Source organism: Nocardioides sp. Root151 (assembly GCF_001427925.1).
Classification (GTDB): Bacteria; Actinomycetota; Actinomycetes; order Propionibacteriales; family Nocardioidaceae; genus Nocardioides.
The window spans coordinates 57,039-113,182 of record NZ_LMGG01000007.1 but is presented as its reverse complement, the minus strand read 5'-3'; the positions used below and the strand labels follow the sequence as shown (position 1 = coordinate 113,182).

52 protein-coding genes and 4 tRNA genes (2 of these 56 cut by a window edge) are annotated in these 56,144 nt (G+C 69.9%); 24 read left to right on the top strand and 32 right to left on the bottom strand.

Translation table 11 applies throughout. The features are described 5' to 3' along the window. Positions 1-1,535, top strand: the 3' portion of a protein-coding gene (locus ASD66_RS18110) for an RNA degradosome polyphosphate kinase (RefSeq protein ID WP_082599602.1). 646 nt of this gene lie to the left of the window's left edge; the window shows 1,535 of its 2,181 coding nt (coding positions 647-2,181); the start codon falls outside the window, past its left edge; it ends in the stop codon at positions 1,533-1,535. Between the two features lie 4 nt (positions 1,536-1,539). On the opposite strand, the gene ASD66_RS18105 is transcribed toward ASD66_RS18110, so the two are convergent. Next, a complete protein-coding gene (locus ASD66_RS18105; RefSeq protein WP_056891811.1) occupies positions 1,540-2,559 on the bottom strand; it encodes a hypothetical protein in 1,020 nt (339 codons plus the stop codon). 71 nt (positions 2,560-2,630) lie between these two features. Here ASD66_RS18105 and ASD66_RS18100 point away from each other — a divergent pair, with 71 nt between their 5' ends. The 5 genes from ASD66_RS18100 to pstB all read left to right on the top strand — a co-directional run bounded on the left by ASD66_RS18100 (position 2,631) and on the right by pstB (position 7,727). After that, the gene (locus tag ASD66_RS18100; RefSeq protein ID WP_056891810.1) at positions 2,631-3,488 is read left to right on the top strand and encodes an NUDIX hydrolase; all 858 of its coding nucleotides are present in this window, start codon (positions 2,631-2,633) and stop codon (positions 3,486-3,488) included. 180 nt (positions 3,489-3,668) lie between these two features. Continuing rightward, on the top strand, positions 3,669-4,793 hold the full coding sequence (pstS, locus tag ASD66_RS18095; RefSeq protein ID WP_056682769.1) for a phosphate ABC transporter substrate-binding protein PstS: 1,125 nt from the start codon (positions 3,669-3,671) through the stop codon (positions 4,791-4,793). A gap of 99 nt (positions 4,794-4,892) precedes the next feature. Further along, positions 4,893-5,843: a phosphate ABC transporter permease subunit PstC gene (gene pstC / locus ASD66_RS18090; RefSeq protein ID WP_056685040.1), complete on the top strand. Its 951-nt coding sequence runs from the start codon at positions 4,893-4,895 to the stop codon at positions 5,841-5,843. A gap of 4 nt (positions 5,844-5,847) precedes the next feature. After that, positions 5,848-6,927: a phosphate ABC transporter permease PstA gene (gene pstA, locus ASD66_RS18085; protein ID WP_056682772.1), complete on the top strand. Its 1,080-nt coding sequence runs from the start codon at positions 5,848-5,850 to the stop codon at positions 6,925-6,927. Positions 6,928-6,947: 20 nt separating this feature from the next. Beyond that, positions 6,948-7,727, top strand: coding sequence for a phosphate ABC transporter ATP-binding protein PstB (gene pstB, locus ASD66_RS18080; protein WP_056682775.1), 780 nt, complete (start codon positions 6,948-6,950; stop codon positions 7,725-7,727). A gap of 99 nt (positions 7,728-7,826) precedes the next feature. On the opposite strand, the gene ASD66_RS18075 is transcribed toward pstB, so the two are convergent. The 9 genes from ASD66_RS18075 to ASD66_RS18035 all read right to left on the bottom strand — a co-directional run bounded on the left by ASD66_RS18075 (position 7,827) and on the right by ASD66_RS18035 (position 15,147). Beyond that, positions 7,827-8,741, bottom strand: coding sequence for a hypothetical protein (locus ASD66_RS18075; RefSeq protein WP_056682778.1), 915 nt, complete (start codon positions 8,739-8,741; stop codon positions 7,827-7,829). Between the two features lie 361 nt (positions 8,742-9,102). Further along, a complete protein-coding gene (locus ASD66_RS18070) occupies positions 9,103-10,116 on the bottom strand; it encodes an inorganic phosphate transporter (RefSeq protein ID WP_056682781.1) in 1,014 nt (337 codons plus the stop codon). A 4-nt stretch (positions 10,117-10,120) separates the two neighbouring features. Beyond that, positions 10,121-10,738 carry a DUF47 domain-containing protein gene (locus ASD66_RS18065; protein WP_056682784.1) on the bottom strand — a complete coding sequence of 206 codons (618 nt, stop codon included), beginning with the start codon at positions 10,736-10,738 and terminating at the stop codon, positions 10,121-10,123. Between the two features lie 76 nt (positions 10,739-10,814). After that, a complete protein-coding gene (locus tag ASD66_RS18060) occupies positions 10,815-13,037 on the bottom strand; it encodes a heavy metal translocating P-type ATPase (protein WP_056891809.1) in 2,223 nt (740 codons plus the stop codon). Continuing rightward, entirely contained in the window at positions 13,027-13,911 is an 885-nt protein-coding gene (locus ASD66_RS18055; protein WP_056682790.1) for a hypothetical protein, read from the bottom strand. Before ASD66_RS18055 ends, ASD66_RS18060 begins: the two co-directional genes overlap by 11 nt. Then, positions 13,908-14,126, bottom strand: coding sequence for a heavy-metal-associated domain-containing protein (locus tag ASD66_RS18050; RefSeq protein WP_268788295.1), 219 nt, complete (start codon positions 14,124-14,126; stop codon positions 13,908-13,910). The genes ASD66_RS18055 and ASD66_RS18050 overlap by 4 nt, the downstream gene beginning before the upstream one ends. 25 nt (positions 14,127-14,151) lie before the next feature. Next, entirely contained in the window at positions 14,152-14,445 is a 294-nt protein-coding gene (locus tag ASD66_RS18045) for a metal-sensitive transcriptional regulator (RefSeq protein ID WP_056682793.1), read from the bottom strand. A 92-nt stretch (positions 14,446-14,537) separates the two neighbouring features. Continuing rightward, positions 14,538-14,735 carry a hypothetical protein gene (locus ASD66_RS18040; RefSeq protein WP_056685047.1) on the bottom strand — a complete coding sequence of 66 codons (198 nt, stop codon included), beginning with the start codon at positions 14,733-14,735 and terminating at the stop codon, positions 14,538-14,540. A gap of 208 nt (positions 14,736-14,943) precedes the next feature. Further along, positions 14,944-15,147 (bottom strand): cold-shock protein, encoded by a 204-nt coding sequence (locus ASD66_RS18035; protein ID WP_045548871.1) that lies wholly within the window; start codon positions 15,145-15,147, stop codon positions 14,944-14,946. Positions 15,148-15,563: 416 nt separating this feature from the next. On the opposite strand from ASD66_RS18035, the gene ASD66_RS18030 reads away from it, so the two are divergent. Further along, positions 15,564-15,636, top strand: a tRNA-Lys gene (locus ASD66_RS18030). 117 nt (positions 15,637-15,753) lie between these two features. Then, complete coding sequence (locus tag ASD66_RS25045; protein ID WP_056891808.1) at positions 15,754-16,932, top strand: hypothetical protein; 1,179 nt, start codon at positions 15,754-15,756, stop codon at positions 16,930-16,932. Here the strand turns inward: ASD66_RS25045 and ASD66_RS18020 are convergent. After that, positions 16,911-17,423 carry a GNAT family N-acetyltransferase gene (locus ASD66_RS18020; protein WP_056685050.1) on the bottom strand — a complete coding sequence of 171 codons (513 nt, stop codon included), beginning with the start codon at positions 17,421-17,423 and terminating at the stop codon, positions 16,911-16,913. The genes ASD66_RS25045 and ASD66_RS18020 overlap by 22 nt on opposite strands. A gap of 74 nt (positions 17,424-17,497) precedes the next feature. On the opposite strand from ASD66_RS18020, the gene ASD66_RS18015 reads away from it, so the two are divergent. Then, positions 17,498-18,154: a PaaI family thioesterase gene (locus tag ASD66_RS18015; protein ID WP_056682798.1), complete on the top strand. Its 657-nt coding sequence runs from the start codon at positions 17,498-17,500 to the stop codon at positions 18,152-18,154. A 3-nt stretch (positions 18,155-18,157) separates the two neighbouring features. On the opposite strand, the gene ASD66_RS18010 is transcribed toward ASD66_RS18015, so the two are convergent. Further along, a complete protein-coding gene (locus ASD66_RS18010) occupies positions 18,158-19,615 on the bottom strand; it encodes an NAD(P)/FAD-dependent oxidoreductase (protein WP_056682800.1) in 1,458 nt (485 codons plus the stop codon). A gap of 215 nt (positions 19,616-19,830) precedes the next feature. Here ASD66_RS18010 and ASD66_RS24540 point away from each other — a divergent pair, with 215 nt between their 5' ends. The 3 genes from ASD66_RS24540 to ASD66_RS17995 are packed head-to-tail and all read left to right on the top strand — an operon-like array spanning position 19,831 to position 21,508. Continuing rightward, on the top strand, positions 19,831-20,769 hold the full coding sequence (locus tag ASD66_RS24540) for an ATP-binding protein (protein WP_162254290.1): 939 nt from the start codon (positions 19,831-19,833) through the stop codon (positions 20,767-20,769). After that, positions 20,766-21,182 (top strand): fluoride efflux transporter FluC, encoded by a 417-nt coding sequence (locus ASD66_RS24815; protein WP_056682803.1) that lies wholly within the window; start codon positions 20,766-20,768, stop codon positions 21,180-21,182. Before ASD66_RS24540 ends, ASD66_RS24815 begins: the two co-directional genes overlap by 4 nt. After that, positions 21,179-21,508, top strand: coding sequence for a CrcB family protein (locus ASD66_RS17995; protein ID WP_056891806.1), 330 nt, complete (start codon positions 21,179-21,181; stop codon positions 21,506-21,508). The genes ASD66_RS24815 and ASD66_RS17995 overlap by 4 nt, the downstream gene beginning before the upstream one ends. A gap of 18 nt (positions 21,509-21,526) precedes the next feature. Here the strand turns inward: ASD66_RS17995 and ASD66_RS17990 are convergent, their stop codons facing one another. The 4 genes from ASD66_RS17990 to ASD66_RS17975 all read right to left on the bottom strand — a co-directional run bounded on the left by ASD66_RS17990 (position 21,527) and on the right by ASD66_RS17975 (position 23,033). Next, entirely contained in the window at positions 21,527-21,877 is a 351-nt protein-coding gene (locus ASD66_RS17990) for a metallopeptidase family protein (protein WP_056891805.1), read from the bottom strand. After that, positions 21,874-22,728 carry a class I SAM-dependent methyltransferase gene (locus tag ASD66_RS17985; RefSeq protein ID WP_056891804.1) on the bottom strand — a complete coding sequence of 285 codons (855 nt, stop codon included), beginning with the start codon at positions 22,726-22,728 and terminating at the stop codon, positions 21,874-21,876. Before ASD66_RS17985 ends, ASD66_RS17990 begins: the two co-directional genes overlap by 4 nt. A 63-nt stretch (positions 22,729-22,791) precedes the next feature. Next, positions 22,792-22,865: transfer RNA gene (locus ASD66_RS17980), tRNA-Asp, on the bottom strand. Positions 22,866-22,957: 92 nt separating this feature from the next. Continuing rightward, positions 22,958-23,033, bottom strand: a tRNA-Glu gene (locus ASD66_RS17975). A 132-nt stretch (positions 23,034-23,165) separates the two neighbouring features. Between ASD66_RS17975 and ASD66_RS17970 the strand changes: the two genes are divergently transcribed. From ASD66_RS17970 to ASD66_RS17950, 5 genes are all read left to right on the top strand, one after another. Continuing rightward, positions 23,166-23,242: transfer RNA gene (locus tag ASD66_RS17970), tRNA-Phe, on the top strand. Positions 23,243-23,389: 147 nt separating this feature from the next. After that, the gene (locus ASD66_RS17965) at positions 23,390-25,939 is read left to right on the top strand and encodes a zinc ribbon domain-containing protein (RefSeq protein WP_056891803.1); all 2,550 of its coding nucleotides are present in this window, start codon (positions 23,390-23,392) and stop codon (positions 25,937-25,939) included. Between the two features lie 43 nt (positions 25,940-25,982). Beyond that, a complete protein-coding gene (locus ASD66_RS17960; RefSeq protein ID WP_156388783.1) occupies positions 25,983-27,410 on the top strand; it encodes a hypothetical protein in 1,428 nt (475 codons plus the stop codon). Continuing rightward, entirely contained in the window at positions 27,407-28,510 is a 1,104-nt protein-coding gene (locus ASD66_RS17955; protein WP_056891801.1) for a hypothetical protein, read from the top strand. The genes ASD66_RS17960 and ASD66_RS17955 overlap by 4 nt, the downstream gene beginning before the upstream one ends. Positions 28,511-28,634: 124 nt before the next feature. Further along, positions 28,635-29,765, top strand: coding sequence for a PT domain-containing protein (locus tag ASD66_RS17950; RefSeq protein ID WP_056891800.1), 1,131 nt, complete (start codon positions 28,635-28,637; stop codon positions 29,763-29,765). Here the strand turns inward: ASD66_RS17950 and ASD66_RS17945 are convergent, their stop codons facing one another. Next, positions 29,766-30,326: an RNA polymerase sigma factor gene (locus ASD66_RS17945; RefSeq protein WP_056891799.1), complete on the bottom strand. Its 561-nt coding sequence runs from the start codon at positions 30,324-30,326 to the stop codon at positions 29,766-29,768. Positions 30,327-30,375: 49 nt separating this feature from the next. Between ASD66_RS17945 and ASD66_RS17940 the strand changes: the two genes are divergently transcribed. Continuing rightward, positions 30,376-31,407 (top strand): serine/threonine-protein kinase, encoded by a 1,032-nt coding sequence (locus ASD66_RS17940; RefSeq protein ID WP_162250976.1) that lies wholly within the window; start codon positions 30,376-30,378, stop codon positions 31,405-31,407. A 3-nt stretch (positions 31,408-31,410) separates the two neighbouring features. Here the strand turns inward: ASD66_RS17940 and ASD66_RS17935 are convergent, their stop codons facing one another. Then, a complete protein-coding gene (locus ASD66_RS17935) occupies positions 31,411-31,605 on the bottom strand; it encodes a BldC family transcriptional regulator (RefSeq protein WP_056682834.1) in 195 nt (64 codons plus the stop codon). Between the two features lie 207 nt (positions 31,606-31,812). Between ASD66_RS17935 and ASD66_RS17930 the strand changes: the two genes are divergently transcribed. Next, a complete protein-coding gene (locus ASD66_RS17930) occupies positions 31,813-32,886 on the top strand; it encodes a Glu/Leu/Phe/Val dehydrogenase dimerization domain-containing protein (RefSeq protein ID WP_056891798.1) in 1,074 nt (357 codons plus the stop codon). A gap of 68 nt (positions 32,887-32,954) precedes the next feature. Here the strand turns inward: ASD66_RS17930 and ASD66_RS17925 are convergent, their stop codons facing one another. From ASD66_RS17925 to purF, 3 genes are all read right to left on the bottom strand, one after another. Then, entirely contained in the window at positions 32,955-33,146 is a 192-nt protein-coding gene (locus ASD66_RS17925; RefSeq protein WP_056682838.1) for a DUF3073 domain-containing protein, read from the bottom strand. Positions 33,147-33,301: 155 nt separating this feature from the next. Next, positions 33,302-34,390, bottom strand: coding sequence for a phosphoribosylformylglycinamidine cyclo-ligase (purM, locus tag ASD66_RS17920; RefSeq protein WP_056682841.1), 1,089 nt, complete (start codon positions 34,388-34,390; stop codon positions 33,302-33,304). Positions 34,391-34,420: 30 nt separating this feature from the next. Beyond that, positions 34,421-35,995: an amidophosphoribosyltransferase gene (gene purF, locus ASD66_RS17915; RefSeq protein WP_056892329.1), complete on the bottom strand. Its 1,575-nt coding sequence runs from the start codon at positions 35,993-35,995 to the stop codon at positions 34,421-34,423. Between the two features lie 129 nt (positions 35,996-36,124). Here purF and ASD66_RS17910 point away from each other — a divergent pair, with 129 nt between their 5' ends. Next, positions 36,125-37,927 carry a sensor histidine kinase gene (locus ASD66_RS17910; RefSeq protein WP_056891797.1) on the top strand — a complete coding sequence of 601 codons (1,803 nt, stop codon included), beginning with the start codon at positions 36,125-36,127 and terminating at the stop codon, positions 37,925-37,927. A gap of 15 nt (positions 37,928-37,942) precedes the next feature. Here ASD66_RS17910 and ASD66_RS17905 read toward each other — a convergent pair whose 3' ends face one another. The 8 genes from ASD66_RS17905 to ASD66_RS17870 all read right to left on the bottom strand — a co-directional run bounded on the left by ASD66_RS17905 (position 37,943) and on the right by ASD66_RS17870 (position 49,544). Next, positions 37,943-38,437, bottom strand: a complete 495-nt coding sequence (locus ASD66_RS17905; RefSeq protein WP_056891796.1) for a (2Fe-2S)-binding protein — start codon at positions 38,435-38,437, stop codon at positions 37,943-37,945. Between the two features lie 15 nt (positions 38,438-38,452). Beyond that, a complete protein-coding gene (locus ASD66_RS17900; RefSeq protein WP_056891795.1) occupies positions 38,453-40,780 on the bottom strand; it encodes a molybdopterin cofactor-binding domain-containing protein in 2,328 nt (775 codons plus the stop codon). A 185-nt stretch (positions 40,781-40,965) separates the two neighbouring features. After that, positions 40,966-42,318 (bottom strand): dipeptidase, encoded by a 1,353-nt coding sequence (locus ASD66_RS17895; protein WP_056682853.1) that lies wholly within the window; start codon positions 42,316-42,318, stop codon positions 40,966-40,968. Between the two features lie 66 nt (positions 42,319-42,384). Continuing rightward, positions 42,385-43,188, bottom strand: coding sequence for an alkaline phosphatase family protein (locus tag ASD66_RS17890; protein ID WP_235530157.1), 804 nt, complete (start codon positions 43,186-43,188; stop codon positions 42,385-42,387). Between the two features lie 152 nt (positions 43,189-43,340). Next, complete coding sequence (locus ASD66_RS17885) at positions 43,341-45,938, bottom strand: AMP-binding protein (protein ID WP_082599600.1); 2,598 nt, start codon at positions 45,936-45,938, stop codon at positions 43,341-43,343. Continuing rightward, entirely contained in the window at positions 45,935-46,963 is a 1,029-nt protein-coding gene (locus ASD66_RS17880) for an ABC transporter ATP-binding protein (protein WP_056891793.1), read from the bottom strand. Before ASD66_RS17880 ends, ASD66_RS17885 begins: the two co-directional genes overlap by 4 nt. Further along, positions 46,960-48,537, bottom strand: a complete 1,578-nt coding sequence (locus ASD66_RS17875; RefSeq protein ID WP_082599599.1) for an ABC transporter permease — start codon at positions 48,535-48,537, stop codon at positions 46,960-46,962. The genes ASD66_RS17880 and ASD66_RS17875 overlap by 4 nt, the downstream gene beginning before the upstream one ends. Next, positions 48,537-49,544, bottom strand: a complete 1,008-nt coding sequence (locus ASD66_RS17870; protein ID WP_056891792.1) for an iron ABC transporter substrate-binding protein — start codon at positions 49,542-49,544, stop codon at positions 48,537-48,539. Before ASD66_RS17870 ends, ASD66_RS17875 begins: the two co-directional genes overlap by 1 nt. Positions 49,545-49,652: 108 nt before the next feature. Between ASD66_RS17870 and ASD66_RS17865 the strand changes: the two genes are divergently transcribed. From ASD66_RS17865 to ASD66_RS17855, 3 genes are all read left to right on the top strand, one after another. Beyond that, complete coding sequence (locus tag ASD66_RS17865; protein WP_056892327.1) at positions 49,653-50,687, top strand: AraC family transcriptional regulator; 1,035 nt, start codon at positions 49,653-49,655, stop codon at positions 50,685-50,687. 61 nt (positions 50,688-50,748) lie between these two features. After that, positions 50,749-51,882, top strand: a complete 1,134-nt coding sequence (locus ASD66_RS17860; RefSeq protein WP_056891791.1) for a hypothetical protein — start codon at positions 50,749-50,751, stop codon at positions 51,880-51,882. Then, a complete protein-coding gene (locus ASD66_RS17855; protein WP_056891790.1) occupies positions 51,879-52,700 on the top strand; it encodes an SDR family oxidoreductase in 822 nt (273 codons plus the stop codon). The genes ASD66_RS17860 and ASD66_RS17855 overlap by 4 nt, the downstream gene beginning before the upstream one ends. 6 nt (positions 52,701-52,706) lie before the next feature. Here the strand turns inward: ASD66_RS17855 and ASD66_RS17850 are convergent, their stop codons facing one another. Both ASD66_RS17850 and ASD66_RS17845 read right to left on the bottom strand, forming a co-directional pair. Further along, complete coding sequence (locus ASD66_RS17850) at positions 52,707-53,930, bottom strand: pyridoxal phosphate-dependent aminotransferase (RefSeq protein WP_056891789.1); 1,224 nt, start codon at positions 53,928-53,930, stop codon at positions 52,707-52,709. 66 nt (positions 53,931-53,996) lie between these two features. Beyond that, positions 53,997-54,341 (bottom strand): sterol carrier family protein, encoded by a 345-nt coding sequence (locus ASD66_RS17845; RefSeq protein ID WP_056682873.1) that lies wholly within the window; start codon positions 54,339-54,341, stop codon positions 53,997-53,999. A gap of 115 nt (positions 54,342-54,456) precedes the next feature. On the opposite strand from ASD66_RS17845, the gene ASD66_RS17840 reads away from it, so the two are divergent. Then, entirely contained in the window at positions 54,457-55,953 is a 1,497-nt protein-coding gene (locus ASD66_RS17840; protein ID WP_056891788.1) for a M28 family peptidase, read from the top strand. Here the strand turns inward: ASD66_RS17840 and ASD66_RS17835 are convergent. After that, a protein-coding gene (locus ASD66_RS17835) for a class I SAM-dependent methyltransferase (protein WP_156388782.1) crosses the window boundary here: on the bottom strand, positions 55,950-56,144 show its final stretch. Its footprint extends 1,551 nt past the window's final position; the window shows 195 of its 1,746 coding nt (coding positions 1,552-1,746); its start codon lies off the right edge, out of view — the gene reads right to left on this strand; the stop codon is at positions 55,950-55,952. The two genes, ASD66_RS17840 and ASD66_RS17835, sit on opposite strands and share 4 nt — an antisense overlap.

The window sequence follows — 56,144 nt, the reverse complement described above, 5'->3', positions numbered from 1 at the left end:
AGAAGGAGCACTTCGCCCGGGTCAAGGTGCCGCCGATCTTCAGCCGGTTCGTGCCCGTCGGCAACCAGCGGTTCGTGCCGCTCGAGGACGTCATCGGCGAGCACCTCAAGCGCCTCTTCCCCGGCATGGAGGTGCTCGAGGCGCACACCTTCCGGGTCACCCGCAACGAGGACCTCGAGGTCGAGGAGGACGACGCCGAGAACCTGCTCGCCGCCCTCGAGAAGGAGCTGCTGCGTCGCAAGTTCGGCCCGTCGGTGCGCCTCGAGGTCGAGGAGTCGATCAACCCGCGAATCCTCGACCTGCTGATCTCCGAGCTCGGCGTCACCCCCGAGGAGGTCGTGCAGCTGCCCGGCCCGCTCGACCTGCGCGGACTCCACGACATCGCCGACCTCCCCCGCGAGGAGCTCAAGTACGCCGCGTTCGTGCCGAGCACCCACGAGCTGCTGGCCGAGGTCGAGTCCGCGAGCCCGGTCGACGTGTTCAAGGCCGCGCGCCGACACGACGTGCTCCTCCACCATCCCTACGACTCGTTCTCGACGTCGGTCCAGCGGTTCATCGAGCAGGCTGCCGCCGACCCGCACGTGCTGGCGATCAAGCAGACGCTCTACCGCACCTCAGGTGACTCGCCGATCATCGACGCCCTCGTCGACGCGGCCGAGTCCGGCAAGCAGGTGCTGGTGATCGTGGAGATCAAGGCCCGCTTCGACGAGTCCAACAACATCCGCTGGGCCCGCAAGCTCGAGCACGCCGGCTGCCACGTGGTCTACGGACTGGTCGGCCTCAAGACCCACTGCAAGCTGTCGATGGTGGTGCGCGACGAACCCGAGGGCATCCGCCGCTACACCCACATCGGCACCGGCAACTACAACCCGAAGACCGCCCGCCTCTACGAGGACTTCGGCCTGATCACCGCCGACCAGGCGATCGGCGAGGACGTCGCGCACCTGTTCAACAACCTGAGCGGCTTCTCGCGCAACGCGTCCTACGACCAGCTGCTGGTCGCGCCCGACAGCGTCCGAGAGGGCCTGATCGAGCAGATCCACGCCGAGATCGAGCACCACCTGGCCGGGCGCCCCGCGCGGATCCGGCTCAAGGCGAACTCGATCGTCGACGAGGCCACCATCGACGCGCTCTACCTGGCCTCGCAGGCCGGCGTACCCGTGCATCTCCTCGTGCGCGGCATCTGCGCCGCGCGCCCCGGCGTACCCGGCCTGTCGGAGACGATGGAGGTCCGCTCGATCCTCGGCCGGTTCCTCGAGCACAGCCGGGTCTTCGAGTTCGCCGGCGGCGGCACGCCGGTCGCCTGGATCGGCTCCGCCGACCTCATGCACCGCAACCTCGACCGACGGGTCGAGGTGCTGGTCAAGCTGCCCACCGAAGACCTGGTCACCCGCGTCGCCAACGTGCTCGACCTGGCGTTCGACGCCGACACGGCCGCCTGGACGCTCGGCTCCGACGCCGACTGGACCCGCACCGAGGGCACCCAGTCGCTGCACCAGATGCTGATCGCCCGCCAGCGCCGCAACAAGCGCTGATCGTCTAGCAGGTGGCGAGCAGCACCGGCCCGGCGGCGAGGTTCGCCATCGGGTAGCCGTCGCGCAACGCCGTGGCGGTGAGTACGACGTCCGCGTCGTCGGCCTCCGTCGTGGGGTCGGAGAACACGTCGGAGTAGGCCACCATCTGACCTGGGTCCTCGGCCGTGGCCAGCGAGCCGCGTGAGGAAGCGTTGCGCTCGGCCTGGTCGTCGTCGGCGAATCGGAACACCACGGAGAGCTGCTCGTCGGCCGACAGCGCGACCAGGTAGCCCTTCAGTGGCGACACCCCGCCGGCGTCGTCGACCAGACCGTCGGCGACCGTCTGGGTCGCCTCGTCGGCCTGGCTCATCGACAGCGCCTCGCAGGCGTAGTCCTCCAGGAACACGGTCGCGTCGAGCGGGTCGTCCTCGAGCGGGTCGGTGAGCGGGGTGACGTCGAGGCCGTCCTCGTCGCCCGTGACGGTCTTCATCGCGCTGCGCAGGTAGGTGGCCGAGTCGGAACCGACCAGGAGGCCCTCCTCCTCCACGAAGGCCACGCTCTGCAGCTCGTTGTTGGTGAGCCCGAGCGACGCGAGCACGTCGGGCCCGCCCTCCCACACGGCGCCGTCCATGCGCTTCGACGACGGCTCGGTGTAGCCGGCCCCCTTGAACGCGGAGGCGACGTCATCGAGATCACCGGGCAGCTTGACGACCACGACCATGCCCTCGCGGGACTGGCCCAACAGCTCCCAGTCGGCGTCGAGCGGGTCGAAGCCGAGCTGTGCCTCGATGTCATCGGCCGACCCGGCGAGCGAGGAGACCGACAGGTCGCGGTCCGTGGCGGCGGTGTAGACGTCGGAGTCACCCACCTCGTCGCGCACCCGCTCCCAGTCGGTCCAGGTCACCCGCAGCGTGTCGTCCGGCAGCAGCGCGGCCGCCTTCTCGAAGTCGCTGTCCCGCGGCCACACGAACCAGCCGACCGCCGCCGCAACTGCGGCGATGACGACCACCACCACGGTGAACAGGGCGACACGTCGACGGGACATCCGGGAGAAACCACCTCACGCCTGGGCAACGGACGCGGACCGGTCCGCGCACAAGGACATACGCTAGCGGCATGCCGCAGGCCGACATCATTGCCGCCGGTGCCGTGATCGTCCGCAAGGGCGGGGACGTGCTCATGGTGCACCGCCCGAAGTACGACGACTGGTCCTTCGCCAAGGGGAAGGTCGACCGCGGGGAACACGTCACGGCGTGCGCCGTCCGCGAGGTGCGCGAGGAGACCGGACTCGACGTACGCCTGGGCCGGCCGCTGCCCGACCAGCACTACCGGGTCGGGACCCGCGACAAGGTCGTGCACTACTGGGTCGGCCGGGTCGTGGGCAGCGACGACGTGTCCGGCTACGCGCCGAACGACGAGATCGACGAGGTCCGCTGGGTCCCCGCCGACAAGGCCGAGCAGCTGCTGACCTATCCCCGCGACCGGGAGACGCTCGCGCTGGCCCGTGCCGTCAGGGGCCGTACGACGACCCTGGTGGTGCTGCGCCACGCCAAGGCCAGGGCTCGCTCCTACTGGCGCACCGACGACCGCCTGCGCCCGCTGCTCAAGGTGGGCGAGGCCCAGGCGGAGCGCATCGTGCCCGTGCTGGCGGCGTACGACGTCCGCAGGCTGGTGTCCTCCTCCTCCAACCGGTGCGTGCAGACGCTGCTGCCGTACGCCGACGCGACCGCACGCGACATCGACACCCGTGACGCCCTGAGCGAGGAGGACGCCACCGCCGAGGGCGTGCTCGACGTGGTCGACGCGCTCGTCGAGGGCGGCAAGCGCACGGTGCTGTGCACCCACCGACCGGTGCTGCCCGACGTCTTCTTCACCCTCGGCCTGGCCGATCCCGGGCTCGAACCCGGCCAGATGTTCGTCGTTCACCTGCGCGACGGCTCGGTGGTCGCCACCGAGTGTCATCTGGTGCGCTGAATCCGCGCTGAGTCAAGAGGGCCACGAGGCAGTTCACGTGATGGCCGTCTCTTCTCCGCCCACCGGCGACCAAAGGGCCGACCAGCGTTCACCGCTCGTTCACCGAGGCCGAGCAATCCGGTCACTTGGAGGGCTTTCACTCACTGGTGTCATCAACATCAAAACATCAGGAGCACTGAAGTGAAGCGCACTTCTTTCCGTAGCATCGCGGCACCCGCAATCGCGACGATCGCCGTCTTCTCCCTTGCTGCCTGCGGTGGGGGAAATGACAGCAACACCGACCTCGAGGGCGACGCCGGCGACACCTCCGTCTACGAAGGCCTGTCCGGCACCCTCGCCGGTGGTGGCGCTTCGTCCCAGGGCTCGGCCCAAGACGCCTGGATCGCTGGTTTCTCCACGGTCGCCAGCGGCGTGACGGTCACCTACGACCCGCAGGGCTCCGGCGCCGGCCGCGAGAACTTCATCTCCGGCGGCTACAAGTTCGCGGGCACCGACGCCTACCTCAGCGACGAGGAGGGCGAGCTGACCGAAGCCACCAAGACCTGCGGCACAGCGCCGATCCAGATCCCCAACTACGTCTCGCCGATCGCGGTCATCTTCAACGTCGACGGCGTCGAGAACCTCAACCTCGCGCCCGACGTGCTGGCCGACATCTTCGCCGGCAAGATCAAGAAGTGGAACGACCCGCGCATCGTCGCTGACAACAAGGACGAGAAGCTCCCGAACGCGGACATCCGCCCCGTGCACCGCTCCGACGAGTCGGGCACCACGGAGAACTTCACCGACTACCTCGACGCGGTCGCCAAGAAGAACTGGACGGCCGGTGTCGTCGAGACGTGGCCCAAGCAGTTCGGTGGCGAGGGTGCCAAGGGCACCGACGGTGTCGTGAAGTCCGTGACCGACGGTGAGAAGAACGCCATCGGCTACGCCGACGCCAGCAAGGCCGGCGACCTGGGCGTGGCCAAGATCAAGGTCGGCGACGCGTTCGTCGAGCCGTCCGCCGACGCTGCCGCCAAGATCCTCGAGGTCTCCCCCGAGGCCGAGGGCGCCGGCGACACCGCGATGATCTACGACCTCGACCACACCACCACCGAGGACGGCGTCTACCCGATCGTGCTCACGTCGTACCTCCTGGCCTGCCAGAAGTACGACGACGAGGCGACCGCCAAGCAGGTCAAGGGCTACCTGACCTACATCCTCTCCGACCAGGGCCAGACCATCGGCTCCGAAGAGGCCGGTTCGGCCCCGCTCTCCGACGACCTGCGCACCCGCGCCCAGGAAATCGTCGCCAAGATCGGATCCTGATCGCTCAACAGGCTCAGGGGGTCGGGCCCGAAGTCGGGTCCGGCCCCCAGTCTTGATTCCACCCCCCGTCCTGCAGTTCTTGGAGGTTCAGTGAGCACCATGGTCGACCCGGGCCCCGAGGCCCCCGAGGCCCCGCCGGTAGAGGCGAAACCGCCGACCCGCCTCGGCGACCTGCTGTTCAGCAAGGTCTCGCTGGTCTCCGGTCTCATCGTGATCCTCTTCCTGGCCGGGGTGGGCACCTTCCTGCTCATCCAGGGCCTGCCCGCCCTCGACGCCTCCGGTGAGGCGACGTACGGCGAACCCGACATCTGGAAGTTCGTCGGGATGCTGCTCTACGGCACGATCTACGCGTCGTTGATCGCGATCGTGATCGTGACCCCGTTGGCCGTCGGCCTGGCGCTGGTCATCTCGCACTACGCACCCAAGGCGCTGGCCAAGCCGGTCGGCTACCTGGTCGACCTGCTGGCCGCCGTACCCTCGGTCGTCTTCGGCCTCTGGGGGCTCGAGGTGCTCGCCCCCAAGCTGCTCCCGGCGTACAAGTGGCTCAACGAGCACTTCAGCTGGATCCCGCTCTTCGACGGCTCGGTGAACTCGCGTTCGCTGCTGACCGCGTCGATCGTGCTGGCGCTGATGGCGCTGCCGATCGTGACCGCCCTGCTGCGTGAGATCTTCGCCCAGACCCCGCGGGCCCACGAGGAGGCCGCACTGGCCCTCGGCGCCACGCGGTGGGAGATGATCCGCCTCGCGGTCTTCCCCTACGCCCGCTCCGGCATGGTCGCCGCGATCCTGCTCGGCCTGGGCCGTGCCCTCGGCGAGACGATGGCGGTGGCCATGGTGCTCTCCGCGACCGGCACCGGCTACCTCACGCTGAGCATCATCTCGGCGGAGAACCCGAACACCATCGCCGCCTTCATCGCCAACAACTACGCGAACGCCTCGGGCGACAAGATCAACACGATGATCTTCGCCGGCCTCGCCCTGTTCCTCCTCACTTTCGTCGTCAACTTCGCGGGCCGCTGGATCGCCACCCGCGGCCAGAACAAGGGGTGAGGTCATGACCCACACCGAAATCGCCGCACCGCAGGAGATGGCCATCCGGGCCGGCCAGCTGCCGCGCGCTGCGACGCTGCTGACCGTGGTCTTCGCGGTCGCCATCGGTGGCGTCGCCGGAATGTTGCTCGGCTCCGGATTCGCCGTCATGGTGCTGCTGGCCTGGCTGGTGTTCCTGGTCAGCCTGACCGCCTGGTCCACGGCCGTCGAGGGACGCCGCAAGGCCACCGACCGCCTGGTCAACGCCCTGGTCTGGTCGACCTTCGCGGTCGCCATGATGCCGCTGCTCAGCCTGCTCTACACGGTGATCGTGAAGGGCGGCCCGGTGCTCACGCCGAGCTTCCTGCAGAGCGACATGACGGGCTTCGCCTCGCTCGGCCAGGGCGGTGGCATCTACCACGCGATCATGGGCACGATCATGGTCACCGCGATAGCCGCGATCATCGCGATCCCGGTTGGCCTGTTCACCGCGATCTACCTGGTCGAGTACAGCGCGGGCTCCCGCCTGGCGAAGGTGATCACCTTCCTGGTCGACGTGATGACCGGCATCCCCTCGATCGTGGCGGGCCTGTTCGCCCTGTCGCTGTTCATCGTGCTGACCGGCGACCCGCTGCCCCGCCTCGGGCTCGGTGGCGGTGTCGCCCTGTCGCTCCTGATGATCCCGACCGTGGTCCGCTCCGTCGAGGAGATGCTGAAGCTGGTGCCCGACGACCTGCGCGAGGCGTCGTACGCCCTGGGTGTGCCGAAGTGGCGCACCATCGTCAAGGTCGTGCTGCCCACCGCGGTGGCCGGCATCGTCACCGGCATCACCCTGGCCATCGCCCGCGTGGCCGGTGAGACCGCGCCGCTGCTGCTGATCTGCGGCACGTTCCCCGAGGCGAACTGGAACCCGTTCAGTGGTGCGGTCCAGACCCTGCCCGTCTACATCTACAGCTCGCTGAACGGCACCACCGACGCCAAGTACGGCGACATCTGGACCGACCGGGTCTGGGGCGCCGCCCTGGTCCTGATCATCATCGTGATGGCGCTCAACCTCATTGCCCGCATCATCGGCAACATCTTCGCCCCCAAGACCGGGCGCTGAACGTAAGGAATCTGCACACCATGGCCAAGAGCATCGACGTCAAGGACCTCGACATCTACTACGGCGACTTCCTCGCCGTACAAGGCGTCAACGTCCACATCAAGGCACGGTCGGTGACCGCGTTCATCGGACCGTCCGGTTGTGGCAAGTCCACCGTGCTGCGGTCGCTGAACCGCATGCACGAGGTGATCCCGGGCGCCCGGGTCGAGGGCAAGGTCGTCGTCGACGGCCAGTCCTTGTACGGCGCCGGGGTCGACCCGGTCGCCGTACGCCGGCAGATCGGCATGGTCTTCCAGCGGCCGAACCCGTTCCCGACGATGTCGATCTACGAGAACGTCCTCGCCGGCAACCGGCTCAACGCCCGCAAGCTGAAGAAGCCCGAGGCCGACACGATCGTCGAGAAGTCGCTGCGTGGCGCGAACCTCTGGAACGAGGTGAAGGACCGCCTCGCCAAGCCCGGCATGGGCCTCTCCGGCGGCCAGCAGCAGCGCCTGTGCATCGCCCGCGCGATCGCCGTCGAGCCCGAGGTGCTGCTGATGGACGAGCCGTGCTCGGCCCTCGACCCGATCTCGACCGCGGCCGTGGAGGACCTGATCCACGAGCTCAAGTCCGACTACACGATCGTGATCGTCACCCACAACATGCAGCAGGCCGCCCGCGTCTCCGACGACACCGGCTTCTTCAACCTGAAGGCGGTCGGCGAGCCCGGTCACCTGGTGGAGTTCAACCCCACCACCAAGGTGTTCTCCAACCCCGACGAGTCCGCCACCGAGGCCTACATCTCCGGCCGCTTCGGATAATCCCTGACGTTTCGGCCCTTCCGTCGCGATACTCCCTGACGTTTCGGCCCTTCCGAGGGGATACTCCCTGACGTTTCGGCCCTTCCCTGAACGCTTGTCTCACGAGATCTTGCGCCGGAGACGCAACAGGGCAACGCGCTCGGACTCGCCAAGGTTCCGTCGCTCTTCGACCGTGAAGGTCGGGATCCACCACCTCGGCAGCTCAGTCGTCCAGTGCCGACGGGACGGCGCCGCGAACTGCGCCCGTTCTCGCGTCGCCCGCATCCGACCGGCCAACGACTCGCGAAAAGTGGTCTCACCGCGACGCACCGTCAAGCATTCGAGCCCCACGTTGCGAAATCGCTCAAGCCGGGTAGCGTCGATGACCTCTCTGCCCGGTGCCAGATGGACGCCCCCGTCGTACTCCATGACCACTCCGGCGACCTCGTCCAGCAGGTCGGGCGTGCCGAGGTGATTGCCGTACCTGTCGAAGATGGGTCGATTGGCCATCGGCTTCGGAAGCTCCGCGTCGATCTGCCAGACCAGGCTTGTCCGCTGCTCCCAGGGCGACCACGAGTTTTCTTCCAGGAACGCGCTGGCCTCGCGCAGCTGGGGCGCCCCCGTCCATCCCGGATGCTCGAGCCCATGCGCGCAGATCTCGTGTGCCGTGACCAGGTCGGAGTACGCCGCCATACTGAACGCCACGGACGCTTCCCGCATGCTGGTCGCATATCGCATCTCGTGCGTCAGGGACCGCACCGGATCGGTCGTGACCACACCGTCGACGACCGTGAGATCTGTCGGCAAGAGCCGCTCCTCGACCACCACGAATCCTGGCTGGCTCCGGATGTTGCGGTCACCAGTCAATATCCGGATGGGCAGCTGGGTCGCACCGTCAGGCGCGTACCCGTCGAACCACACCGCGCCATACCAGCGCAGACTCGCCCACCCGGTGATGCCCGCCCCGAGCGGCATGACCACGCTCGCTTCCACGATGCGCTGCTCGGCCCGATCCCCGTCGACGTACGCAGGCACGTAGAAGCCACGCGATGAGCGACGCCAGCCCGGACCACGCGCTGCCTTCGCCGAAGGCCCACCCGGCCGCCCTACTCGGACCGGGAGGACCAGGCCATCCCGGTGAGCAGCCGGCCAGGGACACGTCAGATCACCACCGTGGGAGACGGCGTACGGCGGCCCTCCCCGCGCACCGATCGAGGGATGTGCTTCCTGTTCGCGCATGCACGGATGGTGCACCGAACCGGCAATCTCTCGCTCGCGTCATCCACAGGTACGCCGACCGCACTGCGAGAACAACCGTGGTCGAGGGCCGAAACGTCAGGGAGTATCCCGAAGTTGGGGCCGAAACGTCAGGGAGTATCGAGAAGGGGAAAGCAGGTCAGCCGATGAAGATCTCGAGGGGGAAGTGGAGCAGGTAGTAGCAGATCACGGCGGCGAGGCCGGCCATCGGGAAGGTGAGCACCCAGGCCGTCACGATCGACTTTGCCACGCCCCAGCGCACGGCCGAGAAGCGCTTGGTGGCGCCGGCGCCCATGATCGCGGAGGTGATCGTGTGGGTCGTCGAGATCGGCGCGTGGAACGCGAACGCGGTCGTGTAGAGCACACCCGCACCGACCATCTCGGCGGAGAAGCCGCGCGGCGGGTCGAGGTGGATGATCCGGCGGCCGAGGGTGCGCATGATGCGCCAGCCACCGGAGTAGGTGCCGGCCGAGATCGCACCGGCGGCCGCGATGACCACCCAGAGCGGCAGCTCGTCACCGGCCGCGGCGTGACCGCTGGTGACCAGGGCCAGGAAGATCACGCCCATCGTCTTCTGCGCGTCCTGGAGGCCGTGGCCCAGGGCCAGGCCGGCCGCCGAGACGGTCTGCATCAGGCGGAAGCCGCGGTTGACCTTGTGGGGGTTGGCGCGACGGAAGAGCCACATGATCAGCAGCATCACCAGGAACGCGGCGACGAAGCCGAACAGCGGCGAGAGCACCATCGGTATGAGCACCTTGTCGATGATCGTCTTCCACGAGACCGTGGCGCCGCCCACGAGCGCGGCGCCGACGAGGCCGCCGATCAGGGCGTGGGAGGAGGACGAGGGCAGCCCGAAGTACCACGTGACGAGGTTCCACACGATCGCACCGAGCAGGCCGGCCATCACGATGACCAGCCCGTGTTCGACGTCGAACCCACTGGTGTCGATCACATCGCTGACCGTGTGCGCGACCTCCTGGCCGAGCAGTGCGCCGACGAAGTTCATCACCGCGGCGAGGATCAGGGCGACGCGTGGGGTCAGCGCACGGGTCGAGACCGACGTGGCGATCGCGTTCGCCGCGTCGTGGAAGCCATTGGTGTAGTCGAACGCGAGGGCGACGACGACCACCGCGATGACAATCGCGAGTTCCATCCGGTCAGGACTCCTTGACCGCGATCTGCTCCACGATGTTGGCCACCGTCTCGAAGGCGTCGATCGCCTGTTCGAGCGACTCCACGATGTCCTTCAGCTTGATCACCTCGAGGGCTTCGTACTTGCCGCTGAAGAGGCTCGCGAGGGTACGGCGGTAGTTCTTGTCGCCGGCGTTCTCGAGGCGGTTGATCTCGATCCAGTACTCGTCGAGGTCCTTCATCGCCTGGAGACGCGGCATCGCGTCGGCGGTGAGCTCGGCGCAGCGCTGGAGCACCTCGACCTGCTTGGACAGCTCGGAGGGCAGGTGCTCCACCTCGTAGAGCAGGATGAGGTCGACGGCCTCGTCCATCTCGTCCATCACGTCGTCGAGCCCGGAGGCCAGCGAGTAGATGTCCTCGCGGTCGAACGGCGTCACGAAGGTGCTGTTCACCCGCCGCACGATGGCGTGGGTGGTCTCGTCGCACGCGTGCTCGGCGGCACGCATGCGCTCGGCAACCTCTTCGCGGTTGCTGTCGGCACCGAGCATCTCGGCGAGGAGCGCGGCACCCCCGACGAGGTGCTGGGCTTGTTCGGAGAAGAGGTCGTAGAAGGAAGAATCGACCGGACGAAAGCGGAAAGCCACGGAAAACTCCTGATGAGGAGGACCTGAACGCTGAACATGCTAGGGCCAACGTCGGCGCGTCGCGCAACTTGACCCTTCAGCGGCCCGGCGTGAACCCCCGCAGACGGAGGCTGTTCGTGACGACAAACACGGAGCTGAAGGCCATCGCGGCCCCCGCGAGCATGGGGTTGAGCAGCCCCGCAGCGGCCAGCGGGAGGCCCGCTACGTTGTAGCCGAACGCCCAGAAGAGGTTCCCCTTGATGGTCCGGAGCGTACGGCGGGAGAGGCCGATCGCGTCCGCAGCGAGACCCAGGTCCTCCCGGACCAGGGTCAGGTCGCTGGCCTCGATCGCGACGTCCGAGCCGGAGCCCATCGCGATGCCGAGGTCGGCCCGGGCCAGCGCGGCGGCGTCGTTCACGCCGTCGCCGACCATCGCCACGACCCGGCCCTCGTCCTGCAGGCGGCGCACCTCGGCCACCTTGTCGGCGGGCATCACCTCGGCGACGACTCGGTCGATGCCGACCTGGGCCGCGACGGCGGAGGCCGACCGCGCGTTGTCGCCGGTGAGCAGGACCGGCTCCAGCCCGAGCTCACGGAAGCGGCGTACGGCGTCCGCGGACGTCGACCGCACGGTGTCGGCCACGACCACGACACCGCGGACCCGGTCGTCGACGGTGACGACCACCGCGGTGTGTCCCTTGGACTCGGCCTCGTCGAGGGCCGTCGCGAGTGCGCCGTCGACCGAAACCTTGCGCCCCACCGAGACGGCGCGGCCGTCCACGGTGCCGGAGACGCCGATGCCGGGCTGGTTGGCGAACCCGTCGACGGCGGGGAGCACGCCGTCGTACCCGGCGACGATCGCGCGGCCGACCGGGTGCTCGGAGCCGTCCTCGACGGCGGCGGCGAGCCGCAACACGGTGTCCTGGGACTCACCGGGGGCGGCCACGACCGACACCAGCGACATGCGCCCGTGGGTGACGGTGCCGGTCTTGTCGAGCACGACGGTGTCGACGCGACGGGTCGACTCGAGCACCTCGGGGCCGCGGATCAGGATGCCGAGCTGGGCGCCTCGGCCGGTGCCGACCATCAGGGCGGTCGGCGTGGCCAGGCCCAGTGCACACGGGCAGGCGATGATGAGTACGGCGACCGCGGAGGTCAGTGCGAACGACAGGGGCGCGTCGGCGCCGATCCAGAAGCCGAGGGTGGCCGCGGCGATGGCGATCACGATGGGCACGAAGATCCCGGAGACCCGGTCGGCCAGTCGCTGCACGGGCGCCTTGCCGTTCTGGGCGTCCTCGACGAGGGTCGCCATGCGGGCCAGCTGGGTGTCGGCGCCGACCCTCGTGGCGCGCACGACGAGCCGGCCGCCGGCGTTGACGGTGGCCCCGGTGACCGCGTCACCCGGCCCGACCTCGACCGGCACCGACTCACCGGTGAGCAGGGAAGCGTCGACGGCTGACGTGCCGCTCTCGACCACGCCGTCGGTGGCCAGCCGCTCCCCCGGTCGTACGACGAACGCGTCGCCGACCGCGAGCTGTGCGACGGGGATGCGGGTCTCGACGCCGTCGCGCAACAGCGAGACTTCCTTGGCGCCGAGCTCGAGCAGTGTGCGCAGCGCCGAGCCGGCACGGCGCTTGGCACGGTCCTCGAACCAGCGGCCGACCAGCAGGAACGTGGTCACGCCTGCGGCGACCTCGAGGTAGATGTTGCCGGTGCCCGACTCGCGGCGGGGCCGCAGGTCGAACGGGTGCACCATGCCGGGCGTGCCGGCGGTGCCGAGGAACAACGCGTAGAGCGACCAGCCGAACGCGGCGATCGTGCCGACGGAGACCAGCGTGTCCATCGTCGTGGTGCCGTGGCGCAGGTTGCGCCACGCGGCGAGGTGGAACGGCCAGCCGCCCCAGACCACGACCGGCGCGGCCAGGGTGAGCGAGGCCCACTGCCAGTACTCGAACTGGAACCGCGGCACCATCGCCACCACGATCACCGGGATGGTGAGGGCGGCGCTGATCAGCAGGCGCTGCAGGGAGGCCCGCGCCGCAGCGTCGGCGGCGTCCCCAGCGGCGTCCTCAGACACGGCAGGGGCCTCATCCAGCGAGGTCGAGACCACGCCGTAGCCGGCGGCCTCCACCGTGGCCACGAGGTCGTCACGCGTGATCGTGTCGGCGAAGGTCACCTTGGCCTTCTCAGTGGCGTAGTTGACGCTCGCCTCGACCCCGGCGACCTTGTTGAGCTTGCGCTCGATGCGGTTGGCGCAGGACGCGCAGGTCATCCCCGAGATGAGGATCTCGGCCTCGGTCTGGGTCGACTCAGTGCTCATGGCCGTCTCCTTCCTCGGCGTGGTCGTCCTCGGCGGCACCGGCGCCCTGAACGGCGCCGACCGTGAACGCGACGCGGCGGACCGCGCCGTCGTGCTTGAACTCCAGGAACAGCCGGTGCGCACCAGAGGAGTCGGCGACCTCGAACGAGACCTGCGGGCCGGCCGGTCCCGCGAGCGGGTGCGCGTGGAGGTACTCGAACTTCCGGGCCTCGATGACGACCAGGTGGCCGTTGGCTCCGAGGTAGGGCTCGATGTCGGTGACCGGCTTGCCGTGGCGCGAGATCGTGAAGGTGACCTGGTCGTCGACCCGGGTCATCGCGACGGCGTACGGGCCGGTGCGTTGGAGCACGGTCGCGGCGGGCACGGACTCAGGCCGCGGGTGGTGGCCGCGTACGACCAGGGGCGCGGTGGCCACGAAGTTCTCGCCGGCGGTGGTGGCGTCGGCGTACACCTCGTAGGTGCCGGGAGCCAGGTCGAGGCGCGCGGTCCAACGACCGTCGGCGGACATCGTGGGGTGCACGTGCTGGAAGCTGGTCAACGCCGGCGTGCCCACCACGATCAGGTGCAGGCGCTTCTCGTGCACGACGTCGTAGTCGCGCAGCGGTTCGCCGTCAGCACCCACGAGGGTGAAGGCCACCCTCTTGTCGTCACCCGGGTCGACCTCGGGCCGCGCGAGCTCGAGCGTGTACGCCGGCTCGTGGCCGGCGTGCTCGCCGTCCCCCTCGTGGCTGTCCGAACCGCCCATGCCCTCGTGCTCCTCGGCCGCCACCTCGTCGGTGACGTCGGGGCCGGCGGCGCGGCCGACGTACACCGCAAGGCCGAAGACGACCGCCAGGCCGACCACGAAGGTCGCGATCCTCGTTCCGGTGCTCATGACAGCTGGTAGCCGGCTTCGGTCACGGCTGCCTCGACGGTCGAGCGGTCGAGCGGTTGGGCACTGGTGATGGTGACCTGCCCGGTCTCGAGGGTCACGTCGACGGCGTCGATGCCGGGGACCTCGAGCAGCTCTTCGGTGACGGACGCGACGCAGTGGCCGCAGGTCATGCCGGTGACGGTCCAGGTGCTGGTGCTGGTGCCTGTGGTGGACACGGTGCTCTCCTTCGACGGGACGGGGTCAGGAACGGACGAGGCGGGAGATGGCGTCGGTGGCCTCGCGGATCTTCTCCTGGGCCTCCCGGTCACCGACTCGGGCCGCGTCGACGACGCAGTGGCTCATGTGCTCCTCGAGCAGACCGATCGAGACGGCGTGGAGCGCCTTGGTCATCGCGGAGACCTGCGTGAGGATGTCGATGCAGTATTTCTCCTCCTCGACCATGCGCTGCAGGCCGCGGGCCTGCCCCTCGATCCTCTTGAGACGCTTGAGGTAGTCATCCTTGCGGTGGATGTAGCCGTGCTGGTGTTCGCTCATGAGAATAGGGTACCCCCCTAGGGTAAGCATCGCAAGAGCCGAAAAGAGCCGACTCCGTCGGGAGTCGGCTCGGGTCGGTGAACGACGGCAGGTCAGTCGGAGGGCGCAGGCGATTCCGGGGAGGAGGGCTCCGGCTCCGCCTCGACCGGAGTGACCCCGAGGATCAGGTCGATCTGCTCCTGGGTCAGTGACTCGTCGGACTCGCTGGCCGCGATGATCAGGCTGGTGGTGAGTTCAACCTCATCCAACAGCTCCTGGTCCTCGAGCGTGACGTCGAACTGGTCGTGCACGCGCAGCCCTCTCTCGTCCGAAGCGCCCCCGAGCCCGACTCTGGGCATGCCTCATGGACCATCGTGCCCTGTGTGGGGTGCTACGAAACGTAGGTGGCCAGCAAATGACCCAAAAATGACCCGAAGGCCCCACCCCCGCAGGGGGATGGGGCCTCCAGATGGAAGTCAGGTCAGGTGACCAGCTCCGTGTCGTGCTCGATCGATTCGATCAGAGCGGGCGAACGTTCTCCGCCTGCGGGCCCTTGGGACCCTGCGTGACGTCGAACTCGACCTTCTGGTTCTCGTCCAGCGACTTGTAGCCGTTGGTCTGGATGGCCGAGTAGTGCACGAAGACGTCGTCGCCGCCGTCCTCCTGGGCGATGAAGCCGAAGCCCTTCTCAGCGTTGAACCACTTGACGGTGCCCTGAGCCATTGCTCGTTACTCCTTTGTCGGGGCGAGAGGTCATCACTGCGACAACCCCGCATCAACTGCGGTGACACGTCGCTCCGACTCGTGGAGGCAGGCCCACGAAGAAGAAACGCCGTTGGATCACAAACTCCGCGGGCGTCAGCCATACTGGAACTTGCACCTGATGCAGACACGACACTACCAATCACGTACGGAAAAGAAACCGTCAAACCACACCGATTTCTCCGGATCCGGTGAACTCTTCGCAACAGCGGTGTAACGGGTCCCTCTGCGCTCAGGCCAGTGCCGGTGCGGCGTACGACGCAGGCGGCGGGCGATCGATCGTCGTACGCCGGGGTGCAGACGATCGCGTGGCGCGGGATATCGTGTGCCACCGCGGAACAGGAATCGCCGAACGCTCGCGCGACGTCCTGACCCGAGGGCCCTTAGCTCAATTGGCAGAGCTCCGGACTTTTAATCCGTTGGTTGTGGGTTCGAGTCCCACAGGGCCTACCCGGGCACTGACCCGTCGTGAATTGTCCCGTCCGGAACAATTCACGACGGGTCGGTGCGTCTCACATACGCGTCCGTGCGGCATAACGTGTCGCCGAGTGACTAGTTTTGCCTGATATGGCCCCCTTTTCGCGAGAAGAGCCGGGCGAGACCGACTCGGGCGAGACCGTGGAGGCCTCCGTGCCGGCCACCCTGGATCCGTTGACCGCACCCCTCGCGGAGGTACTCGGCGAGGCGCCGCACGCATCCACCGACACACATCTCTCGATCTTCGCCGACGAGCCGGACGACGCAGAGGACGCAGAGGACGCCGACGAGGCGGACCACGCCGAGGCGGACGAGCCCGACGAGGCCGCGTCTGACGACGTCGAGCCGAACTCCGACTCCACGGTTGACCCGCGGCCGACCGTCGCGGACCTGCCGATCGGCGTGGTCGACGTCGAGGACTTCAGTCCGTCGGCTCGCGTCGACGTCTTCGCGGCCCTGCGTGGTGACAGCGAACCAGTCGAGCCCGAGCCTGGATCACCCGAGCCCACGCCCGAGCCGGAGCCTGCGCGCGCCGGGCGCTTCGAGACCCTCGAGGAACTCCTGGCCTCGGCCACCCGGCGGTCCCACAGCCCGCAACCCGAGCCGGTCCGGGCCGCGGCCGAGGTCCCACCCGAACCCGAACCCGAGCCGGTATCTGTCCCACCCGTACCCGAACCCGAGCCGGAGCCCGTCCTGCCCGAACCCGAGCCCGAACCCGAGCCGGAGCCCGTGCAGACCGCCGTGCTGCCCGCCGTGGTGGCGACCCCGTCGGAGAGCCCCACGGCGAGCATGCCCGTCGAGCAGAACGTCAAGCCGACCGTCAAGCCGGACCAGGAGAACGTCGACCTCTCACCACGAGGCAGCTCGAGAGCCCTCCTGCTGGCGCTGCTCGGGCTCGCAGCCGTGGCCACCGCGGCCCTGGCCTGGTGGGCCTCGCAGCACCCGTCGACGACCACGCTCGTGCTCGCCGGAGTGGCAGTCGTGGTCACGTTGGCGCTCTGGAGGGCGCACGGCCGGTCGGCGCCGTCGACGGTGATGATCGAGCGGGGCAACCTCGACATCCGGACCCGGGACAGCCATCACCGCTTCGACCTGGCCAGTCCGACGACGAAGTACGAGACCGTCGGCACACCCGGAGGTCGCGGCTGGAAGGTGCTGATCCACCGCACCGGCATGCCGCCGTACGTCGTCGACGCGAGCCTGGTCGACGCCGCCGAGTTCACCCGGGTGCTCGAGCGACTCCAGCGTCAGGAGACCGGGATCCAGTAGCGGCGCTTGCCGTTGCGGACGTCCTCGAACTCGCCACCGTTGCCCTCGATGGTGCGACGCGACCCGACGTTCGACTCGTCGCAGGTGACCAGCACGCGGTCGATGCCCAAGGACACGGCGATCGGCAGGGACAGCGCCAGGGCGCGCGACGCGTGGCCCTGACGGCGTCGGGACGGGCGTACGGAGTACCCGATGTGGCCTCCCTCCTCGAGCAGGAACGGGGTCAACGCGTGCCGGATGGCGAGGTAGCCGACGAACTCGTCCCCCTCGACAATCCACAGGAACGTGCAGTGCACCCGGTCCTCGGGCAGCACGGTCGCGGGGTCGGCCTGGGCCAGGCGGTCCGCGACCATCTGCTCGAACGAGGCCCGGTCGGTCGCCGGCCGCGGCCCGAAGAATCCGGACCCGTCACGGTGCGTGTCGCCGAACTCGTCCTCGGCGGTGCACCAGGAGGCGTAGTGGCGGTCTTCGGGCTGGACCAGTTCGATCATGGTGCGGATCAGATCACAGGCCATCCGTCGGGACAAAACCAATATTTGCCGAGACCAACCTCTACTGTGCAGCCATGTTCGACTACCGCACCGACGACCGCACGCCCGAGGAGATCGAGCGAGAGATCGAGGCGGCTGGCGGTCTGGCGCAGAGCACCCGCGAGCTGATCGATGCGGTGATCCGCAGCACCGTGCCCGACGACGAGCTGATCGCGGTTCGCAAGGAGATCGACGCGCTCACCGCCCGGTTGCGGACCAGCCAGCTGGCCGGCCCGTACGGCATCGCGGTCACGCCCGACGCCGTCGCACACAACCACGGCAACAGCGTGGTCGGGCTCCGCAACGCGATCGCCCCGCCCCTGACGATGCAGCGCTCCAGCGAGGGGCGGGCCTGGGCCGACTTCACCCTCGGCGCCGCCTACGAGGGGCCACCCGGACTCGTCCACGGCGGCGTCAGCGCCCTGATCCTCGACCAGGTCTGCGGAGAGACGGCCGCGGCCGGCGGGGCGCCCGGCATGACCGGGCGACTGACCCTGAGCTACCGACGCGGCACGCCACTGGGCGACCTGCACGCCGAGGGACGCATCGTGAAGGTCGAGGGCATCAAGACGTACGTCGAGGCGCACATCTCCGACGCCGAGGGACCCACGGTGTACGCCGAGGGCCTGTTCATCCTCCCGCGCTGGGCACGGGAGCTGACCGACCAGCCGAAGCCGTCGACGTTCGAGTAGCGCTCAGCCCGCGTCGACGTGGACGCCGCGCTTGCCCTGGTCGGTGAGACGCGCTTCCTCGGCGGCCACCTGCTCCAGCTCGGCACGACGCGCCTCGAGCATGGCGTCGAACTCGCCCGGCTCGCTGACGAGGTCCTTGGCGCCGCCACCGAGCCGCTCCAGCGCCACGCGGGCGAAGATCTGCTGCTCGGTGACCGTGCGCTCGGACCGGTCGTTGCCGATGAACGTGATCGCCCAGCTCAACAGGGCACCGATGCGGTTCTTGAAGCCGGTCAGGTAGATCAGGTGCACGGCCAGCCACATCAGCCAGGCGATCACGCCGTTCAGCTTCAGCTTGCCGACGCTGGCGACCGCGCGGAACTTGCTGATGATCGCCATCGAGCCCTTGTCGAAGTACTTGAACGGCGCCTGCGGGGCCTTGCCCTTGAGTCGGTGGTCGATCTCCTTGGCGGCGTACTTGGCGCCCTGGATGGCCACCTGGGCGACGCCGGGGAGGTTGTCGAGCGAGATCATGTCGCCGAGCACGAACACCTCGGGGTGGCCCGGCAGCGTCAGGTCGGGGTTGACCGCGATGCGACCGGCCCGGTCGAGCGGGGCACCGCTCTGCTCCGACAGCGTCTTGCCGAGCGGGTTCGCCTGCACACCGGCGGCCCAGATCTTGGCGACCGAGTCGATGCGACGGGTGGTGCCGTCCTTGTCCTTCAGCTCGAGCCCGCGCTCGTCGACGCTGGTGACCATGGCGCCGAGCTGGACCTCGACGCCGATCTTCTCCAGCTCGCCCTTGGCCTTGGTGCCGAGCTTGGCACCGAACGGCGGCAGCACCTGGGGCGCGGCGTCGACGAGGATGATGCGGGCCTGCTTGGTGTCGATGCTGCGGAAGTCGCGCTTGAGGGTCTTGTGGGCCAGCTCGGCGATCTGGCCGGCCATCTCGACACCGGTGGGGCCGGCGCCGACGACCACGAAGGTCAGCAGGTGGTCGTAGGGCTCACCGCGGCTGGCGGCGTTCTCGGCCATCTCGAAGGCACCGAAGATGCGGCCACGCAGCTCGAGCGCGTCGTCGATGCTCTTCATGCCGGGGGCGAACTCGGCGAAGTGGTCGTTGCCGAAGTAGGACTGGCTCGCGCCCGCCGCCACGATCAGCGAGTCGTAGTGGGAGACCGTCTCGCGACCCAGCACGTGGTGGGTGACGGTGCGCGCCTCGAGGTCGATGCCGGTGACCGTGCCGAGAAGGACCTGCGCGTTGTCCTGCTTGGCCAGCACCTCACGGGTCGGCGGCGCGATCTCGCCCTGGGACAGGATGCCCGTGGCGACCTGGTAGAGCAGCGGCTGGAAGAGGTGGTGCGTGGTCTTGGCGACCATGGTGACCTCGACGTCGGACCGCTTGAGGGCCTTGGTGCCGAACAGCCCGCCGAACCCGGAGCCGATCACGACCACCTGGTGCTTGCCGTTGTTGCTTGCCATTCCCTACGGGCCTCTCTGTTTAACGCACGACGTCGATTGCTTGCCGTACCCCATGATCCCATCCGTCGGTCAATTCTCCGAACCGGGCCTGCACCGGAAAATTCGGCCAAGAAGATTGGTCGTTCAGGTTTCAACCGCCGAGATGCTGGGCAAGGGGAGGTCATGTGCCCCAATATGGGTGCGATCCCGAAATCGACGCTAGGTGCGCCATTGCCGTGAGCAGAGGTGAACTGACCCTCGAGTCCAGCCCGCGATCCGTGTCGGACGCGCGCCGCTGGGTCGCTTCGGCGTGCCATGACCTCGAACGGGAGGACCTCGTCGAGGCCGCCCAGCTGGGCGTCTCCGAGCTGGTCACCAACGCCCTGCTGCACGGCGCGCCCCCGATTCACGTGCGGGTGCGCGGCACCCATCGGCACCCGCGCATCGAGGTGCTCGACGGCTCGCGCACGCCACCCTCCCCGAACCACCGGATGACCCACGACGACGAGCTGCTGGCCACGATCGGCCGAGGCCTCGGCATGGTGGCGATGTCCTCCCATGCCTGGGGCGCCGAGCTGCTCGACGACGGCAAGGTGGTCTGGTTCGAGCCGGCCGTCGAGCCCGTGGACGAGCCCGACCTCGAGGGCCAGGTCTACCCCTCGAACAGTCCCGCGACCGGCCAGCCGTCCATGATCCGGAGCGATGACGGTCTACGCATCGACTACCCGGCCTTCCCGGTGCAGCTGTTCGTCGACTGGCGACGCCGGTTCCGGGACCTGCACCGCGAGCTGCGGCTCCTCTCACTGGCGCACGAGGACGACTACCCGGTCGCCAAGACCCTCACCGACCTGTTCGACCGGTTCTACGAGGAGGTGCAGCACACACTCGGCGTCGACGACATCCAGCGGGCGGTCGAGTCCGGGGTCACCACAGCGTCCATCCGCCTGGTCATCGCCCCCGAAGCACCGGCCGTCGTCGAGCAGATGATCGACGTCCTCGAGCTCGCCGACTCCTTCTGCCGCACCGAGCGCCTGCTCTCGCTCGCCTCCACCCACCAGCAGCGCGACTTCCAGAGGTGGTTCCTCGGCGAGCTGATCAGGCAGGCCGACGGCCAACCACCGGTGATCTGGACCGGCGACGACTCCGTCCACCTGCCGGAGCCACGCATCTCGTGAGGGGACAGCAGATCACCCCGTCGCAGCTGGCGGTGGTGTCGCTCGGGGGCGCGCTCGGCGCATGCGCGCGCTGGGCACTGTCGACCCGGTTCCCGGTGGGCGACGACTTCCCGTGGGTCACCCTCTGCATCAACGTCGGCGGCTCCCTGCTGCTGGCGCTGCTCCCCGCCCTGCTCGTCGTACGCCGCCACCAGCTGCTGCCACTCTTCCTCGGCACCGGGGTGCTCGGCGGGTTCACCACGCTGAGCACCTTCTCGGAGGAGACCCGGGCGCTGCTCGCGAGTGGCTCGTTCCTGGCCGTGCCCTACGTGCTCGTCACGGTGCTGGCCGCGGCGTTCGCCGTCGAGCTCGCCCACCACTGGTCGACGCCCGCGGCCCAGCAGCTGTTCGACGACGAGGAGGGCGACGAATGACCATGCTGCTCGTCGCACTCGGTGCGGCCGTCGGCGCACCCCTGCGATTCGTGGCCGGCCACTACCTCGACCGCGACGTGCCTCGCGGCACCCTGCTGGTCAACGTGGCCGGATCGTTCCTGCTCGGCCTGTTCAGCGGCCTCGCGCTGTCGGACCACGCCTGGGCGCTGCTCGGCGTGGGCTTCTGCGGCGGGCTCACCACGTACTCCTCGTTCGCCGTACAGACCTCGCGCCTCGGCGTCCGGCGCGGTACGGCGTACGCCGCCGCCACGCTGCTGGCGTCGCTGGCCGTGTGCGCCCTCGGCTACTGGAGTGTCCGGCCCTGACGCATCGGCCGTGAGGGCTCAGGCGTAGCCGAGGCCGTGCAGCTCGGCCTCGCCGATGCCGAAGTGGTGCGCGATCTCGTGGACCACGGTGATCCGCACCTCGTCGACCAGCTCCTCCTCGGTCTCGCACATCTCCTGCAGCGGGTTCCGGAAGATGAAGATGCGGTCGGGCAGCGCGGCCGAGTGGTTGGCCGTGCGCTCGGTCAGCGCGACGCCGTCGTAGAGCCCCAGGAGGTCGGGGTCGTCGGCGGGCGGCTCGTCCTCGACGAGCACGACGAGGTTGTTCACGAGCGCGGCGATCTCGTCGGGGATGTCGTCCAACGCCCGGTCGACGAGCGCCTCGAAGGCGGTCCGGTCGAGCTCGATCATGCTGCCGGGTTGGTGGCCGTGACCACCCAGGTGTGGGCGATGGGGCGCACGGCGCCGTCCACGAGGTGACGGCGCAGCTCGGCCCGGACCTCGTCGACCAGGGAGGCCCAGCCGTCGGGTCCGAGCGTGGGCTCGAGCTCGGTGCGAGCGGACTGTCCGGTGGTGGTCGCCAGGATCACCGAGAGTCGCTCCTCGACACCGTCGGTGCCGTCGAACCCGTAGTCCAGCGGGGCGTCCTGGGCGACGAGGTCGACGTCGGCCCAGCCGGCCCCGGTCAGGATCTCGCGCACGCGCTCGGGCTCGCCGAACGCCTGCGGTCCGGGGGCGCCTGCGTCCTCGCCCTCGCCCTCGTCCGGCGCCATCCGTGCGGTGAGCACCTCGGTGCCCAGGGTGAAGATCTCGTTCTCCCCCGAACGCCAGCAGACGAAGGCCAGTCGGGCTCCCGGAACACAGGCGCGGCGGATGTTGGCGAAGGCCGCCACCGGATCCGCGAAGAACATCACCCCGAAGCGCGAGACGACCCGGTCGAACCCGCCGGCCCCGCCTTGGAGCAGGTCCTCGGTCTGGGCGTCTGCCAGGAGCACCTCGGCAGCAGGCACCCGGCGCCGTGCGGCCTCGACCATCGAGTCGGAGATGTCGACGCCGACCGGCGTCGTGCCTGCCGCGTCCGCCAGTTCGAGCAACGTGCCGAAGCCGCAGCCGACGTCGAGGACCCGCTGGCCCGGAACGAGCTCCGCGGCCGCGATGACGGCGTCGGCCATCGGCGCCATGGTGGCGTCGAAGATCCGCGCGTTGGCCACCCATCCGACGCCCGTGCTGGACCAGCCCTGCCGCATCTCTTCGTTGTCCACGGTGACCAACCTAGGGGAACGAAAAAAGCGAGGCCCACGCTTTCGCGTGGACCTCGCACTCTGCGACCCCGACGGGACTCGAACCCGCGGCCTCCGCCGTGACAGGGCGGCGCGCTAACCAACTGCGCTACGGGGCCAGGTTGTGCTTCCCAGTTTCTCACTGCGAAGCCGCTGAACAATAACCCATGGTTGCCGGTGCCGCCCAATCGGGCGGAAACCGCTGTTCAGCTGGTACCCCCAACGGGATTCGAACCCGTGCTACCGCCGTGAAAGGGCGACGTCCTAGGCCACTAGACGATGGGGGCTGGGACTGTGCCGCCCCCACGTCGTACGACGCACGGGCAGGCCGATACAGCATAGGGGCAGGCCCGGGAAGTCACCAAAGCGAGCGCGTTTTCACCGATCCCCCGGGTCTGGGGTAATCTTCTCCGCGGCCCGGCCAGGTAGCTCAGTTGGTACGAGCGACCGACTGAAAATCGGTAGGTCGGCGGTTCGACCCCGCCCCTGGCCACCACCTGAAGGCCGCAGCCCGGACTCCTCCGGACTGCGGCCTTCTTGCAGGTCCGGACGCGTGAGCACGACTGCGCTGAGTGCGCGTACTCACCACGGTTGAGCCGCGCGGACGACGCGCGAACCGGCGCCGAGGCGCGACGATCAGGACATGTTCCGATACGCCGACCCCGAGGCCTGCCCAGCCTGCCGCGCCCCGATCCCCAGCGGGTGCCTGCAGTGCCCGCAGTGCGACACGCAGCTCACCGGCACGATCGCCCAGCGGCTCTTCCGCACGCTGACCCACGCCGACTCCCTCGTCGCCGAGCTCGCCGCACTCTCGGCGAACTCCACGGCAGCGCGTACGGCGGCGTACGCACCGCTCGGTCCAGATCCGGTGGGGGTCGGCGTGCTCCTCTCCGCACCTGCTGCTGCACCGGCGGGCTCGATGCTGCCGCCTGACCTGCCGACGTTCCCGAGCGCGATGCCGGGTCTGCCCGGGCGCCGGCAGCCGGGCACCGGTCTGAGCGGCTCGTCGGTCCCGAAGATCCTGCTCGGCCTGGGTGCGACCTGCCTGCTGGTCGCGGCGCTGGTCTTCCTCGCCGTGGCCTGGTCGGCCCTCGGGGTCGGCGGCCGCACCGGCGTCCTCGTGCTGCTCACCGCGACCGCCGGCGCCCTGACCTGGCTGATGGCCCGCAAGTCCCTGTCCGCGGGCGCGGAGGCGTTCATGGCGCTGGCCCTGGGTCTGCTCACCCTCGACGTCTTCGGCGCGCGCAGCGCCGGGTGGCTCGGCGACCTCGGCAGCCAGGGCTTCACTCTCGTGCTCGGTGTCGTGCTCGCGGCGGCCGGACTCGGCGGCGCGCTCGCCCTGCGCAGGAGCCCGGTCGGTGCCCTGATCACCGGTCAGGTCGTCGGTGCCCTCGGCGTGGGCCTGGTCGTCTCGGGCCTCCCGGAGGTCAATCCCGACGTCAACGCCCTGCAGGCGACCGTCAGCCTGGTTGCCGTCGGTGCGCTGGCACACGTCGTCCACCGACTGCACCTGCAGATCGCAGCGATCCTGCTGGCCGTCGGTGCCTCCATGATCTGGGTCTCGCTCGCCCTGCTCGGCCTCTCCCGTCTCGACTTCACGCCGACCTTCGCCGAGGTGTGGGGCGGCCTCGCGATCTGGCCGACCCTCGTGGCCGCCGCGATCGCCGCCGCACCCGTTGTCAGGCACCCAGCGATCGTCCGGATCCCAGTGGCCATGCGGGTCCTGAGCCTCGGCGTGGCCGTCGCACTCTTCTCCCTGGTCGTCACCCTGCCGTCCTTCGACGAATCCGCGACCTTGGTCTCGCTGGTCGAGCTGGCCATGGTCGCGACCGCGGGCGCCGGCAGCTTCGTCGTCGCCCGACCCTGGCGCGCGGCACTGGCCGCGCCACCGGTGGTCGCCGCAGCGGGCCTGCTCGGTGCGGTCAGCGTGCTGGTCGGCACCGCGCTGAACGCTCTCCTGTCCGTCGGATTCGACGGGGCCGCAGCGACCGTCGCGCTGGAGCAACCCGACCTCGCCTGGCACTGGCCGCTGCTGCTGCCCGCCGGCACCCTCGGTGTCCTGCTGGCCGCCTGGTTCGTCGCCGGCCTCGTGCGTGATGTCCCGATCAAGCGGGTCGCCGTGCCGATCGCGCTGACGGTCGCAGCCTCGGCCGCCCTTGTCCCCGCCTTCTACGGCGTGCCGCTCGCCGTCGCGGTCGGGGTGCTCCTCGCGGGCGCGGCGGTGCTGGTCGGCCTCGGCGTCGCGGTCCACGGCGAGCTGCGCGTCGTCGCGCTGGTCCTGGCCACTCCTGTTGCCGGCCTGGCGCTGATGGCGTCGTTCCAGAGCGACGTGCTGACCGCCGTGACCACCGGGCTGCTCGGGCTGGCGGCCGTCGCCCTGTCGCTGAGCGCTTCGGCCGTGCTGCGCACCGTGGGTGACGTGCTGTTCGTGCCCGCCGCGGCCGTGTGCGCCTGGACCGTTCTCGACCTGGGCGGCACGGCACCGGAGTGGCGTTCACTGGCCGTGCTGCTCATCGCCGGCGCCTGGGCGATCCTCGGTGCCCGCATCGAGCGGGAGGTGCCGGCGGCGGCCACGGCACTGGTCGGCGTGGCCCTCGGACTCGGCGCCACGGGCAGCATCGACCAGACCTGGTTGGCGATCGACCTCACCGTCGCCGGTGTGCTGACCCACGTCTCCGCACTCGCCAACACGCACCGCCGGTTCCTCGGTTGGGCGGGCCTGGGGTTCATGGTGCTCGCCCAGTGGGTGCGGATGGCCGATGTCGGCGTCGAGACGCCCGAGGCCTACACGCTGCCGCTGGCGTCGGTGCTGGTCGCCGTCGGCGTCATCGGGATGCTGCGGGCTCCGTCGTTGCGCAGCACGCGCGCCCTGGTGCCCGGCCTGCTGCTGGCCCTGGTGCCCTCGCTCCTGCTGTCGCTCTCCGACCCGGTCTCGCTGCGTGCGCTTCTCCTCGGCCTGGGCTGCCTCGCGGCCGTGGTGGCGGGCGTGGGCCTGCGCTGGTCGGCGCCGCTCGTGGTGGGCGCCTCCGTCGGGCTCGCGCTGGTGCTGCGGGAGGCGTCCTACGCCAACGACCTGCCGCAGTGGGTGATCATCGGCGGGATCGGTCTGGTGCTCACCGCGGTCGGCATCACCTGGGAGAGCCGTCTGCGTGACGTACGGCGGGCCAGCGCCTACCTGCGTCGCCTGCGCTGACCGCTCCCCCGGCGGACGGGCGGGACCGCCTAGGCTGCTGCGGGTGTGGTCGACATTCTCGGAGGTGCACCGGGCCCGTCCGGTCCGGCTCGTCGGGCGCGAGCGCCGCAGCGGCTTCCTGTCCCCGTTCGTCGCGGTCGAGGTGGAGCTCGGCACCCATGACGTCCCCGGCCGCGTCGTGGCCGGCCTCACGGTCGGCGGCCACACCCTCGACTGCTGGTACGACGGCGGACGGAGACTGGCCGGCATCGACCTGGTCGACCCGCAGGGCAAGGTCACCCACCACCGCAGCCGCAGGCACGGGCGCCCACCGACGCCTCCGGACGCCCTCGGAGTGATGCTGACCGGACGCCAGCTGACCGTCCTGACCCGGATCGACGGCGTGTGGACCGCACGGGCCCGGGTGGAGCTCGAGCACGACGTCGAGCCGGCCGACCTCGTCCCGCACGTGGCGTGGCAGCCGCGCGCAGGTGACGCCGCCCCCTCCCCGGTCGCGAGCTGGCGCTCGGGCACCACCGGGCAGCTCGGCCTGCGCGACGTGCACTTCGTGGCGAATGCGGACGGGTCGGCGTACCTGCGTGAGGGGCTGGCCTTCCTGACGATGACGCACGCCGGTCCCGGGTTCTTCGGCACGGCCCGCTGCGGCGTGTGGTCGTTCGACCCGACGACGTACGCGATCGAGCACTGCAGCGACCTGTGGTTCCGCCGGGACGGCGTGGTGCGCGGCGACCACGCCACCCACGTGGTCCGCGACGCCGACCGCTGGCTGGTGGCCGCCAGCAGCTGGGCCACCTTCGACCACGCACCCGAGGCAGGTCGGAGCGTCGACATCGGGCTGGCCACCAGCGAGGCGAACCTGCTGACGGGAGAGCACGTGCTCGACACCGCACCCCTCGGCGTACCGACCGGGGACCTGCCGGCCCCGGTGGTCGGCACCTGGGACCCGCACCTGACCCGGATCGACGGGCACTGGCACCTCGCCTTCGTGGCGGCGCGCAGGTTCTTCGACTTCTACCCGGCGCTGGCCCGCGCCGAGGTCGCCGGGAGCCTCGACGGGTGGCGCCTCCTCGGCGCCGCCACCGACCGGCGGGCCACGGAGGGCACCGTGATCGCCCGAGTCGACGACCAGTGGCGGGTGCTGGCCAGCGACGGGCCGGAGGGCCGCTCCGGACAGCGCCGGCGGTTCCCGGTCTTCGATCTCGCGATGGACGAGGTCGGTGCACTGTCCGCCGAGCACCCGACCAACATCCCGTGGCCGTCGGTCCTTCCGCTCGACGACGGCGGGGCGCTGATGGTCACCTTCGACGGCACTCCGGCAGGTGGCGACCTCTGCGGCTACGGCACGCACGGCGACCTGGTCGTCCTGCGCGCCCCCGCGGCGCGAACCACGGCGCGAACCACGGCGCGAACCAATGGCGCCTCCGGTGCATCACACCTCGTGCAACCGCCTGAGAGACAGGAACGACCATGAACCGCATTGCCGCGATGGCCATCGCCTCGGCCGCCGTGATCGGCATCGTCGGCGGCACGTACGCCGCGACCTCGGGTGTCCTCGAGAGCGACGACGGGAACGGTTCCGCCGGCACCACCGGCACGGAGTCCTCCACCCCCGGCGACACCCAGAATCCCCCGGCCACGGACCAGCCGTCGGGGACCGCGTCGACCGAGACGCCCGGCACGGACGACGAGCCACTGCTCTACATGGTGGGCGGCACGATCCACGACGGTGACACCAGCGTGCAGGTCTCCGGGTTCCGGATCGGCGAGGTGTCCTCGCTCCAACGGGTGGCCGGTGGGTGGCTGGTCGTCTCGCGCACCTCCTCCCAGGACGCCCAGTTCAGGGCGGCCTTCGTGGACCCCTCCGGCGAGACCACACCGATCGGCGGCACGTTCGTCGGCACCTGGGACCTCAACGACAACCGCGACTCGTTCGTCGCGATGTACGACGGCGCCTACCAGGTCCGTGACGCCCGCTCGGGCAAGGTGCTGCAGACCATCACCGTCGACGGCGAGGGCGAACCGTCGGGCGAGGCCGCGTTCAGCGAGGACACCCTGGTGACGGCGTGGTTCGGCGACGACGGCCCCACCCTCTACGGCGTCGACTCCTACTCGGGTCGCCAGTTCAAGATCGTCGGCGACGTCTACCAGATCCGAACCGGGCCGGTCGAGGACCTGATGACCGCCTCTCGCACCGACGGCAAGGAGTGCCTGACCGGCGGCTCGATCGTCGACCCCGACGGGTGGTGGTCGCAGTGCAGGTTCCGCGGCTACGGCACCCAGGCCGACTACAGCCCCGACGGGACCCGCCTGCTCGCCGTACCGGCGGACACCGAGGGCATGGGCCCCGGCCGGTACGCCGTGCTCGACGCGAGGACCGGCAATAAGATGACCACGTTCACCACCCCCGAACTCGGCCAGGAGGCCTACTGGGCCGGTGACGACGAGGTCTTCGTGCACGCCTTCAAGGACGCCGACTTCAACGGTGGCGTGATCTACCGGTGCTCGCTGTCCGGCTCCTGCGAGGTCGAGGTCAGCTCCGACCAGACGCTCGTCGTCGGCACCACCGCGTAACCCCCACCGGCTGATCTACCCGCCTCCCCACCGGCCCATCTACCCGCCTCCCCACCGGCTGATCTACCCGCCTCCCCACCGGCTGATCTACCCGCCTCCCCACCCCGACCAGACAGGGACGACCATGAACCGCACCGCCGCAATGGCCATCGCCTCGGCCGCCGTGATCGGCATCGTCGGCGGCACGTACGCCGCCACCGGACCCCTCGACGGCAAGGGCACCGGCGGGGCCGCCGACGACAGCACCGGCGAGCCGACCTCGCCGTCGACCGGCTCGACCGGCAAGCCGACGAAGGAGCCGTCCACGAAGCCTTCCTCCACGGCGACCGACAGCCCGAACGACCAGCCGGCGACCGGGCAGGGCGACCTGCTCTACATGCAGGGCGGGACCATCCACGACGGTGACACCGAAGTGCTGGTCTCGGGGTTCAGGCTGGGCGACGTGGCCGGCCTGCACCGGGTCGCCGGCGGATGGCTGGTCGTCGAGGGGACCAGCGACCAGGAGCCGTCGTACGACGCCACGTTCGTCGACCCGGACGGCGAGACCACCGAGATCGGCTCGTTCTTCGGTGCGTACGACGTCAACACGGACGGCGACTCGATCGTCGCCCAGTTCGACGAGTCCTCGCGCTACGAGGTCAGGGATGCCCGGTCCGGCAAGATCATCCAGGCGATGGACATGAAGGTCGACGGGACCCCTGACGGGGGCGCGTCTTTCGGTGTCGGCGACCTCGTGGTGACGGCCTGGCGCAACACCGACCAGTCGGTCAAGCTCGTCGGCTGGAACCTCTACGAGAACGCCAAGCTGGAGCTGATGGACGGCATGCACGCCGTCGGGACGGCTCCGCAGCGCAACATCGTGGCCGGGTTCGACGACCGGGACCCCGCCTGCCTCAAGGGCGGCTCGCTCTTCACCGAGGCGCCACTGTGGCGCAACTGCGACGTCCGTCCTTGGGGCATGCTGCCGCTGTTCAGCCCGGACGGACTGAGGATCCTGGGGATCCCGGACGACACCGAGGGCTTCGGACCCACCCGGTTCGAGATCCTCGACGCCCGCAACGGCAGGAAGAGCGGGTCTGTCAAGGCGCCCGAGTTCGCGGAGCACGCCGAGTGGGCCACCAACGACAGCGTCTTCGTCACCGGCTACCAGGACACTGACATGAACGGTGGCGTGATCTACCGGTGCTCCCTCAGCGGCGGCTGCGAGACCGAGGTCGACTCCGACCAGGCCGTCGTGCTCGGTTCGCCCGGCTGATCACTCGTGGGTGCGCAGCAGGGGGCGGACCGCGTTGCGGGCGGCGTGGATGCGTGACTTGATCGTGCCCAGCGGGGTGTCGAGCAGGCGCGCGATCTCGTTGTAGTCGAGCTCCTGCACGTCGCGCAGCACCAGCGGCTCGACCAGCTCGGGGTGGGTCGAACCGAGCACCTCGAGCGCCTCGAGCAGGTCGAGCCGGCTGCCGGCGATCACGCTGGTGGTGCGCGGGTCGGCGTGCACCGGCATCTCGTCGGTGGGCCGTTCGGAGGCCCGGCGCTTGAGGCTGCGGTACGTCGACCGCGCACTGTTCGAGGCCACCGCGTGCAGCCAGGTGGTGAACTTGCTGCGCCCGCCGAACGTGCTGATCTTGGTGGCGACCAGCATCAGGACGTCCTGGGCTGCCTCCTCGGCGTCCTCCGGATAGAGCAGCATGCGGCCGCAGATGCGGCGTACCCGCGGCTGGATCGCGGCCAGCAGGTCCTCGAGTGCCTCGCGGTCACCGGCCGCCGCACGGGCGGCCAGCTCCTCGAGGTCGGGCGGTTCGGTCGTGACACTGGACATGCGTTCCCCCTGAAGGCTCCCGGATGCTTCGTGCGGCACAATACCCATCGTGTCCCTGCCAGAGCTTCTCGGTCGACTCCAGCGGGTGGACCGCATCGGGGTCGGTGGGTTCGCCACCGTCTGGCTCTACCACGACGACGAGCTCGACTCCGACGTCGCCGTCAAGGCACTCGCCGAGAACTGGGCACAACGCTACGACGTACGCGACCGCTTCCTCGAGGAGGCGCGCATCCTGCGCCGCGCCGACTCCGACCACGTGGTGCGGGTCTACGACATCGGCGAGGCCGACGGCACGCCCTACTTCGTGATGTCGTACGCCGACCGCGGCTCGCTGGCCACCCTGCTCGAGCCCGGGCGCCCCCTGCCGGTCGACCAGACCGTCGACCTCGTCGACCAGGCCGCCGCCGGGTTGTCCGTGCTGCACGGACACGGCGTGATCCACCGCGACATCAAGCCGCACAACCTGCTGCTCAGCTCACGCGGCACTCCCCTGTCCTCGTCGGGGGGCACGAAGCTCCTGGTCGCCGACCTGGGCGTGGCCAAGGCGATGCTGCACGCCAGCGGACTGACCCAGGTGGTCGGCACCCCGGCGTACATGGCGCCCGAACAGGCCACCGGCGCCCCGCTCGACACCCGCGCCGACGTGCACGCCCTGGGCGCCGTGGCCTACCAGATGCTCACCGGGAAGCTGGCCCGCGAAGGCGGCATCGGGTCGCTGATCGACGCCAAGCCGCCGGTGGCGGCCTCGACCCTCGCGCCCCTGCCGCCAGCGGTCGACAGCGTGCTGTCCCGGGCCCTGGCCACGGAGCCCGACGACCGGTGGCCCGACGTCGGCACGTTCGCCACGGCCCTGCGCACGGCGCTCTCGGACCAGACCACGGTCCGGCGTACGCCGTTCGTGCCCGCGGCAGCCCCGCTGCCCGCCCGGTCGGCTGCATCGACGCCGGAACCGCTGCCCCAGCCACCAGACGCCTACCGTGCGGGCTCGTCGATGCGCGGCTGGGTGTTGGTCGTGACGTGCCTGATCGTGCTGGTGGCCACGTTCGGCGTGGCCTACGGTCTCACCCGACTGGTGGAGTGAGGCTCAGCCGTCGTTGTCGGCGCCGAGAAGCTCCATGACCTCGGACTCGCGGAAGCGGCGGTGACCGCCCAGGGTGCGGATCGAGCCGATCTTGCCGGCCTTCGCCCACCGGGTCACGGTCTTGGGGTCCACACGGAACAGGGCAGCGACCTCGGACGGCGTGAGCAGGTTCTCAGCGTCCGACTGGGGGGAGTTCATGAATCCTCTTTCGATGTGAAATGTCCGGGTTCTCCCCAGAGTTTGCCATAGCCAAGCGTCTGCCCCAAGCGGACGGCGCGCCCCGTGGTTTCCCCGTGGGGTGCGGCATTCAATACAGTGGAACGAGACCAGCGTCACCCTCGCCGGTCACGACACCCACGGCACCGCACCACCCCCGCGGAGCCACGCACAGAAAGGTCGCCATCCGTGACCCCCACACCCGACGTGTTCGAGACCGAGCACGAGCAAGTCGTCTTCTGCCACGACGAGCCCAGCGGACTCAAGGCCATCATCGCCGTCCACTCGACCGCCCTCGGCCCGGCCCTCGGCGGCACCCGCTTCTACCCCTACGCCACCACCGCGGACGCCCTCTCCGACGTGCTGAACCTCTCCCGCGGGATGTCCTACAAGGCCGCCCTGGCCGGGCTCGACCTCGGCGGCGGCAAGGCCGTCATCATCGGCGACCCGAACGCGATCAAGGGCGAGGCCCTGCTGCGCGCCTACGGCCGGTTCGTGGAGTCGCTCAACGGCCGCTACTACACGGCCTGCGACGTCGGCACGTTCAGCGTCGACATGGACGAGATCGCCCGCGAGTGCTCCTACGTCACGGGTCGCACCGTCGCCCACGGCGGTGCCGGCGACTCCTCCGTGCTCACGGCGTACGGCGTCTTCCAGGGCATGCGGGCAGCGGCCGAGGCGACGTGGGGCGAGCCCACCCTCGGCGGGCGCACCGTCGGCATCGCCGGTGTCGGCAAGGTCGGCCACCACCTGGCCCGCCACCTGGTCGACGACGGGGCCTCGGTGGTCGTCACCGACGTGTGGCAGCCCGCGATCGAGCGGATCCGCGACGAGCTGCCCGCGGTCAGCGTGGTCGACTCCACCGAGGCTTTGGTCGCCTCACAGCTCGACGTCTACGCACCGTGCGCACTGGGTGGCGCAATCACCGACGAGGTCGTCGAGACGCTGTCGGCGAAGGTGATCTGCGGCGCCGCGAACAACCAGCTCGCCCACTCAGGGGTCGAGAAGGCGCTCGCCGACCGCGGCATCCTCTACGCCCCCGACTACTGCGTGAACGCCGGCGGACTGATCCAGGTCGCCGACGAGCTCGAGGGCTTCGTCTTCGAGCGCGCCCAACAGCGCGCCAGCGGCATCCTCGACACCACCCGCGCGGTCTTCGAGACCGCGAAGGCCGACGGCGTGCCGCCCGCCATCGCGGCGGACCGGCTCGCCGAACGGCGCATGCGCGACGTGGGCCGCCTGCGCGGCCTCTGGCTGAGTTGAACGCAACGGTTGAGTGCTCAGGTGGTTGCCAGGGCGGCCACCTGAGCACTCAACCCAAGGCGATCGCGTCAGTCGGGTCGCGAGTCGGACGACCAGTCGTCGTACTCGTCGTCCTGCTTCGAGTCCGGCTTCTGCTGGTCACTCTCGGCAGTGCTTCCGTGCAGTTCCTGGGCGAGCGCCCCGAAGTCCGTCTCGTGAGTGCGGTACTTCAGGTCGCGTGCGACCTTGGTCTGCTTGGCCTTGGCCCGGCCGCGTCCCATAGGATCGACCCCTTCGCGCGCTTGGCCGGGAATGCACGGCGGGCTACGCCGAGACTCCCGGACTATCTGGTCTATTTCTCGTGAGGACAACGCTACCTGAGCGATGGGTGTTCCCGCACATGCAGGTCCGCTAAATCGTCACGAACCCGCGGAAATCACCAGCCGGAGTGCTGACCGACCAGCTCGACGGACCCATTTCCGGCGCTCACCGAGCCGGCCACCCAGGCCCGGATGCCGAACCTGCCCAGCACCTCGATGGCCTTGTCGGCGTCGTCGGGGGCGGTCAGCGAGACCATCCCGACGCCGCAGTTCAGGGTCTGCTCGAGGTCGGCCTGCGGCACGTTGCCCACCCGGCGTACGACGTCGAAGATCGGCTGCGGGGTCCACGTGGAGCGGTCGAGCGTGGCGTTGAGCTCTTCGGGCATGACCCGGGCCAGGTTGGCGGCCAGGCCGCCACCGGTGACGTGCGACATCGCGTGGGTCTCGGTCTCGTCGGCGAGCGCGAGGCACGCCTTGGCGTAGATGCGGGTGGGCTCGAGGAGCTCCTCGCCCAGCGCCCGGCCGAGCTCGTCGACGTGGCGGTCGAGCTGCCATCCGGCAGTGTTGAGCAGGACGTGGCGCACCAGCGAGTAGCCGTTGGAGTGCAGGCCTGAGGCCTCCATCGCGATGACCGCGTCACCGGGACGCACGCGACCGGGGCCGAGCAGCCTGTCGGCCTCGACCACGCCGGTGGTCGCCCCGGCGACGTCGTACTCGTCGGGGGCCAGCAGGCCGGGGTGCTCGGCGGTCTCGCCGCCGACCAGCGCGCAGCCGGCCTCGACACAGGCCTCGGCGATGCCCTTGACGATGGCCGCGATGCGCTCGGGGACGACCCGGCCGGTGGCGATGTAGTCGGTCATGAACAAGGGCTCGGCACCGCAGACGACCAGGTCGTCGACGACCATGCCGACCAGGTCGAAGCCGATCGTGTCGTGCTTGTCCATGGCCTGGGCGATGGCGACCTTGGTGCCGACACCGTCGGTGGAGGTGGCCAGCAGCGGACGCTCGTAGTTCTTGAGTGCGGAGGCGTCGAAGAGCCCGGCGAAGCCACCGAGGCCGCCGATCATCTCGGGACGACGGGCCTTCTCGACCCAGCCCTTCATGAGGTCGATCGCACGGTCAGCCGCCTCGATGGAGACGCCGGCCTGGGCGTAGGCGTTGCCGGCGGGCGACTCGACAGGTGACTCGGTGGGGGGCTGGGTCACTTCGGTTCCTTGTTCTCGTGGTCTGGTCGGTCAGGGACGGTCGAGGGCGTCCGCGGCCCCACCACCGGCGAGCGAGGTGGCCAGGCCGTCGGCCTCGATCAGGCGCCCCTGGGCGGTGATCGGCAGCGTCGACGACTCGAGCAGGCCCTTGCCGAGGTGTTCGGGGTCGGGCAGAGCCACCGGGTAGACGCCGTCGAAGCAGGCCCGGCACAGGTGGTCCATCGGCACCTGGGTGGCCTCGACGAGCTCGTCGAGCCCGATGTAGGCCAGCGAGTCGGCGTCGATGGAGCGGCGGATCTCGTCGGTCGAGAGACCGTTGGCGATCAGCTCCGCGCGGGTGGCGAAGTCGATGCCGTAGAAGCACGGCCACTTCACCGGCGGACTGGAGATGCGGACGTGCACCTCCTTGGCCCCGGCCTCGCGCAGCATCCGCACCAACGCACGCTGGGTGTTGCCGCGCACGATCGAGTCGTCGACCACCACGAGCCGCTTGCCCTCGATGATGTCGCGCAGGGGGTTCAGCTTGAGCCGGATGCCGAGCTGCCGGATGGTCTGGCTGGGCTGGATGAACGTGCGGCCGACGTAGGAGTTCTTGACCAGGCCGACGCCGTAGGGGATGCCGGACTCCTCGGCGAACCCGATCGCCGACGGGGTTCCGGACTCGGGTACGGGAATGACCAGGTCGGCCTCGGCCGGGAACTCCCGGGCCAGGCGGCGGCCGATCTCGACGCGCACACTGTGCACCCGGCGGCCGGTCATCAAGGTGTCGGGGCGGGCGAGGTAGACGAACTCGAAGAGGCAGTGCTTGGGCGCCGGCTCGGCGAACTGTCGCGAACGCAGGCCGTCCTCGTCGATGATCACCATCTCGCCGGGCTCGACCTCCCGGATGAACGAGGCACCGACGATGTCGAGCGCCGCGGTCTCGGAGGCGACCACCCAGCCGCGCTCGAGCCGGCCCAGCACCAACGGGCGGATGCCCTGCGGGTCGCGGGCGGCGTAGAGGGTGTTCTCGTCCATCCAGACGAAGCAGAACGCGCCGCGCACCTGCGGCAGCAGCTCCATCGCCTTCTCCTCGACGGTGCTGTCGGGGTGGTGCGCCAGGAGTGCGGTGACCACGCTGGTGTCGTTGGTGGAGGCCTCGGACTTGTGCACGTGCAGGTCGAGCTCACCGTCGAGCGCGGCGAGGTCGCCGACCTGGCGGGCCAGGTCGGCGGTGTTGGTCAGGTTGCCGTTGTGGGCCAGGGCGATCGAGCCGTGGGCGGTCGGCTGGAAGGTCGGCTGCGCGTTCGTCCAGGTGCTCGCGCCGGTGGTCGAGTAGCGGCAGTGGCCGATCGCGAGGAAGCCCTTGAGCGCCTCGAGCGTCGACTCGTCGAACACCTGCGAGACCAGGCCCATGTCCTTGTAGACCAGGATCTGGCGCCCGTTGCTGACCGCGATGCCGGCCGACTCCTGGCCGCGGTGCTGGAGCGCGAAGATGCCGTAGTAGGTGAGCTTCGCGACGTCTTCACCTGGGGCCCAGACTCCGAAGACGCCGCAGGCGTCCTGGGGACCTTGGTCCTGGGGGTCGAGGGCCATGGTGAGACGACCGTCGCCACCCTTGCGCATGTTGCTGTGCTGGGCCACGGCCCCCAGTCTAGGTGCCGACCGGCACGCGCGCAGAATCGCCCGGAGTGTGGCGGCGTCGGAGTTCGTGCGGGCGACGCGACCCGAATATGGTGGCTGCAGGGGGACCCCATGCCAGAGAACATCGAAGAGACCGACGAAGATGCCGCGTTCCTGCACGGCTTCGACCGGATTCTGTCCGGCGCCTGGTCGGCCCAGCTGCTCGCCGACTCGCTCCGGGTGCTCGCCGACGGGGTCTGCGAGGTGGCCGGCTTCGGCGTCGCGGCCCTCTCCGTGCTGAGGGACGCCGGACACCTCGAGATCGTGGCCGTCGCCGGCAACTCCGAGGCCGAACGCGAGCTCCTGGGCCTGACCCGGCCGATCTCCGAGCTCGAGAAGGACATCGCCGACTCGGTGGCGTGGGGCACCCTGCGCTTCGTGCCCCACGAGTACGTCCTCGGCCGCGAGGACGACATGGGGTGGGTGCCGACCTTCACGCCGCTGGAGCACGAGGACGCCTGGCATCCCCTTGACATGCTCTTCGCCCCGCTGCTCGACGAGGACGGTGAGGTGCGCGGCGTACTCACCGTCGACCTGCCGGTCGGCGGGCTGCGCCCGGGGCCGCGGCAGCAGTCGCTCCTGAGGCGGTACGTCGACGTGTCCTCGCGCGTGGTGGGCGCCCTGCTCGAACGCGAACGTGCCGCGGAGGAGCTGCGCCTGGCCGCCGCCGCACGCAACATCGTGCGCGTCGCGAGCGGGCAGCTCTCGCTCGACCAGCTCATCGAGACCTCGCAACCCGAGATCATCGACGGGTTCCGCGCGGAGGGCATGTGGCTGCACGCCTTCGACAACTTCGGGAGGGGCGCCGACGCGATCTACTCCACCGACGACCGTGAGGTCGTGCTGCCGCCCGAGCTCGTCGATGCCGCACACAGCGCCGCCCGGGCAGCCTGGGCGGCACAGCGGGTCATCGTCATCTCCCGGGAACGCCCGGCCGCCACGGGCATCGACCCGGCCGTCTTCGAGAGCACCCTGCGCTACTTCGAGTCGATCAACGTGGCCACCGCCCTGCTGGTCCCCCTCGGCGCCGGGGAGGAGTGCCTCGGCCTGCTGGTGCTGGTCCGCAACCCGGGATCCCGCGAGTGGCGACGCTCCGACGCCCGCTGGGCCCGTGAGATCAGCCAGGACCTCGGGCGAGCCATGTTCAATGCCCGCACCTTCGAGCGCGAGCGCAAGGTGCTCGAGGAGGTCCGGGCCCTCGACAGCTACAAGAGCCGCCTGATCGCGACGGTCTCGCACGAGCTGCGCACGCCGCTGACCGGGATCCTCGGCTACCTCGAGCTGCTCGAGGACGCGCGGGTCGGGCCCGACACGAGGCGCCAGCTCAACGTCGTCGAACGCAACGCCCGGCGGCTCGAGGGCCTCGTCGTCGACCTGCTCACCCTGTCGAGGGTGGGCGACCCGGCCCGACCGGTCTCGCCGCTGCCGGTCGACCTGCGCACGCTGGTCGCCAGTGCGGTCGAGCTGGTCGGCCTCGAGGCGGCCCGCCGGAACCTCAGGATCGACGTGGTGGCGCAGGAGCACGTGGTCGCCGCCGGGGAGTCCGCCGAGCTCGACCGGTTGTGCAGCAACTTGGTCAGCAACGCGGTGAAGTACTCCCACGACGGCGGCTCGGTCAGGATCACCCTCGGCGCGGACGCCGACTCGGTGACGCTCGCGGTGAGCGACGACGGGCTCGGCATCTCCGAGGCCGACCGGGCCAACCTGTTCGGCGAGTTCTTCCGCTCGACCAACCCCGAGGCACTCGCCCAGCCCGGAACCGGCCTCGGCCTGGCCATCGTGCAACGCATCGTGCAACGCCACCGTGGCCGCATCGAGGTCGACTCGGTGCTCGGCGAGGGCAGCACGTTCACGGTGACGCTGCCCCGTGCCTGAGCCCGTGGTCGTGCCCTACATCTGCTGTTCGCCCGCGCGGATCGCCTCACGGATGCGGGTGTAGGTGCCGCACCGGCAGATGTTGCGGATGCCGTCGAGATCGGCGTCGGTGACCGCCCGACCCTCCCGACGGGCCCGGTTCACCACGGCCACCGCAGCCATGATCTGACCGGGCTGGCAGTAGCCGCACTGTGCGACGTCCCGCTCCAGCCACGCCTCCTGCATCGGGTGCAGGCCGTGCTCGCCGCGTTGGTCCTCGGCCGCGGTCGCCGGCAACCCCTCGATGGTGGTCACCTCGTCGGTCTCCTTGACCGCTCCGACCGGCACCGAGCACGGGTTGAACGCGCGGCCGTTGATGTGCGACGTACAGGCCTTGCACACGTTGATGCCGCAGCCGTACTTCGGGCCGGTGACACCGAGCAGGTCGCGCAGCACCCACAGGAGGCGTACGTCGTCCTCGACCTCGACCGTGACCGATTCGCCGTTGAGGATGAAGGTCTGTTCTGGCATGACAGCTCCTCGTTTTCAGTAGGTGTGGTCGAGGCCGTCGACCGGCGACTCGGGCACGGGTGGGATGCGGGTCTTCTCCTCGAAGGAGATCTGGTGGTGGTTGATCGGGAACTCCTTCGGCACGGTGCCTGTCGCGCGGGCATAGGCGCAGGCGACCGCCGCGAACGTGGCCGCGACCCCTGCCTCGCCGGCACCGCCGGGCTCCTCGGACGTCGAGGGCATCACGATCACCTCCACCTCGGGCGGGGTGTTCCACTGCCGCGTGTAGAAGTAGTTGTCCCAGCTGGCCTCCATGAAGTGCCCGTCGCGCAGGTGCAGGCTGGAGGTGAGGGCCAGGGCGATGCCGTCGTTGATGCAGCCCTGCATCTGGGCCTCGAGGCCGCGCGGGTTGATCGCCAGCCCGACATCGATGGCGAAGGTCACCTTGGTCACCCGCGGCCCGGTCACCGCGTCGCGCACCTCGCGGTTCACGGTCTCGGGGCGGGCGTCGATCTCGACCAGGCAGGCGCTGGCGCCCTTGTACTCCTTGTGGATGGCGATGCCCTGGGCGGTGCCGGCCGGCATGCTGCGTCCCCACTGGCCAACCTCGGCGACCTTGTCGAGCACGGCGCGCACCCGGTTGTTGCGCAGCAGCTTGCGCCGGAACGCGTAGGGGTCCTTGCCGACCTCCTTGGCCAGCATGTCGACCATCAGCTCGTTGGCGCAGCGCACGTCGGGCGAGTAGATGTTGCGCATGCTGCCGGTGTTGAAGCGCTGGTCGGTCTCGGCCAGCGTCTGCAGCACGACACCGAAGTTGTAGGGCACCTCCTGGGTGAGCAGGAAGATCGTCTCGGCGAAGCCGAGGTTGCCCAGGTTGGTCGGCAGGGCGGCCAGGTTGGCGGTGATCAGCTCGCCGAGCCCGTGCCGGTAGTCGGTCTCGACACTCGTGTGCGACTGGTGGAAGGCGAGCACCTCGTTGCCGAGCAGGCTGGCCCGCACCCGCGACGTGCACAGCGGGTGGGCGCGGCCGGCGCGGGCGTCGTCGGCGCGGTGCCACATCAGCTTGACCGGCTTGCCCATCGCCTTCGAGATCTTCGCGGCCTCCATGGCCGCGTCGAAGAACAGGCGTCGGCCGAAGGAGCCGCCGGACTGCACGACGTTGACGGTCACCTTGTCCTGGGGCAGGCCGAGCTCCTCGGCGATGGCCTGCTGGGCGATCACCGGCGACTTCAGGCCGGCCCAGATCGTCGCTCCGTCGGGTCGTACGTCGGCGACCGCAGAGTTGGTGTCCATCGCGGAGTTGCTGCGGAACCAGAAGGTGAAGCCGGCCGAGACCGTCCGCGCCAACGGGTTCTTCGGCAGTGCCGGCATCGGCAGCTCCGCCTTCTTCATGTGGGCCAGCGCGTCGGCGTCGGACTGACCGGCGGCCGGCCCGTCGAGCCAGCGCACGTCGAGCGCACGCACCCCGTCGATGCACTGGCCGAACGTCTCTGCCCGCACGGCCACACCGGTGTCGATCATCACCACGTCGGTGACCCCCGGCAGCGCCAGCACGTCGGCCTTGTTGCGCACTGCGAGCGGCGTGCCGTTCAGGGTGGGCGCCCGGCAGACCATGGTCGGCAGGGCGTCGGCGACCTGGAGGTCCGTCGTGTACTCCTTGGTGCCGGTGACCGCGGCCAGGGCGTCGACGCGGTTCTGCGGGGTGCCGACCACCGCGAACTCGGCGTCGGCCTTGAGCGTGACGCTCACCTTCTTCGTGGTGGGACTGGCCGCCTTCGTGGCCAGCTCGCCGTACGTCGCCGTACTGCCGTCGGGGGCCTCGATGACGCCGGCCTTGGCGACCAGGCTGCCCACGGTCGAGCCGAGCAGGATCGCGGCCGCCTCGAGGAGCTGCTTCTTCGCGATCGCGGCGGCGACCCGGATCGGGGTGTACGTCGAGATGGTGGTGTTCGAACCGCCGGTGAGCTGGTTGAAGAGGAGCTCGGGCCGGGCCGGCGCGAGGGTCACGTGCACCTTGTCGACCGGGAGGTCGAGCTCCTCGGCGATGATCATCGCGGTCGACGTGGTGATGCCCTGGCCGACCTCGGCGCGAGGCAGCGCGAACGACGCCGTTCCGTCCTCGTTCATCGTGACGGTGATGAGGTTCGCGGTCGGCATGGCCGCATGTGTGAGCAGGTCGTTGAGGTCGTACAACTCGGCCGGCTGCGGCAGGGTCGGGATGTCGGCCCGGGCCGGGTCAGCGAGCAGGCCGAGGTCGACAGCCGCCATCAGCGTGGTGCCACCGATGACGTAACCGAGGAATCGACGCCGGCCGACGTCGTGACGGGCAAGTGCCGGGGCAGGCAGGGACTGGGGGTCGAGCACGTTGAGCCACCTCCGAGAGCTGTCCCGATTGCGCTGGGACCACACGCTCCCTCTCCGCACTCGACAGTGCCCGAGTGCGGCGGCTGGCGCCACCCCCCATCTCAGACTCTGACAGGGCGTGACACCAGATCACTTCTCGTGTAACAAATGTGCCCGACCAAACGTGGCCCGGGGGCTCGGCCGGGTCAGCCTCCGAGGTTGCCCAGCAGCAGCGCCTCGGCCACGCAGACCCGCTCGAACTCGGCCAGGTGCAAGCCCTCGTTGGCGCCGTGGGCCCGGGTGTCGGGGTCCTCGACGCCGGTCACCAGCACGCTGGCCTGCGGGAAAGCCTCGAGGAACGCGGCGATGAACGGGATCGACCCGCCGACGCCCATGTCGACCGGGGCGGTGCCGTCCCAGGCCTGCTGGAACGCGTCGCGGGCCACGTCGTACGCCGGGCCGGTGGCATCGATCTGGGTGGCCTCGCCGGTGTCGACGACGGTGAAGGTGAGCTCGGCGCCCCACGGCACGTTCTTCTCGACGTGCGCGCGCAGGCACTCCAGCGCATTGGTCGTGGTGTCGCCGGGTGCGACGCGCAGCGAGATCTTCGCGCGGGCGGCGGCGACGAGTGTGTTGCTGGCACCGTCGACCTTGGGCGCGTCGAGTCCGGTGATGCTCAGCGCGGGCTTGGTCCAGAGGCGCTCGACGGCGCTGCCGCTGCCGATCCACTCGATGCCGGGCACCGCGCCCGACTCGGCACGCAGGCGGTCCTCGGGGTAGTCGACGTCGGCCGCCGGGCCGGCGTACAGGCCCTCGACGGCGACGTTGCCCTCGTCGTCGTGCAGGGAGGCGATCACCCGGCTGAGCGCGATCAGGGAGTCGGGGACCAGCCCGCCCCACATGCCGGAGTGCACGGCGTGGGTGAGGGTGCGGATCTCGATGTCGACGCGGACCAGGCCGCGCAGGCTGGTGGTCAGGGCCGGCACGCCGATGTCCCAGTTGCCGGAGTCGGCGATCACGATGACGTCCGCCTCGAGGCGGTGCTTGTACTCCTCGAGGAAGGCCGGCAGCGAGTCGGAGCCGACCTCCTCCTCGCCCTCGACGAAGACGACGACGTTGACCGGCAGCTCGTCACCGAGCACGCGCAGCGCGGCCAGGTGTGCGGCGATGCCGGCCTTGTCGTCGGCTGCACCGCGACCGTAGAGGCGGTCGCCCACCTCGGTCGGCTCGAACGGCGGGGTGTTCCACTCGGCGTGGTCGTTCTCCGGTTGTACGTCGTGGTGGGCGTAGAGCAGCACGGTCTTCGCGGCGGCGGCGTCACCGGTCTGCGCGGCCTTGGTGGCCACGACTGCAGGAGCCCCTCCGTCGGCGCTGAGGATCTCGGCCTCGAAGCCCTCGGCGGCGAACAGGTCGCGGGTCTTCTCCGCGCTGCGCTGCACCTCGGCAGCACGGGCCGGGTCGGCGCTCACGGACTCGATGCGGACGAGGTCTTCGAGATCGGCCCGGATCGCGGGCATCAACTCGGTGAGACGGGTACGAATGGTGTCGATCGTGGTCATGCCGAGCACCTTAGCGGCGCGGCCGACCAGGCGTCGCGGCGCAGGTCGCGATGGTCGGGCAGCCGCTCAGAGTCCGAACGCCGCGCGCATGTCCGGAGCGCCACGACCCTCGCCGAGGGGCTCGACACCGATGACCTCCGCCATGAACCGGGTCAGGGAGTAGTGCGTCAGGGGTGTGTCGACCACCTTGTGGGTCAGGCCGACGTGCAGCACCGCGGTGAGCACCGTGTTGTCCTGCAAGCGGTCGTCCTCGTCGGCGGTCACCACGACGGCGAGCCTGCCGCTCCTGAAGTCGTCACCGGCGAGCACCGGGGCCAGCTGTCGCTCCAGCCAGGCGTCCGCCTCGGTCAGGGACGCATCGTGGGCGTCGTGGGTCAGGTCGGGGATCAGGAGTCCGATGTCGGGGAGGGTGTCACTCGCGGCGTCGGCAGCGAAGGTGCTCAGGTCGGTGTCATCCTCCAGGCACTGCGCGCGCTCCGCGGTGAAGTAGACCCACGGGTTGTGCCGCGCGGCGTACGACGGTTTCCCGACGGACTTCTCCGGGTGGTCCCACTGATGACAGTTCTCGGGCATCGACTCGGCGTACGTGTGCGCCGACTTCCCGGCTGCCAGGGCCTGCCCGAAGATCGACTGCGCCTGCCCCACCCTGCGGGCGTTGACGGACGGGGTTGCGTCGTCGGTGACTCCGAACGTCGACCCGCCGACGATGGCGAGGTAGTTGGGCTCGCTCGGATGCGCCCGGGCCCTCCAATGAGTGGCGTAGCCGTACTGGTCGGCCAGTGAGGCCAGGTAGGGCATTCCGGCGTGCATCTGGTCCAGGGTGTGGTTCTCCTCGATCACGACGAGGACCTTGGTCACCGGCGCGCTCACGGCCCCGTCCTGCGACGCAGGGGGGCGTGGCGGGCCCCCGTCGACCGGGGTCCCGGCCTCGTCCGAGCACCCCGCCAGGACCCCCATGGTCAGGCAGGCGGCGATCAGGGCCTTGGTGTGTCGGGAGCACGACCTCATGCGGACGCCGCCCTTCAGGTCGTTCGAGTGCTGGCTCCCACGGTATGCCCGGTCGACGAACCAGGTGCGGGAATCGGCACGGTCGGGACCCGCCGCTGGGTGCGCCGGACACGACGGGCGGACTCCACGAGGGGCTTGGTGGCGGAGTGGTAGGTCACCCCGACCGCGAGCGAGGCGAAGAGCGCCAGCCACGGGTGGTCGACCTCGAGATGGGGGTAGACCTGCCAGTGCGTCAGGTAGACCGCGAGCGAGCTGGTGGCCAGCACGCCGACCAGCCAGGCCACGGCCCGTGGCAACCGCACTGCCGGGATCCACAGTGCGATCAGCAGACCGACCCAGATCACGCGTTCTCGTGAGGGTTCACCGAAGAAGTCGACCACCGCGATCACGCCGAGCAGGCTGACCAGCAGCCGCTGCTGCAGCGTCGTGGCCCGGGCGGCCAACCAGCCGAGGGCGAAGAGCCAGAGCAGGTACGGCGTCAGGTAGTGGTCGATGTCGTCGGCGGTCCAGCCGGTGAGCATGAGGCGCAGCGCCATGGCCGCAGCGAAGACGCCCAGTGCGAAGCCGAAGGGGCTCCGGGCCTCGAGTCGGCGTACTCGCGGAGACGCGAAGAGAACCGCCACCCCCGCGAGGATCCACACCAAGCACTCGAGGAACCAGAAACGCCACCGGTCGTCCCACGTGTCGGAGCCGAACGCCCAGTTCAGGAACGTCACCGTGCTCAGGTCGTAGTCGCCGAAGAGCAACGTCACGGCGCCGATCCACAGCACGCTGGGCACCAGCACTGCCACCATCGCCCACCACATGCGGGCGGATGTCGTGGCGCTCGCACCGGCGCCGAGGTGGAAGCGGGCCAGGTTGTAGCCGGCCAGGATCAGCAGCAGGTGGGCGCCGCCGGTCAGGTCGAAGAGCTCGACGTGCGAGCCGACGATCAACACGGTCGAGACGGCCCGCAGCAGGACGGTGGTGTCGAGCGAGGTGCCCCAGCGACTCCGGTGCGCGGCGCCGGCGGCGATCTCACGAATCGGCAGGGTGTGCCAGTCGGACGGCAGCGGGTCGACCCGCTCCCCCAGGCGCACCGACATCTCGACGAACGACAGGGAGTCGGCGCCCAGGCCTGCGAAGCTGTCGTCGGCGGTCACGTCGTCACGGTCCAGCACGCGGGCATAGAGGTCGCACAGGTCGGCGACGTCCACCCCCTGCGGGGCCGGCTCGTGGCCACGGGACACCGCGGCCAGCGCGCCGAGGCGCGGGTAGTCGGGCTTGCCACTGGGCGTGCGGGGCAGCTCCGCGAGCCGGTGCGCACTCACCACCCAGGTCGGTACGGCGCACAGGCCCGCAGCCAGCTCGCGGGCCGGCCGTACGTCACGGCGACGGGTGACGAACACGTCGATGCTGCCCTCGACCCCCACGCAACGCGCGGTGATGCCGTGGCCCGCGAGGTGCGCCTCGACGTCGTCGAGGTTGACCCGGAGTCCGAAGACCTTGGTGAAGCGACTGCTGCGACCGACCACCTCGAACAGGCCGTGCGGCAGCTCGCGGGCCAGGTCGCCGGTGCGCAGCTCACCGGGCATCGCGTCGAGGGCCAGGTCGCGGGGGTGCTCGGCGTACCCCATCATCACGTTGGGTCCGGCGTAGACCAGCTCGCCGACGTCGCCGCCCGCGCCCTCGACGGGTTCGAGCCGGAGCGAGCCACCCGGGACGGCACGGCCGATCGCCTGCGGCCACTCCTCGGCGAGGTCCGGGGGCAGGTAGGCCATGCGCGCGGTGGCCTCGGTCTGGCCGTACATCACGTAGAAGTCCCAGCCGGAGCGACGGCCCGTGCGGTGGTAGCCGCGCACCCGCTCGGCCGCCAGCTTGCCGCCGGCCTGGGTGACGTAGCGCAGGCGGGGCAGGGTCCGGTCGGCGAAGCCGGTGTGGTCGAGCAGGTCGAAGGTGTGCGGCACCCCGGAGAGTCCGGTGACACCGGCCTGCTCGAACAGCTCCCAGAAGCAGCGGTCGACCACCGAGGTCTCGGTGAGCGCGACGGCTGCCCCGACGCTGAGGTGGCTGTGCAGGACCGAGAGGCCGTAGCAGTAGTGCAACGGCAGGCTGGTGATGCCGCAGTCGGCGTCGGTGAGGCCCAGGTAGTCGGCGATGCTCGCCGCGTTGCTGGTCAGGTTGTCCTGCGAGAGGCGCACCAGCTTCGGCGAGCCGGTCGACCCGGAGGTCGAGAGCAGCAGGGCAAGGTCGGGGTGCAGGTGGTGCGTGCTGCCGGCTCGGCGTACGTCGTCGACCGCCCCGCCCTCAGGCGCGCAGCGCACGACTATGTCGGGGTCCCACGCGCGGATCACCGCGGCGAGGTGGCCCTCGGCCCCCGGGACGACGGCCACCGGGCAGCCGGCAGCGAGAGCCGCGAGGTAGGACACCACGAAGTCGACGGTGTTGGCGCCGCTGAGCAGCACCAGCCGTCGGCAGTCGAGCCAGGCCTCCGCCCGCACGGCCACCCGGTCCGCCAGCTCGGTGTAGGTGACCTGCCCGTCGGCGGTGACCAGGGCGGCCCGGTCGCGGAACCGGGCGAGGTCGCCGAACGGATGACGCAGAGGGGACGGGGCGGAGCCGGTGATCGTCACGTCGCACGCTCGAAGACCGTGGCCGCGCCGTCGACGCTGATCCGGACCCGCTGCCCCTCGCCCGGCACGCGATCACCCCTGACCCGACAGAGCACCTCGTGGTGGTCGCCGACCGACAGGTGGAGGCAGGCGTCGTGACCGTAGAAGTCGAACCCGGCGACCGTCGCCTCGACCTCGCCGGCCTCGTCGAGGCGCACCTGCTCCGGGCGCACGAAGAGGTCGACGTCGCCGGCGGCCTGCCCCGACACCGGGAAGCGGCCGATCACGGAGTCGGCCACGCCGTCGGTGATCGTGGCCGGCAGGACCGACCCGCTGCCGACGAAGGAGGCCACGAACGGCGTGGCCGGGCGGGCGTAGACCTCGAGGGGTGCGCCCACCTGGACCACGCGCCCCGCGGACATGACGGCGACCACGTCGGCCAGCGACAAGGCCTCGTTCTGGTCGTGCGTGACCAGCAGGGCGGCCGCCCCGGTGGCCCGGACGGCGCGGACGACGGCGCGACCGGTGGCCTCACGCAGTGACGCGTCGAGGGAGGAGAACGGCTCGTCGAGGAGCAGCAGGGAGGGCTTGCGGGCCAGGGCTCGGGCCACCGCGACGCGCTGCTGCTGGCCGCCGGAGAGCTCGTGCGGCGAGCGCCGGGCGAGCGACGGGTCAAGGTCGAGCAGCTCGAGCAGCTCCCCGATGTCGGCCCTGCGGCGTTCAGGGCGGTCCAGCCCGAAGGTGATGTTGGCGGCCACGTCGAGGTGCGGGAAGAGCGCCCCCTCCTGCGGGACGTAGCCGACGTTGCGGTGGCGGGTCGCGACCCTCGACCTGCCGTCGACCAGCACCGGTCGGTTGTCGAGGATGACCTCGCCGGTGTCACCCGGCATGAACCCGGCGATGGTGCGCAACAGGGTGGTCTTGCCGCAGCCCGAGGGGCCGAGCACGGCCAGCACCTCGCCGTCCGCGATGCTCAGGTCGACCCCGTCCAGGGCCCGGACGGGTCCGAAGCTGCGGGTGAGCCCGCGTACGTCGAGGACGCTCATGGCAGGACCGACCTTCCGGGGCGCTGCCCCTGCGTCGTACGGCTCAGGAGGTAGACCGCCGGCATCGAGATCACGATCATCAGCAGGGCGTACGGCGCCGCGGCGCCGTACGCGAGGGCCGAGGACTGCGACCAGAACTCGGTGGCCAGGGTCTTGGTCTCCAGCGGCGCGAGGAGCAGTGTGGCGGTCAGCTCGGTGGAGATGGCGATGAAGACCAGGGCGGCGCCGGCGCCGATGCCGGGCATCACGATCGGGACGGTGACCCGCCACGTGGTGGCCAGCCCGCTCACGCCGAGGGACCGGGCGACGCTCTCCAGGACCGGCGGTGCCTGCTCCAGCGAGGCGCGCACACTGACCACGGCCCGCGACATGAACATGATCAGGTATGCCGCCACGAGCACGATCGCGGTCTGGTAGAGCCCTGTGGCGTATTCGATGGTGACAGTGATCAACGCCAGTGCGACCACGATTCCGGGAAGCGCGTTGGCGGTGTAGGTGCTGCGCTCGACCAGGGTGCCGGCCAGCGACGGGTGGCGTACGACGAGCAGGCCGACGGGCAGTGCCAGGACGACCGACAGCAGCGCACCCGCGGCGGCGTACGACACGGTCGTCACCGCGGTGGGCACCAGCTGGTCGAGCCCGTTGCCGGTCGAGGAGCCGACCTGCATCCAGTGGACGAGGCTGTAGATCGGCACGCCCAGGGCGAGGCAGGTCACCGCGGCGGGCACCGCCAGGGCCGGCCACCGCAGCCGACCGAGACCTGCCCGGTCGGCGGTGCGCGGGCTGCCGCTGCTCGTGCGCGCATAGCGCCGTCGGCCGCGAAGCCGCAGCTCGACCAGCAGCACGACGAGGCACAGCAGCACCAGCACGGCGGACGACAGGTGGGCGGCGGGGCCGTTGAACGTGGTGTTGAACTGGTCGTAGATCGCGGTGGTGAAGGTCGGGAACCGAAGCGTCTTCAGGGCGCCGAACTCGGAGAACATGTGCAGTGCCACCAGGAGCGAGCCACCCAGGATCGCCGGGCGCAGCTGCGGCATCACGACCCGCAGGAACGTGGCAGCCCGGGTCAGGCCCACGGAGGCGGCGATCTCCTCGTGGGAGGGATCGAGGCCGCGCATCGCAGCGCAGACCGGCAGGTAGACGAAGGGGAAGTAGGACAGCGTCACGATCATCACTGCGCCGCCGAAGCCCTCGACCGAGTGGGTCAGCGAGACCCAGCCGAAGCCGTTGACGAACGCGGGTACGGCGAGTGGCGCGGTCAGGAGCACGTGCCACAGGCCGGCCAGCGGAAGATCGGTCCGGACCACGAGCCAGGCGCAGGCGACGGAGACCACGACGCTGGCCGCGACGCAGGCGACCATCAGGCCGAGGGTGTTGCGCAGCAACATGCCGATCCGTGGGCGGAACAGCTGCTCCCTGGCTGTGTCGGGGTCCACCGTGGCGGCGTACTGCACGACGTGGAGAAGCGGGATCAGCGCGAACAGTGCGACGGCGACTCCGATGAGCAGGAGCGCCACGGGTGCCCCGTCATGCACCCGCCGCGACGTGCGCGGCGGATCGACGGTGGTGGTCATCAGATCAGCCCGGCGCCCTGCATCAGCTCGATGACCTTGGGCCCGTTGAGCTTCGAGACGTCGACCGTGGGCGGCTCCAGCTCGCCGAACGGCTTGACCAGGGGCTCGAGCTCCGCCGCCGGGTTGAGCGGGTACTCCAGCGCGTAGCTGTCGGCCAGGGCCTGCTGGCCGGTCTTGTCGACCAGGAACTTCACGAACTCCTGGGCGTCCTCCTGCTTGTCGCTGGACTCGAGCACGCCGGCGCCGGAGACGCTCACGAAGGCGCCCGGGTCCTGGTTGCCGAAGAAGTAGAGCTCGGTGTTGGCGCTGTTCTCGCCGGACTCCTTCTGGTCGCGGTACCAGTAGTAGTGGTAGGCGATGCCGGTCGGCGTCTCGCCGTCGTTGACCGACTGCATCACGATGTTGTTGCCGTCGTAGACCTCGCCGTTCTCGGCCAGGCCCACGAGCCATTCCTTGGTGGCGTCCTCGCCCTTGAGCTCGAGCACTGCGGAGACGATGGCCTGGAAGTCGGCACCGGTCGGCGAGAAGGAGACCTTGCCCTTCCACTTCGGGTCGGCGAAGTCGAGGATGCTCGTCGGCAGGTCCTCGGGAGCGATGTCGTCCTTGTTGTACATCACCACGGTGGAACGGGCCGCGAAGCCGGTCCAGTTGCCGCTGACCGGGCGGAACTGCTTCGGGGTCAGGGCGAGGGTGTCGGCCGGAAGGGGCGAGAACAGGCCTTCGGACTCGACCAGCGACATCGCCGGGGAGTTCTCGGTGAGGAACACGTCGGCCGGCGAGGCCTCCCCCTCGGTCACGATCTGGTTGGCCAGCTCGAAGTCCTTGCCGTTGCGCAGCTTCACGTCGATGCCGGTCTCCTTCTCGAAGATCGGCACGAGCTCCTCGAGGAGCTCCTCGTGCTGCGCGTTGTAGACGGTGATCGAGGGTCCGTCGTCCTCGCTGCAGGCGCTGAGCAGGCCGCTCAGCAGGAGCAGGGGTACGGCGGCGGCGACGAGGCGGGGCGACATGGCGTTCCAATCGACTAAGGTTCGGCTTACCTTATTGTAGGGAATCGCTTTGTCCGCAATGTGATGTGTTCGTCTCGTGGCGTGCGTAGGGTCGGGCCCGTGGCACCGATGATCCGGGCGGCCAGCCTGCGCGGCTTCGCTGCCCTCGTGACCGGACTGGGTGGCGACCCCGACGAGCTCCTCGATCGCTTCGACATCCCGCGCGAGGCCCTGGCCTCCGACGACGGCCTCGTCCCGATCACCGCGCACGACCTGATGCTCGACGTCGCGGCCCGCGAGCTCCGCTGCCCCGACCTGGGACTGCGCCTGGTCGACCACCAGGACCTGAGCATCCTCGGACCGCTGGCCGTGGCCATCGAGGCCTCCTCGACGGTCGCCGAGGCCCTGGACTGCGCCTCGCGGTTCCTGTTCGTGCACAGCCCCGCCCTGCGGATCGGCATCGAGCCCGACCCCCGCGGTCGTCGGGAGGTGGTCGCGCTGACCTATCGCAAGGACCTGCGGGACTCGCCGTACTCGCCGCAGGCCATGGAGCTCGGTCTGGGCCTCTTCCACCACGTCGCGCTCGCCCTGATCGGCTCGAGCGCCGGGGTGCGTTCGGTCGAGCTGCCGCACGCGCCGCAGTCGCCCGTGCAGCGTTACCTCGACTTCTTCGGGACGGACGTGAAGTTCGGCGCTGCCCAAGGGGCCATCCGGGTCGAGCGGGGGCTGCTGGACCGGCAGTTCGAGGGCGCCAACGAGGCGATCCGCCAACTCGCCCTCGACCACCTGACCAGCTGGCACACCGATCCCGAGCAACGGGTCACCACGCACGTGCGACGGGCCCTCGCCGAGACCATCGGCACCACGCGGCCCGCGCTCGGCAACGTCGCCCGACTGCTCGCCGTCCACCCGCGCACGCTGCAGCGCCGGCTGGCCGACGAGTCCACCACGTTCGAGGAGGTGCTCGACGAGGTGCGTCGCGACCTGGCCCTGCGCCACGTCACTACCACCGACCTTCCCCTGGCCCAGATCGCGGCGATGTCCGGCTTCGCCTCACAGACCGGCCTGAGCCATGCCGTACGCCGTTGGGCGGGCACCAGTCCGCGCGAGCTGCGCCGGGCAGCTCGGGCCGCCTCGGGCAAACCGTCGAAATTGTCGCGCTGAGGCAAGTTTCCCTCCGTCGCGCGACCCATCCTGTTCGGCGTACCGAAGAGGAGGCCATTCCATGGCAACAGTCCAGCAGCAGTCCGACCGGCTCACCGGGATCGGCGCCCGCACCATCCCGGAGTTCGACGGGGTCCACGACGTGTGGCCCCGCGGCGAGCGCCTGCGTGCCGTGCGCGAGGCGGCCACGGCGTACAAGGCACGGTTCAAGGCCCAGGGCCAGGTCCGCGCGGTGAAGTCCGTCGACATCGCGGCCGCGCCTTACCCGGTCAATTACGCCTTCCACGACGCCGTGTCCGTGCCGACCCTCCCGCTCATCTCGATGATCAACCGGATGATCGTGGTGCAGTACGACGACTGGAACGACGTGCCGCGCACACTCGTCTTCGAGCCCACCGTGCCCGACGGATCGGCCGAGGCGCCGTTCTACCGCAACCTGCAGAAGCTGATGGACAAGGTGCCCGGCGGCCGGCTGGCCGAGAAGCTCGTCCTCAAGTACTACAACGAGCCCGGCGACGTTCTCGCCAAGCTCGGTCTCGAGCCCACCGACATCGACTTCTGCACCTTCGACCACCTGCACGTGCAGGACCCCCGCATGATCCTCGGCTCCACCGAGGTCATCGAGGACGAGACCGCCCCGCGGCAGCCGCTGTTCGGTGACGCGAAGATGCTGGTCCACTCGCGCGAGCTGGCCACCCTGCAGTCGCTGCACCCGATGCAGTGGGCCTGGTACGTCGACGGCGGCCTGGGCGGCGTCGACCCCGACAAGTTCGTCACCTTCGACGGCGACGTCGAGCTGGGCCACGGCATCGCGCTGCTGTGGACCCCCGGTCACACCGACGGGAACCACTCCCTGGTGATCAACACCCCCGACGGTGTCTGGGTCTCCTCGGAGAACGGCATCTCGCTCGACAACTGGCAGCCCGAGCTGTCGAAGATCCCGGGCGTGCGTCGCTACCACGAGCAGCTCGGCCGGGAGATCTGCCCGAACGCCAACACACTCGAGGACTCCCTCGACCAGTACGACTCCATGATCAAGGAGAAGACGTTGGCCGACCCCTGCAAGGACGACCCGCGCTGGCTGCAGATCCTGCCGTCCACCGAGCTGGCGCCGTGGAAGCGGTTCTGGCCGGTGGTGCCCACCTACCTGCACGGCGGCATCGAGTACGGCGTGATCACCGCGGGCCACCGATGAGTGGCACCGGCGCGGTCGTCACCGGCGCGGGACGCGGGCTCGGCAAGCAGATCGCCCGCCTGCTGGTGGAGCGTGGCCACACCGTCCTGGTCACCGACGTGGACGAGGCCACCGCCCGGGCCACGGCCGAGGAGATCGGTGGCGGTGCGATCGCGATGGCCGTCGACGTGCGCGACGATGCGCAGGTCGCGGCGGCCCGCGACGCGATCGTGGTCCGGGCAGGGCGACTGGAGATCTGGGTCAACAACGCCGGGGTCCTGGTCACCGGGCCGGCGTGGGAGCAGAGCGCCGACACCCGCCGGCTGATGCTCGAGGTCAACGCGCTGGGCACCATCAACGGCACGGTCGCCGCGATCGACGCGATGCGCGACGAGGGCGGCCACATCGTCAACATCGTCTCGCTGGCCGGCCTCACCGCCGTACCGGGCGAGGCGGTCTACGCGGCGTCCAAGCACGCCGCCATCGGGTTCAGCCTCAGCACCCTCTCCGACCTGCGCCTGGCCGGCATCAGGGACGTCGCGATCTCCTGCATCTGCCCCGACGGGATCTGGACGCCGATGCTGCACGACAAGCTCGACGACCCCGCCTCGGCGCTGTCGTTCTCCGGCAAGCTGCTCCGGCCCGAGGAGGTGGTGGCCGCGGTCGCCAAGGTGCTCGACAAGCCACACCCCGTCACCACGATCCCGTTGTGGCGCGGCCTGGTCGCCAGGGCCGCCGACGCGGTGCCGGCCCTGGGCCTGCTCTCCGCACCGCTGGTGGTCAAGCAGGGCCGACGGGCGCAGAGGAAGTTCCAGCGCGACGGACTGCCGATCGACTGACCGCCGTCAGGAGCTGGCGCGCACCTCGGCCAGGAACTCCGCGATCCGGCCGATCGCCTCCTCGAGCATCTGTACGTCGGGGAGCGTGACCAGCCGGAAGTGGTCCGGCGTCGGCCAGTTGAAGCCGGTGCCGTGGGTGACCAGGATGTGCTTGGCGCGGAGCAGCTCGATGACGAACTGCTCGTCGTCCTTGATCGGGTAGACCTCGGGGTCGAGCTTCGGGAAGCAGTAGAGCGCCCCCTTCGGCTCGACCGAGCTGACACCGGGGATCTCGTTGAGCAGCTTGTGGGCCAGCATGCTCTGCTCGAAGAAGCGGCCGCCGGGTCCGATGAACTCCTCGATCGACTGGTAGCCACCCAGCGCCGTCTGGATCGCGTGCTGGGCCGGCACGTTGGCGCACATGCGCATGTTGGCGACCAGGGTCAGCCCCTCGAGGAAGTCCTCGGCGAGGTGCTTGGGACCCGAGACCATCAACCAGCCGGCCCGGTAGCCACAGACCCGGTAGGCCTTGGACAGACCGCTGAAGGTCAGGCACAGCACGTCGTCGCCGGTGTAGGCCGCGGTGTGGTGGTGGGTGGCCCCGTTGAACAGGATCTTCTCGTAGATCTCGTCGCTGAAGATGACGAGGTCGTGGCGCCGCGCGATGTCGACCAGCGCCTTGACGGTCTCCTCGCTGTAGACCGCCCCGGTCGGGTTGTTGGGATTGATGATCACCAGGCCGTGGGTGTTCTCGGTGATCTTCGACTCGATGTCCTCCAGGTCGGGCATCCAGTCGTTCTCCTCGTCGCACAGGTAGTGCACGGGAGTGCCGCCGGAGAGCGAGACCGCACCGGTCCACAGCGGGTAGTCGGGCGCCGGCACCAGGATCTCGTTGCCGTCGTCGATGAACGCCTGCAGCACCATCGAGATCAGCTCGGAGACACCGTTGCCGATGAAGATGTCGTCGACGTGGGCGTGCTGGAGGCCGCGGCTCTGGTAGTACTGCGCGACGGCGGTGCGGGCCGAGAAGATGCCGCGCGAGTCGGAGTAGCCCTGCGCGTCGGGCAGGTGGTGCACCATGTCGGCCACGATGGCCTGCGGAGCCTCGAACCCGAACGGTGCCGGGTTGCCGATGTTGAGCTTGAGGATCCGGTGGCCCTGGGCCTCCAGCCGCTGTGCCTCGACGAGGATCGGCCCGCGGACGTCGTACCGGACGTTCTTCAGCTTCTGGCTCTGCCTGATGGTGCGCATGCGGCATTCTCGCAGGCGACCCGTGTCGAGGTCGCGGGGGTTTCGCGTTGCGGGCTCGGTCGAGCCTCAGCCCAGGGGAAGGTACGGCGACAGGTCGGCACGCTCACCGCTGGCGCGGACCCGGCCCTCGTGCTCGGCGGCCGCGAACTCGAGCTCACCGGTGGCCAGGGCGATCCACGTCTCGGCGTCGAGCTCGACCACGGCGGGCGGCGTACCGCGGGTGTGGCGGACGCCGGGGATCACCTGCACCGCGGCGTACGGCGGCACGCGGACCTCGACGGAGTTGCCCGGCGCGCGTTCCTGCAGCAGCGCCATGAAGTGCTTGGTGAGCAGCCGGAGGTCGGAACCCTGGCGACCAGCGAGGGCGGCACGGACGGCGTCGGGGTCGGCCGGTGCGAAACGGTGAGCCACGTCGTCCAGTATCCGCCACCGGCCTCGCGGAGGTGTCGACAGGCATGGGCCATTCCCGGCAGGGTGATCCACGGCACACGGAAATCCCGTTCGTGCCCTCTCGGAAGGATCGCTCGTGACCCACCATTCCCGCTGGCTACGCACCACCGCGTTGCTCGGCGGCGCGGCACTCCTCGCGGCCACCGCCGCCCAAGCGCCCGCCACCGCCGACCCCGACGACGCCAACAACACCGACCGGAACAACAACAGCTCCCGCAAGCTCCGGGCCGCAGTCACCCCCGAGCACGTGATGGAGCGCATCCACGCGCTCTCCGACATCGCCGCCGCGCACGACGGCAACCGCGCCTCCGGGACGCCGGGCTTCGCCGCGTCGCGGGACTACGTGGTCGACACCCTCGAGGCGGCGGGCTACTCCCCCATCGTCCAGGAGTTCGACTTCCCCTACTTCGCGCAGGTCGCCCCGTCGATGTTCGAGCGGGTCACCCCCGAGGCGACGACGTACGTCGAGGACACCGACTTCGGCCTGATGGACTACTCGGGCTCCGGCGACGTCACCGCGACCGTGCAGTCGGTCGACCTGAACCTGGGCGACCTGTCCGGCTCCACGAGCGGCTGCGAGGCCGAGGACTTCGCCGGCTTCACGGCCGGCAACATCGCGCTGATCCGCCGCGGCGGCTGCACCTTCGGGGTGAAGGTGCTCAACGCCGAGGCCGCCGGTGCGACCGGCGTCATCATCATGAACACCGGCACCGAGGGCGCCACCGACGCGTTCAGCGGAACCCTCGGCGGGCCCGACGTGACGGTGCCCGCGGTCGGCACCAGTTTCGCGATCGGCCAGTCGCTCGACGTGGCCGGCACCAGCGTGCACCTGGCCACCTCGACGGAGTCGGAGATCAGGCCGACGTGGAACATCACCGCCGACACCAACCGCGGCAACGACGCCAACGTGGTGATGGCCGGTGCGCACCTCGACAGCGTGATCGACGGCGCCGGCATGAACGACAACGCCAGCGGCAGCGCCACGCTCCTCGAGGTGGCCGTGCAGATGAAGAAGGTGAAGCCGCGGAACACGGTGCGGTTCGCCTGGTGGGGCGCGGAGGAGGCCGGGCTGCTCGGCTCGACGCACTACGTCACCGACATCGCCGAGAACGACCCGGAGGCGCTGGACAGCGTGGCGGCGTACCTCAACTTCGACATGATCGGCTCACCCAACTACGGGCTCTTCGTGCTGGACGGCGACAACTCGCGCTTCCCGCCGCCCGACGCGGCCGAGGGCCCCGAGGGTTCGGGGGCCATCGAGGCCTTGTTCCACGGGTACTTCGACTCCCAGGGCCTGGTCTCCGAGGAGGCGGCCTTCACCGGCCGCAGTGACTACGGCCCCTTCATCGAGGCCGGAATTCCCTCCGGAGGTCTCTTCACCGGCCACGAGGCGGTCAAGACCGAGGCCCAGGCGGAGGCATGGGGCGGCACGGTGGGTGAGGAGTTCGACCCGTGCTACCACGCCGCGTGCGACGGCGTCGGCAACGTGAGCGTCGAGGCGATCGACCACAACTCCGACGCGATGGCGCACGTGATCATCACGCTGGCCGGGTCGACGCGGGGAGTCAACTAGGAGATGGTCCGGGGGCCGGAGCGCCGGGCGACCACTCGGTAGAGGTGGGGATCCTCGTCCTGGTAGGGCGAGAGCCCGATGCCTTCCTGCTCCTCCAGCACCTCGAACGCATGCTGCTGTGCCAGGGCGGCCCCGAACGCCGGGCCGTCCTGGTAGCGGCGGTAGTGATGGCGGTGGACCTTCGGGTTCGC

What these genes read in the sequence shown, in the direction of transcription:
- ASD66_RS17955 (WP_056891801.1), top strand. Translation starts at nt 27,407, where the DNA reads ATGAACCGCATTGCCGCGATGGCCATCGCCTCGGCCGCCGTGATCGGC.
- ASD66_RS17860 (WP_056891791.1), top strand. Translation starts at nt 50,749, where the DNA reads ATGGCAACAGTCCAGCAGCAGTCCGACCGGCTCACCGGGATCGGCGCC.
- ASD66_RS18100 (WP_056891810.1), top strand. Translation starts at nt 2,631, where the DNA reads ATGCCGCAGGCCGACATCATTGCCGCCGGTGCCGTGATCGTCCGCAAG.
- ASD66_RS17905 (WP_056891796.1), bottom strand. Translation starts at nt 38,437, where the DNA reads ATGCCAGAACAGACCTTCATCCTCAACGGCGAATCGGTCACGGTCGAG.
- ASD66_RS17875 (WP_082599599.1), bottom strand. Translation starts at nt 48,537, where the DNA reads ATGACCACCACCGTCGATCCGCCGCGCACGTCGCGGCGGGTGCATGAC.
- pstC (WP_056685040.1), top strand. Translation starts at nt 4,893, where the DNA reads ATGGTCGACCCGGGCCCCGAGGCCCCCGAGGCCCCGCCGGTAGAGGCG.
- ASD66_RS17925 (WP_056682838.1), bottom strand. Translation starts at nt 33,146, where the DNA reads ATGGGACGCGGCCGGGCCAAGGCCAAGCAGACCAAGGTCGCACGCGAC.
- ASD66_RS17910 (WP_056891797.1), top strand. Translation starts at nt 36,125, where the DNA reads ATGCCAGAGAACATCGAAGAGACCGACGAAGATGCCGCGTTCCTGCAC.
- ASD66_RS18055 (WP_056682790.1), bottom strand. Translation starts at nt 13,911, where the DNA reads ATGAGCACCGGAACGAGGATCGCGACCTTCGTGGTCGGCCTGGCGGTC.
- ASD66_RS17880 (WP_056891793.1), bottom strand. Translation starts at nt 46,963, where the DNA reads ATGAGCGTCCTCGACGTACGCGGGCTCACCCGCAGCTTCGGACCCGTC.
- ASD66_RS17850 (WP_056891789.1), bottom strand. Translation starts at nt 53,930, where the DNA reads ATGCGCACCATCAGGCAGAGCCAGAAGCTGAAGAACGTCCGGTACGAC.
- ASD66_RS17995 (WP_056891806.1), top strand. Translation starts at nt 21,179, where the DNA reads ATGACCATGCTGCTCGTCGCACTCGGTGCGGCCGTCGGCGCACCCCTG.
- ASD66_RS18045 (WP_056682793.1), bottom strand. Translation starts at nt 14,445, where the DNA reads ATGAGCGAACACCAGCACGGCTACATCCACCGCAAGGATGACTACCTC.
- ASD66_RS18070 (WP_056682781.1), bottom strand. Translation starts at nt 10,116, where the DNA reads ATGGAACTCGCGATTGTCATCGCGGTGGTCGTCGTCGCCCTCGCGTTC.
- ASD66_RS17950 (WP_056891800.1), top strand. Translation starts at nt 28,635, where the DNA reads ATGAACCGCACCGCCGCAATGGCCATCGCCTCGGCCGCCGTGATCGGC.
- ASD66_RS17945 (WP_056891799.1), bottom strand. Translation starts at nt 30,326, where the DNA reads ATGTCCAGTGTCACGACCGAACCGCCCGACCTCGAGGAGCTGGCCGCC.
- ASD66_RS18010 (WP_056682800.1), bottom strand. Translation starts at nt 19,615, where the DNA reads ATGGCAAGCAACAACGGCAAGCACCAGGTGGTCGTGATCGGCTCCGGG.
- purF (WP_056892329.1), bottom strand. Translation starts at nt 35,995, where the DNA reads ATGCGCAAGGGTGGCGACGGTCGTCTCACCATGGCCCTCGACCCCCAG.
- ASD66_RS17935 (WP_056682834.1), bottom strand. Translation starts at nt 31,605, where the DNA reads ATGAACTCCCCCCAGTCGGACGCTGAGAACCTGCTCACGCCGTCCGAG.
- ASD66_RS17855 (WP_056891790.1), top strand. Translation starts at nt 51,879, where the DNA reads ATGAGTGGCACCGGCGCGGTCGTCACCGGCGCGGGACGCGGGCTCGGC.
- ASD66_RS18105 (WP_056891811.1), bottom strand. Translation starts at nt 2,559, where the DNA reads ATGTCCCGTCGACGTGTCGCCCTGTTCACCGTGGTGGTGGTCGTCATC.
- pstB (WP_056682775.1), top strand. Translation starts at nt 6,948, where the DNA reads ATGGCCAAGAGCATCGACGTCAAGGACCTCGACATCTACTACGGCGAC.
- ASD66_RS17990 (WP_056891805.1), bottom strand. Translation starts at nt 21,877, where the DNA reads ATGATCGAGCTCGACCGGACCGCCTTCGAGGCGCTCGTCGACCGGGCG.
- ASD66_RS18060 (WP_056891809.1), bottom strand. Translation starts at nt 13,037, where the DNA reads ATGAGCACTGAGTCGACCCAGACCGAGGCCGAGATCCTCATCTCGGGG.
- ASD66_RS25045 (WP_056891808.1), top strand. Translation starts at nt 15,754, where the DNA reads ATGGCCCCCTTTTCGCGAGAAGAGCCGGGCGAGACCGACTCGGGCGAG.
- ASD66_RS17895 (WP_056682853.1), bottom strand. Translation starts at nt 42,318, where the DNA reads ATGACCACGATCGACACCATTCGTACCCGTCTCACCGAGTTGATGCCC.
- ASD66_RS18020 (WP_056685050.1), bottom strand. Translation starts at nt 17,423, where the DNA reads ATGATCGAACTGGTCCAGCCCGAAGACCGCCACTACGCCTCCTGGTGC.
- ASD66_RS18035 (WP_045548871.1), bottom strand. Translation starts at nt 15,147, where the DNA reads ATGGCTCAGGGCACCGTCAAGTGGTTCAACGCTGAGAAGGGCTTCGGC.
- ASD66_RS17965 (WP_056891803.1), top strand. Translation starts at nt 23,390, where the DNA reads ATGTTCCGATACGCCGACCCCGAGGCCTGCCCAGCCTGCCGCGCCCCG.
- pstA (WP_056682772.1), top strand. Translation starts at nt 5,848, where the DNA reads ATGACCCACACCGAAATCGCCGCACCGCAGGAGATGGCCATCCGGGCC.
- ASD66_RS17865 (WP_056892327.1), top strand. Translation starts at nt 49,653, where the DNA reads ATGATCCGGGCGGCCAGCCTGCGCGGCTTCGCTGCCCTCGTGACCGGA.
- ASD66_RS18015 (WP_056682798.1), top strand. Translation starts at nt 17,498, where the DNA reads ATGTTCGACTACCGCACCGACGACCGCACGCCCGAGGAGATCGAGCGA.
- ASD66_RS17870 (WP_056891792.1), bottom strand. Translation starts at nt 49,544, where the DNA reads ATGTCGCCCCGCCTCGTCGCCGCCGCCGTACCCCTGCTCCTGCTGAGC.